We start from the raw sequence: 57366 nt of genomic DNA, 5'->3' as shown, positions 1-57366 counted from the left end.
GCGAGCCGAGTCGGCGACCTCGCCCGCGTGCAGCAGAGCCTTCGTGGGGATGCAGCCGTTGTGCAGGCAGGTGCCGCCGAGCTTGTTCTTCTCGATCAGGGCAACGTCCAGACCCAGCTGGGATGCGCGCAGCGCTGCGGCGTAACCGCCACTGCCACCGCCGAGGATCACTAGGTCGAAAACGGTGCTGGCGTCGTTCGCCACGTCACGTCCTCCATGCATGTGCGCCGAGCACCGGTCCTCTGTGACCGGGCGGCGGCTGGTATACGGCCGCTTGTTTCTTCGGCCCTGTGGTGGGGGCCCTGTCCTGCCGAGAACCCATCTTCGCATTTGTCGGGGGAACGCGGGACGGCGGGCCCGCCCTGTGGACGGTCGATCTGTCCGAACCGGGGGTTACCACAGCGTAGAAACCTACGGATTTCGTTGAGAGTGAACAGGCCCCGGCCCCGATCGGGAAATCCGACCGGGTCCGGGGCCCGCACAGTGACCGGAGGCTTGCCGCCCGGTGGGTGGCGGTTACCGGCCGGTGGGCGTCAGCCCAGGTCGCCGGTGGCGGTGCGCTCGGCCAGCCGCACCAGGGTGCGCACGGCCGAGCCGGTGCCGCCCTTGGGGGTGTAGCCGTACGGGGCGCCCTCGTGGAAGGCGGGACCCGCGATGTCGAGGTGGGCCCAGGTGATGCCCTCGCCGACGAACTCCTGGAGGAAGAGACCGGCGACCAGGCCGCCGCCCATCCGGACACCCATGTTGGCGATGTCGGCGGTGGGGGAGTCCATGGTCTTGCGCAGGTCCGCCGGGAGCGGCATCGGCCAGGAGGCCTCGCCGACCTCTTCGGCGATCTCGTGGATCGAGGTGCGGAAGGCGTCGTCGTTGGCCATGATCCCGAAGGTGCGGTCACCCAGGGCCAGCACCATGGCGCCGGTCAGGGTCGCCACGTCGATGATCGCGTCCGGGTTGTCCTCGGAGGCCTTGGCCAGCGCGTCACCGAGGACCAGGCGGCCCTCGGCGTCGGTGTTGAGGACCTCGACGGTCTTGCCGGTGTACATGCGCAGCACGTCGCCGGGCTTGGTGGCGGAGCCGGACGGCATGTTCTCGGCGAGCGCGAGCCAGCCGGTGACGTTGACCTGGAGGCCGAGCTTGGCGGCCGCGACGACGGCGGCGAAGACGGCGGCTGCGCCGGCCATGTCGCACTTCATCGTCTCGTTGTGGCCGGCCGGCTTCAGGGAGATGCCGCCGGAGTCGTAGGTGATGCCCTTGCCGACGAAGGCGAGGGTCTTCTCCGCCTTGGCGTGGGTGTAGGTGAGCTTCACCAGGCGCGGCGGGTTCTCGGAGCCCTTGCCGACGCCCATGATGCCGCCGTAGCCGCCCTTGAGCAGCGCCTTCTCGTCCAGGACCTGGACCTTGATGCCGTTCTCCTTGGCGGTCGCGGAGGCGACCGCGGCGAAGGCCTCGGGGGTCAGATCGTTCGGGGGGGTGTTGACCAGGTCACGGGAGATGTTGACCTCGGTCGCGACGATCGTGGCGCGCTCGGCGGCGGCCTTGTGCTCCTTGTCGCGCGGCTTGGCGCCGAGCAGGGCCACCTCGGCGAGCGGCTGCTTCGGGCCGCCGTTCTTGGCGCCCGCGGCCTTCTTCTCGCCGCCCTGGTAGGCGGTGAAGGCGTACGCGCCCAGCAGCGCGCCCTCGGCCACGGCCGTGACGGCGGAGGCGTCGTCGAGGGGGAGGGCGAAGGCGGCCTTCTTGGAGCCGTGCAGGGCGCGGGCGGCGGAGCCGGCGGCGCGGCGCAGCACTTCCTCGTCGTACGACTCGTCCGTCTCGGGGACGGGGCCCAGACCGACCGCCAGCACGACCGGGACCTTGAGGCCGTCGGGAGCCGGCAGCTTGGTGATCTCCCCTTCGGTGCCCGAGGCACCGAGCGCGTCGAGCACGGCGGCGAGCTTACCGTCGTAGGCCTTGTCCACGGCCTCGGCGCCCGCGGCGACGACGAGGCCCTTGGGGCCCTTCGCTACGCCGACGACGAGGGCGTCGGCACGCAGCGTCGCCGGTCCGGCAGTGCTGAGAGTCAGAGCAGTCACGGTGGTGAAGTCTCGCTTCCGTTTTGGAGGTGTGGGCCGAGTGGGTGGACGGCCATCCGTAGCGATCGTATTCGGGCCCGACGGCCGCCGGAAATGAGCCTACGCGTACGCACTCGTCCGCACGCCACTCGAAGGTTTGGCAAGTTGTTCGATCAAGAGGCTCTCAGGTTCACCCATCTGTGGCCTCTGTTCCAGGTTTGCCCCTTAGACCTGACGAGGTCCGAAAGACTCGGGCCACTCTCGCAAGGGGACGCGGGGTTCCTTTGCATCATTTCCACAGAGCATCCCCGGCCCGGCCGACAGCCACGGGCCGTGGTCGAGGATGCCTGCGGGGGGAAAGGCCGACATGGTCAAGAAGAACCGGACGAACAAGCTCGCCGCCGTTTGCTTCGCGGCTGCGATAGCGTCCGTGGCCGTACCCGGAGTCGCGGCTCAGGCCGCCGTGACTCCGCGCATCGACCTGAAGGTGCTCGTCCTCGACGACGGCGGCAGCTCGGTCCAGGCGATTACGGCGGAACTGCGTGACACCGGTGTTCCTTACACCCGGGTGGACCTGAGCAGCGGAAGCCGCCCGGTCGTGAACGCGGCGTTCCTCGCCGACACGGTCGACGGCCGGCCGCGCGCCAAGTTCCAGGGCGTGGTGCTCCCGAACGAGAACCCGTTCGGCGCCGGCTCGGCCGAGATGGCCGCACTCACCGCGTACGAGACCACGTACGCGATCCGCCAGGTGGACGCCTACACCTGGGCGCACCCGGAGGTCGGTCTGGAGTACACCGACAACGGCGGCTACGGCGGCACCCTCGACGGCACCCAGGCCGCCGTCACCGCCGCCGGCAAGACGGGCCCCTTCGGCTACCTGGGCGGGACGGTCCCCTTCGAGGACAACTCGCCGCTGGTGCTGGAGAGCTACGGGTTCATGGCCAAGCCGCGGGCCGGCTACACCAGCCTCATCGACGCCCCCGTCCCCGGCGGCTCCGGCCGGGCCTCGCTCGTCGGCGAGTACACCCACGACGGGCGCAGCGAACTGGTCGTCACCTTCGGCTACAACCAGTACCAGCAGCAGTTCCGGCTGCTGGCGCGAGGCATCGTCGAGTGGGTCACCCAGGGCGTGCACCTGGGCCAGGAGCGCAACTACTTCGCGGTCCACGTCGACGACGTCTTCGCCCCGGACGCCCGCTGGAGCAAGGACCTCAACTGCACCCCCGGCGACTACGCCTGCGCGGGCGGCGAGGGCCAGGAGTCCACGATCCGGATGACGGCCACCGACGCCCAGTACCTGGCGCAGTGGCAGACGCAGAAGAACTTCAAGCTCGACCTGCTCTTCAACGCGGGCGCGGGCGAGGAGTGGAAGGCGGAGAACGGCAACACCGACGCCCTCACGGCCCAGTTGATCGCCGACAAGGCGAAGTACCGGTGGATGAACCACACCTACACCCACTTGTTCCTCGGCTGCACCCAGGACACCACCACCATCCCGTGGACCTGCACGAAGAACGCCGCGGGCGCGATCAACTGGATGAGCCGCGCCGACATCTCGGCGCAGATCCGCGACAACAACAACTGGGCCGCGTCCAAGGGCATCACCACCGACCGCACCGAACTGGTCACCGGTGAGCACTCCGGCCTCAAGACCCTTCCGCAGCAGCCCCAGGACAACCCCAATCTGGCCGGCGCGCTCGCCGACAACGGCGTGAAGTGGGCGGGCAGCGACAACTCCCGCGAGCCCGCGCAGAGGGCCGTCGGAGCAGCGCTGACCGTCCCCCGGTACCCGATGAACGTGTACTACAACACGGGCACCAACTCGGAGATGGCCGACGAGTACAACTGGATCTACACCAGCCGGGCCGACGGCGGCAGCGGCATCTGCGAGGACAACCCCGGCACCTCCACCTGCCTGCCGGCCCCGCTCGACGCAGGCACCGGCTACCTGAACTACATCGTTCCGGCCGAGGCCACCACCGCCCTGCGCCACGTCCTGAACAACGACCCGCGCCCGCACTACGTGCACCAGAGCAACCTCGCCGAGGACCGCACCCTCTACCCGGTGCTCAACCAGGTCCTCGACACCTACCGCACGCTCTACGCGCCCAGCGCGCCGATCGTCAACCAGAGCATGAAGGACACCGGCGTGGAGCTCCAGCGCCGTGCGGCCTGGGACGCCGCGATCGCGAACAACCAGGTCACCGCCTACCGCATCGGCAAGGACATCACCGTCAAGGCGCCCGCCGGAGTCGTCGCCCCGGTCACCGCGCCCACCGGCACCAAGAAGCAGCTGGTGCTGGGCACCGCCGACTTCGGCACCGCGTACGCCGGCACCCGCTCGACCTGGACGGCTCCCGAGCTGCTCCAGAGCGCCGTCACGCTGCACCTGCCCTAATGCTGCACCTGCCCTAGCGATGTACCTGCCACAACGACGTACCTGCCCTGACGGCGTACTGCCCCGACGGGGTACCTGACCCGACCGTCGGGCAGCACGTCCGAGCAAGCCACACGCACCACCTAGCGCCGGCGCTCCGCGGCACGAACCACGGGCGCCGGCCCCTTTCACGTCCTTGGGGGGACACACCGCATGAGCCATGGGCGTCATGTCACCATGCTCACCGAAGGCACCTACCCGCACGTCCACGGGGGCGTCAGCACCTGGTGCGACCAACTGGTCCGCGGTATGCCGGAGGTCGACTTCAACGTCATAGCCCTGACCGGCTCGGGACGCGAGCCGGTCACCTGGGAACTGCCGCGCAACGTCTACCGCCACACCGCCGTTCCGCTCTGGGGGCCCCCGCCGGCCCGCAGACTCCGTTCCGGTCTCCGGGGCAGGGCGCAGCGCCGCTTCACCGAGATCTACGAGACCTTCCTGCTCTCCCTGCTCGACCCCGACCCCGTCGGGGAATCGCGCGGGTTCTCCGAATCCCTGCGCGAACTGGCCCTGCTGGCGAGGGCCGGCGCTCGCCCCGGCCCTGCGGTCCGAGTCGGTCCTGCGCCTGCTGATGAACGTCTGGACCCGCCCCGGCCTCCTGACCGCCGATGCCGAGCCCACCATCCACGACGCGCTCACCGCCACCGACCTGCTGGAACACGCGCTGCGGCCGCTGTCCGTGCGGATACCGCCCGACAGCGTCGCCCACGCCGTCAGCAGCGGACTGGCCACCCTCCCCGCGCTCGCCGCCAAGTACCTCGACAAGGTGCCCTTCCTCCTCACCGAGCACGGCATCTACCTGCGCGAGCGCTACCTCGGCTACCGCAGCGCCGAACAGCGCTGGCCCGTCAAGGCCCTCATGCTCGGCTTCTACCGGGAGCTCAACACCGAGGGATACCGGCAGGCCGACCTGATCACCCCGTGCAACCAGTACAACCGCCGCTGGGAGGAGCGCGGGGGCGCCGACTCCGAGCGGATCCGGACCGTCTACAACGGCGTCGATCCGCACGCGTTCCCCGAGGCCGGCCCCGAACCGGAGGTGCCCACCCTCAGCTGGTGCGGCCGCATCGATCCGATCAAGGACCTCGAAACCCTGGTCCGGGCCTACGCGTTCATGCGCGAGGAGATGCCCGCCCTGCGGCTGCGCCTCTTCGGACCGGTCCCGGCCGGCTGCGAGGACTACAAGCTCAAGCTGGAGAAGCTCGCCGCCGAACTCGGGGTGTCCGACGGGATCTCCTACGAGGGCCGCATCACCGAGGTGGCCAAGGCCTACGCGGCCGGCTCCATAGTGATGCTCTCCTCCATCAGCGAAGGTTTCCCCTTCTCCATCATCGAGGCCATGTCCTGCGGCCGCACCACCGTCTCCACCGACGTGGGCGGGGTCCGCGAGGCCGTCGGCGACACCGGCCTCGTCGTCCCGCCGCGCGAGCCCGAGACCATGGCCCGCGCCACCCTCGCCCTGCTCCGCGACGACGAACGCCGCGCCGAACTGGGCCGGATGTCCCGCAAGCGGGTGGTCGAGAAGTTCACGCTCCACCAGTCCGTGGACGGCTTCCGGCACATCTACCGCGAGCTCGCCGGCCAGCCCGTCCTTCCCGTCCACGTGGGCGACGAGTGGACCCAGCGGCTCGCCGACCCCTGGTACAAGGAACTGGCCGCCGACGGGAGCCTGTGGTGAGCGGATCCCTCTGGCTCAAGGTCCCCGGCGGGGACACCCTCCCCGCCATCCCGCGCCCCCGGCGCAGCGCCTCCCCGGCCGCCGACCCGATGGACGAACTCGCGCAGCGCCTGGACGGGTTCATCGCCGCGGCCGTCCACCCCGACGAGATCGCCGCCATCCTCGAATCCGACGGGATGACCGACGAGCACATCCGGCTCGCCTACGGGCGCCCGGACTCCTTCGGCCTCGCCGAGGAGCTCTACGCCCGGGTGCCGCGCGCCTTCCCGGAGCCCGAGCACGTCCCCGACCCCTGGAAGGTCTCCCTCACCGCCTGCCTGCTGCGCGGGGTGATCTTCGCCCTGCCCGGCCTGGCCTACCTGCTCGGCGCCCCCCTGCTGGAGGGCCCCCAGGACCGGCTGGGACTGCCCGCCGGGACGCTGACCCTGCTCGCCGGGGCGCTCATCGGCTGGGTCTGGGACCAGACCCTGTCCCACCGCGCCTACTCCTGGCTGGGCCTGGGAGACCGGGCCGCAGCCGGGCGGACCCTGCTGCTCGGAGCGCCCGCCGGGGCGCTGCTGGGGACCGCCGCCGCGCTGTCGGTTCCCGGCGGGCCGCCGTTCTCGTACGCCTTCGCCGCCGGTCAGGCCCTGTACGTCGGGGCCGCCACCGTCCTGCTCGTGCTCGGGCGGGAGCGGGTGCTGCTCGCCGCGCTCGCGCCGATGGCCGCCGGTGCGGTGCTCACCCTCTTCACGGACCTGCCCGTCGCGGTACGGGTCCTGCTGCTGGTGGTGTCCCTGCTGGCTGCCTGCGCGCTGGCGGTACGGGAACTGCCGCTGGCCGACGGGGTACGGGCCCTCGTGCTCCGGATCAAGGGCTGGACCGTGCGCCGCCCCGGCGAACGGGGCCCGGTCCGCTGGCAGATGCTGCGCGGCGCCGAAGAGGACTACGCCCCGCGCGGCCCCCGGCTCGGGGATTCCGTCCCCTACGGGGTCTTCGGCCTGGGCACCGGCCTCCTCGTGCTCTACGCGGCCCTGGGGGAGGTCCTCGCCGGCGGCCCCGCCGAGGCCGTGGCGGCCCCCTCGGCGGTGGCCCTGACCCTCAGCATGGGCCCCGCCGAATGGCTGCTCCACCGGTTCCGCAGCGGCAGCCTCTCGGGACTGCGCGCGGCCCGCTCGCCCCGGCAGTTCGGGTTCCGGATGCTCGCCACCCTGGCCCGCTGCCTGGCCTGCTACCTCGGGGTGCTCCTGGTCCTGGGCCTCACCGGAACCCTGCTGTGGCCCGGCGCGCCCGGCCTCACCGGGGTCCGTGTCGCCACGCTGCTCCTGCTCGGCGCCGTGATGTGGACCGGGCTGCTCCTGCAGTCCTTCGGGGCGGTGCGGCCCGCCGCGGTGGTCTGTGCCTCGGCCGCCGTCGCGCAGAGCCTGGCCCTGCTCCTGGGGATCGGGCAGCCGCGCGCCGTGCAGGTGGTCGTCGCCGGGGCCGCGGCCCTCGCGCTGGCCGTGCTCGTCTGCCTGCTCCTGGGCCGCGCGACGGCCCACCGCTGAACGTCGAGCCGGTGGAGCCGAAGCCGAATCACCTGAAAACGTACGACACGCACGAGAAGAAGGACCACATGCTGCTGGTGCCCCTCTACGAGCACCCCGCCGACCGGCCCGAGGACTGGGAGCTGCTCATCCGCTCCGCGGGCCGGCTGCACTCGGTGGTGCTCAACCCCGACAGCGGGCCGGGTGACGCCCCCGACGAGCGGTTCGCCCTCGTCGCCGAGCGGCTGCGCGACGCCGGGGTGCCCGTACTGGGGTACGCCGACACCGACTACGGGCGCCGCCCGCACGCCGCGGTCGTCCAGGACCTGCTGCGCCACCGCGACTGGTACGCCACCGACGGAGTCTTCCTGGACCAGGCCGCCGCCGAACCGGAGTTCCTGCCGCACTACGCACGGCTCGCCGTCGCAGCCCGGGCCGCCGGGGCCCGTACCGTCGTCCTCAACCACGGAGTGCACCCGCACCCCGGATACGCCGAACTCGCCGACCTGCTCGTCACCTTCGAGGGGCCGTGGGACGCCTACCGGGATGCGGCCGAGGCGCCGCCGTGGACCGCCGACCACCCCGCCCAGCGGTTCTGCCACCTCGTGTACGCGGTCCCGCCGGGCGCCCCCGCCGCCGAACTCGCCGGGCAACTGGCGCTGGAGCGGGGCGCGGGGGTGCACTGCGCGGTCCCCGGGACCGGCGCGCACCCGTGGGGGACCCTGCCGTACGCCCTGGAGGCCGCCGGATGAAGCGTCGCTCGCCGCGCCGCCTGCTGGTCCTCGTACCGCTCCTGCTCCTCGCGGCCTGTACCTCGTCCCCCGGCGAGGAGGAGGCGGAGCAGCCGGACGACCTCTCGCCCGCCCCGGCGCCGGGGGAGCGCTGGCAGCCCGCGCCCGGGGTCAGCTGGCAGTGGCAGCTCACGGGGAAGCTCGACACCTCGGTGAAGGCCGCCGTCTACGACGTGGACGGGTTCACCACGACCAAGGAGCAGGTTGCCGAGTTGAAGAAGGCCGGCCGGCGGACCATCTGCTACCTGTCCACCGGTGCCTGGGAGGACTTCCGGCCGGACGCCGAAGCGTTCCCGCAGTCGATGCGCGGGGAGGGCAACGGCTGGGAGGGCGAGCGCTGGCTGGACGTCCGGCGGCTCGCCGAACTGGAACCGCTGATCGGCAAGCGGTTCGACATGTGCCGGGAGAAGGGCTTCGACGCGGTGGAGCCCGACAACATGGACGGCTACCGCAACAAGTCCGGCTTCCCGCTCACGGCCGACGACCAGCTCAAGTACAACCGGCTGATCGCGAAGCTGGCGCACGACCGGGGCCTGTCGGTGGGGCTGAAGAACGATCTGGACCAGATCCCCCAGCTGGTGGGGGAGTTCGACTTCGCGGTCAACGAGCAGTGCATGCAGTACGAGGAGTGCGACCGGGTCGCGCCCTTCGTGAAGGCGGGCAAGGCCGTCTTCCACGTGGAGTACGAGAAGCCGCTCGCGCAGTGGTGCCCCAAGGCCCGTGAGGCCAAGCTCAGCTCGCTGCAGAAGAAGTCCGAGCTGGGGGTCTGGCGCGAGGTCTGCCGCTAGGCCTGCCGCCAGGCCGTTCTGCGCGCCCCGGCCTCAGCCCAGCGGAAGGATCGCGTGCACCCGGTAGCCGCCCCCGAAGCGGGGTCCGGCGAAGCAGGAGCCGCCCAGGGCCACGGCCCGCTCGCGCATGCCGAGCAGGCCGTGGCCGCCGCCCTCGTCCGGGGGCTCGGCCGCCGCGTCCGCCGGGGAACCGCCGTCGTCCAGCACGGTCACCTCGACCGAACCGCCCACCCGGACCACGCTCACCTCGGCGCCGGCTCCCGGGCCCGCGTGCTTGCGCACGTTGGTCAGTGCCTCCTGGATCACCCGGTACGCCGCCAGGTCCACGGCGGCGGACAACGGAGCCGTGTCGTCGGCGGACCGGCCCAGCTGCACCATGACCTTCACCGGGAGCCCGGCGTTGCGGAAGGTGTCCACGAGGTCGTCCAGGACCGCCAGCCCCGGCGCGGGCTCGGTCGGCGCCTCGGGATCTCCGGACTGGCGCAGCAGCCCCACCGTCGCCCTCAGCTCGTTGAGCGCGGACCGGCTGGCGTCGCGGACGTGGGCCAGCGCCTCCTTCGCCTGGTCCGGGCGCTTGTCCATGACGTGCGCGGCCACCCCCGCCTGGACGTTGACCAGGGCGATGTGGTGGGCCACCACGTCGTGGAGGTCCCGGGCGATCCGCAGTCGCTCCTCGGCCACCCGGCGCCGGGCCTCCTCCTCCCGGGTCCGCTCGGCGCGCTCCGCCCGCTCCCGGATCGCGTCGATGAAGGCACGGCGGCTGCGCACCGCGTCCCCGGCGGCCGCGGCCATGCCGGTCCAGGCGAAGATCCCGATGTTCTCCTGGGCGTACCAGGGCAGCGGGCCGGAGAGCATGGCCACGCCCGTCAGCCCGGCCATGGTCAGGACGCCGACCCGCCAGGTGGTGGGCCGGTCGGTGCGGGAGGCCAGTGTGTACAGGGCGATCACCGTGCACATGGCGACGGGCGCCCGGGGCTCCCCGGTGGTCAGCTCCAGCAGGGAGAGCCCGATCGTCACGGCCAGCACCACGCGGGGCCGCCTGCGCCGGAACACCAGGGCGGCCGCGCCGAAGACCATGAGGACCAGCGAGAACGTCGCGGGGGTGCGCGTCCCGAAGGTCGGCCCGTGGGCCCCGTGCGGGTTGGCGAAGGACCCGACGACCATGGAGACGAGCGCCCCGAGCGCGAGTACGGCATCGGTGGCCAGCGGATGGTCCCGCATCCACCGCCGCGTGCGGGCGAACGGCCCGAGCTCTGTCGTCACCCCGATACGGTACGGCCCCGCGGGCGCTCTCAGCCCCGGGGAACCGGAGGAGCCGGCGGCGGGGCCGGGGGCGCCGGCGGAGGAGCGGCCTGCGGCCGGACGCCCAGGGGGGTGCGGGAGCGCTCGGGGCCCCACTTCGCGCGGACGAAGCACAGCGCCATCACCGAGGCGATGGCCGCCAGGTGCTCCTTGCCCGCCAGATTGTCCTTGAAGAGCAGCTCGCCGGTCATCAGCACGATGACCACGGAGCCGGTCAGGTACGCCCGGTAGCGCCAGCAGACGTAGATGGCCAGCCCCACCACCGCCGCCGAGGGACCGGTGTCGTTGACGATCCGGTCCGTGTCCGGCAGGCCGAAGGGGTGGTCCGCGCCGAGCGAGAGCCCGATCCGCGCGTACGTGGTCCCGGCCAGGGTGGCCACGTAGCCGATGGCCAGCGTGCGCCACCACCCGATGCAGATCTCCGAGATCCCGAAGACGAGCAGGATCTGGGCGAGCGCCCCCCACACCGGAAGGTCCAGCGCGGGCACGAACAGCGACAGGGGGGTGCGCAGCAGGGCGAGCCAGAGCGGGTCGACGGCTTTGACCGACCCCAGGTCCTGGACCGGCTGGAAGCCCCATGACGTGTTCTGCACGATCTGGAAGACCGAGGTCAGGCAGACCGCGCCGATGGTCATCGGGATCGCCCGCCACTTCTTGTGGACGAGCGCGTCCCGGATCGTCCAGTACAGGGGCCCCCACTCGCGGCGGGCGAACCGCCGCAGTGAGGCAGTGGTCAACGCTTGCTCTCCAGATGTCTGCGGTGCATCCACTTCGGCAGGCCGGGGGCTTCCAGGAACCCCTCGGCCCGGCCCGCCGCGATACCGATCCGCAGCAGGTCCGAACTCTTCTCGAAGAGCATGAACCGCGGTTCCCAGATCGGCCGGTATTTGGCGTTGGCCCGGTAGAGGGACTCGATCTGCCACCAGCGCGAGAAGAAGCTCAGCAGCGAGCGCCACATGCGCAGCACCGGACCGGCGCCGAGCTTCGACCCACGCTCGAAGACGGAACGGAACATCGCGAAGTTCAGTGAGACCTGTGTGACCCCGATCTCCTTTGAGCGTTCCAGGAGTTCGATGACCATGAACTCCATCAGACCGTTCTCGGAATCGCGGTCGCGGCGCATCAGGTCCAGCGACAGGCCCTTGGGTCCCCACGGGACGAAGGACAGCACGGCGCGCAGTTCTCCGCTGCCGTCGAAGCACTCCAGCATCACGCACTGGCCGTCGCCGGGATCGCCCAGTCGGCCCAGCGCCATGGAGAAGCCGCGCTCGGTCGCGCCGTCGCGCCAGTCGTCGGCGCGCAGCAGCAGTACGTCCATCTCCTCGGCCGGGATGTCGGCGTGGCGGCGGATGCGGACCGTGTAACCGGCCCGCTTGACGCGGTTGAACGCCTGGCGGACGGTGCGCATGGCGCGGCCCTCCAGGGTGAACTCGGCGGTCTCCACGATCGCCTCGTCGCCGAGCTCCAGGGCGTCGAGTCCGTGCCGGGCGTAGATCTGCCCGGCCTCCTCGCTCGCGCCCATCACCGCGGGCACCCAGCCGTGTTCGCGGGCCTCGGCCAGCCACGGCTCGATGGCGCCGGGCCAGGCCTCGGGGTCGCCGATCGGGTCGCCGGAGGCCAGTGAGACCCCGCCGACGACGCGGTAGGTGACGGCGGCCTTGCCGGTGGGGGACCAGATGACGGACTTCTCGCGGCGCAGCGAGAAGTAGCCGAGGGAGTCGCGGTCGCCCTGCTTGGCGAGGAGCGCGCGCAGCTTGTCCTCGTCCTCCTCGGTGAGGGGGTCGACGGCGCGCCGCGAGCGGAAGGCCGCGAACAGCACGGCGAGCAGCAGCAGCGTGGACATGACGTTGATGGCGACGTCCACCCAGCCGGGGGTGGTGATCGAGTTGTACGTCTTGTCGTCAGGGGCCAGGGTGACCAGGCGCATCACGCCGTACCGCCAGCGGGCCAGGAAGGTGGCGTCGGCGGCGTCCGGGTCGGTGTTGGTCGCGCCGACGATCAGGGCGGCGACCAGCGAGGTCAGCAGCAGGCCGACGGAGGCGACGAGGCTGGCCAGCAGGGGGTTGGAGCGGTCGCCCTTGGCGTAGAACTCCCGGCGGCCCAGCAGCAGGGCGCCGACGAAGAGCACGGTGAGCGCGAAGGCCACCCAGTTCTGGGCGTGGCCGCGGAACTCCGGGTAGCAGAACTCGTATTCACCGCCCGAGCAAGGGGTGAAGGAGGCGACGGCGGCCATGGCGAACGCCAGCAGCAGCAGTCCGCTGAGGACCAGGTTCAAGATCCACGCGGCGCGTTTGCGGCGGCCCATGGTGACGGTGAGCAGCAGCGAGAAGGCCGCGGAGGCGAAGCCCGCCGTGAGCAGGTACGGGGTGTAGAAGTCGGCGGTGCTGTGCCGGCGCAGGTCCTGGCCGAGCGAGACCCACACCGCGCTGAGCAGGTTGACGAAGGTGACGGCGCGCAGGTACCACACCGCGAAGGCGGCGCTGCGCCGTGATCGGGCGCTGCCCCTGCGGCTCTCCTTGGCGTTCTCCCCGCCGTTGTCGCGGCCGGATTCCCGGCCGCCCCCTGGTTTGCCGTTGCCGTTCGGGTCCGAACCGGTTCCCCGGTCGGTCTTCCGCTCGGTCTCTGCGCTGGTCAAACGGACCTCTCCCATAAAAAGCGATGATATGGGGCGTTGCGGTCCGTGCTCGGCGGTCCGGAGGACCGCGGCCTGGTCAGGACCGCGGGCCCCGGTGACTCATTCCGTCGGTTCCTGTACTCGCTCAGGGAGTTCCGCCGCGAGTGCGGCGGCCGCCTGGACGAGGGGAAGAGCGAGCAACGCCCCGGTTCCTTCTCCCACTGTGACGCCGTGGTCGAGCACCGGGTTGAGTGCCATCCGGTCCAGGGCCTTGGCCTGCCCCGGTTCTCCGCTGGCCTGACCGGCCAGCCACCAGTCCGGGGCGCGGAAAGCGGCCCGCTGGGCCACCAGTCCGCAGGCCGCCGAGACGACCCCGTCGAGGATGACGGGGGTGCGGCGCACCGCGCACTGGAGCAGGAATCCGGTGATCGCGGCGAAGTCCGCACCGCCGACGGCGGCGAGCAGGGCGACCTGATCCCCGAGGACGGGCCGGGCGCGCCGCAGCGAGTCGCGGATGGCCGCGCACTTGCGCATCCAGGTCAGGTCGTCCACGGGTACGCCGCCGCGGCCGGTGACCACGGAGGCGTCGGTGCCGCACAGGGCGGCGACGAGCGTCGCGGCGACGGTGGTCCCGCCGACGCTCAGGTCCCCGAGCACGATCAGATCGGTCCCGGAGTCGGCCTCCTCGTCGGCGATCTGCATGCCGAGGCGCAGCGCGGCAGCGGCCTCCTCGGCCGTCAGCGCGTCCTCGACGTCGATCCGCCCGCTGCCGCGCCGGACGCGGTGCTTGGTGATCTCCTGGGGCAGCAGGTCGGGATCGCAGTCCAGGCCCGCGTCGACGATCCGGACGGAGGCGCCGAACCGCGCGGCCAGGATGGCCACCGGGCTCGTCCCGTCGAGCACGGCCCGCACCAGCTCGTGGGCGCTGCCGGCGGGCCGTACGGACACCCCCTCGGCGGCGATCCCGTGGTCGGCCGCGAACAGCACGACGCGCGGCCGCTCGATCGGCTTGACCGGCACCTGCCCCTGCGCGGCAGCGAGCCACTCGGCGAGCTCGTCGAGCCGCCCCAGCGCCCCGACCGGTACGGCCAGCCGCTCACGGCGTTCCTCGGCATCACGCCGTACGCCCCCGTCGGGGCGTTCGATCAGATCGGAGAAGTCGTCGAGATTCAGCATGGTCATCTGCCAGAGCGTACAGCCGAGCCCCCGCATACTCAGCCCCGCCGGCGCTTCCGGGACGGGGCTCGCCGCCTGTCCGGAGCGGGAGTTACTGCTTGAGGACCACCGGCTGGCCCGCCACCACCAGCAGCACGTGCTCGCACTCGCCCGCGACCCCCGCGTTCAGCCGCCCCAGCTCGTCCCGGAACCGCCGCCCCGAAGCCGTCGCGGGGACCACCCCGGAGCCGACCTCGTTGCTGACGAGCACCACCGGGCGGCGGGTCGCGCGGACCGCCGCCACCAGCTCGGCCATCCGCTCCTCCAGCTCCTTGCGGCCGTCTTCGGCCCAGACCGCGTCGTCCCAGGCCCGGGCCCGGTCCATCGCGTCCGTCAGCCACAGCGACAGGCAGTCGATCAGCAGCGGCGGCCCGTCCTCGGCCAGCAGCTCCGTCAGCTCGCAGGTCTCCACCGTCCGCCAGGACGACGGCCGCCGCTCCCGGTGCAGGCCGACCCGCGCCGCCCACTCCGCGTCGCCCTCGCGGGTGCCGCCCGTGGCCACGTAGACGACCTCGGGGAAGCCGGCCAGCCGTCGCTCCGCCTCGTAGGACTTCCCCGACCGGGCCCCGCCCAGGACCAGGGTCCGGCGCGGCACCCGGGGCAGCGGCCGGTACTCGCCGGTGGACACCGTCGTGCCGTCCGTCACCGTCCGGGCGCCCAGGGCCGCGCACCGGCGCTCCAGCTCCGCGCCGGGCGGGGTGTCGTGGTCCAGGTGGACCGCGATCACGTCCGTCGCCGGGCCCACCGCACCGCTCGCCCGCAGCCGGCCCAGGGCCTCCGGCCGGCCGAGCACGTCCGCGAGGACCACGTCGTACGGGCGCTGCGCCGTGCCTCCCCCAGACTTCGTCCGGGGGGACCCCCCTGTTCCCGCCGGCGCCCCGCCCGGCGGCAGGTACAGCAGCCGGGTCCCGTCCGGGCCGGTCACCTCGTACCCGGTGCCCGGCGAGTCCATGGCCACCGCCAGCACCCGGTGTCCGGAGATCACCGCGAGCTCGCGCCCGTCCGGCACCCGCCCGGCGGCCGGCAGCCCCGGCGGGAGCTCCACGGCCGGCCCGTCGTGGGGGTGGGTCAGCAGGACCTGCCGTACGGCGGTCAGTGAATGCCCCGCGCGCGCGCCCGCGAGCACCGCCCCCGGGGTCAGGTCGAGCAGCAGCGCCCCGTCGACGAGCACGGACGTGGCGGCGCGCGCCCGGGGGCCGACGCAGAGCGCGCAGGCGGCGCAGGGACAGCCGGGGCGGGGCAGTCCTTCGGGTGTGCCGGTGCCGAGCAGAGTGAGTTCCACAGGATGATCCTCCCGCGTCGCCGAGACTGGTGCGCGCCCGGCTACTCTCTGGGCACACTCAAGACGAGAAGCGTGCGATCAGCGATCAGCGGACGAGCAACGGAGGCGGACATGGCGTGGACGTGGCGGTTCGAGACGGCGGACGGCAGTGAGGCGAGCCCGTCGGTGGTTCCGGAGGAGTTCACCACGCAGGGGGACGCCGAGTCGTGGATCGGCGAGTACTGGAAGGACCTGCTGGAGGGCGGCACCGAGCAGGTGAAGCTGTCCGACGACAACGGCGTCCAGCTGTACACGATGAGCCTGCGCGAGGCCGCCGAGCTCTGACCCGGCCGGGCCGGTGACGGCGGCGGCGGATGCGACGGAGCCCGGGTCCGCGAGCGGACCCGGGCTCCGGGCACGTCCTGACGTCCGGGCTCAGCCCCGTACGCCGCACAGGTGCAGCAGGGCCGCGACCCCGCGGTAGGGATCGGTCCGCCCGGCACGGTCCTCGGCGGCGAGCAGCCGCTCCAGTTCCGTCTCCCCGGGGAGCGGCTCCCCGGTCTCGGCGCCGTCCGTGAAGACCCGTACGCCGTACCAGGTCTGCAGCGGGGCGCCGATCCCGGACAGGGTGGCCGTCAGCACGGCCAGCCGGTCGGCGCGCACGTCCAGGCCCAGCCGGTTCGTGTAGTCGGTGGTGTCGAAGGCGTCCAGCGCCGCCGTCCAGTCGCCGCCGAGGCCGGGCCGCATGGCGAGCGCGTCGCCGTTGCGCACCAGCAGGGACAGCAGTCCGCCGGGGGCCAGCATGCGGGCGAGCCCGGCGAGCATGGCGTCCGGCTCGGGCACGTACATCAGCACGCCGTGGCAGAGCACCACGTCGAAGCTGCCCGGCAGGAAGTGCGCCCCGGTCTCCCGGCCGTCGCCCTCCATGAGGCGGACGCGGTCCTGGATCCCGGCGGGCTCGGCGGCCAGCGCCTCGCGGGCGATGGCCAGCATGCCCGGGTCCTGCTCCAGGCCGGTCACCCTGTGCCCGGCGCGGGCCAGGCGCAGGGCCTGGGTGCCCTGGCCCATGCCGACGTCGAGGACGCGCAGCCGCTGCCCGACGGGGAAGCGGTGCGCTATCTGCTCGTCGAGCTGGCGGCCGACGAGCTCCTGGCGGACGACGTTGCGGAGCCCGCCCAGGCCCTCCAGCCAGAGCCGGGCTCCGTCCGAGAAACCGCTCAGGGCCGTTCCCCGCGCTTGACCTGCGGCTTCGGCAGGCGCAGTCGGCGCATCTGGAGGGTGCGCATGAGGCCGTACGCGACGGCACCGCGCTTGGGCTCGTCGGGGAACTTGACGTTCAGGGCCTTGCGGAGCCGGATGAACATGCCGACGGAGTCGACGAGGATCAGCGCGATCACGCCGAGCCACAGCAACAGGGCGATGTTCTGGATGGACGGCACGCGCACCATGCTCAGCACCAGGATGATCACTGCCAGCGGCAGGAACATCTCGGCGACGGAGAAGCGGGAGTCCACGAAGTCGCGGACGTAGCGGCGTACGGGGCCCTTGTCGCGGTTGGGCAGGTAACGCTCGTCGCCACTGGCGAGAGCCTCGCGCTGCTTGGTCATCTCGACCCGGCGGCGTTCACGGGCTCGCTTGGCATCCTCCTTGCGGTTGCCGGTCGAGGCCACCACGGCCTTGCGCTGCGACTGGGCCACAGCACGCTTCGGCGTAGGGCGGCCCTTCGGGGCCTGCGGGTTACGGGGCTGCGAGAGGTCGGCGCTCACCTTGTCGGTGGCGGCGGCCTTCTCTTCCTTGGAGGAGCGGCTACCAAACACAAAACCCAAGCCTACGTGGTTGTCGGCACGGGCCCCACCCCGGCGGGGAACGATCCGGCAACGGCGGGCGTCCTTCCTGTTGAGCACCTGTGAGGGAAGCACCTACTCCTTACGCCTGACACGGCGGCGGAGCAGTCGTCCTGGAGGAGGAGCCCATCCGTACTCGAACAGTGCGGTAATAGATGCAGGGCCCGTACTGTGGGTCTTGTTGGTGACCTGGAGCACAGTCCGTCTAGAAGGGGGCGCGCGAAGCCCATGAGCGGTGTCATGAAGCGTATGGGGATGATCTTCCGCGCGAAGGCGAACAAGGCCCTTGACCGGGCCGAGGACCCGCGCGAGACCCTCGACTACTCGTACCAGAAGCAGCTGGAGCTGCTTCAGAAGGTGCGCCGAGGGGTCGCCGACGTGGCGACCTCCCGCAAGCGCCTGGAACTGCAGCTGAACCAGCTCCAGGGCCAGTCCAGCAAGCTGGAGGACCAGGGCCGCAAGGCGCTGGCGCTCGGCCGCGAGGACCTGGCCCGCGAGGCCCTGTCCCGCCGCGCCTCGCTCCAGCAGCAGGTCAGCGACCTGGAGGTCCAGCACCAGACTCTGCAGGGCGAGGAGGAGAAGCTGACGCTGGCCGCGCAGCGCCTCCAGGCCAAGGTGGACGCCTTCCGCACCAAGAAGGAGACCATCAAGGCCACGTACACGGCCGCCCAGGCGCAGACCCGGATCGCCGAGTCCTTCTCCGGCATCTCCGAGGAGATGAGCGACGTCGGCCTCGCCATCCAGCGGGCCGAGGACAAGACGGCGCAGCTGCAGGCCCGCGCCGGCGCGATCGACGAGCTGCTGGCCTCCGGCGCGCTCGACGACCAGAGCGGCCTCGGCTCCAGGGACGACATCCAGGCAGAGCTCGACCGCCTCTCGGGCGGTTCGGACGTGGAGCTGGAGATCCAGCGGATGAAGGCCGAACTGGCCGGCGGTCCCTCCGCCCAGCAGCAGGCCATCGAGGGCGGCGCCGCGGGCAATGGCCAGCCGTCGCAGACCCAGCACCGGTTCGACAAGCAGTAGGACGGGGCCCGTCATGATTGTCCGCATCATGGGGGAAGGTCAGGTGAAGCTGGCTGACAGCCACTTCACCAAGCTCAACGAGCTGGACGACGAACTGCTCGCGGAGATGGAGTCCGGCGACGAGGAGGGCTTCCGGCGCACGCTGGGAGCGCTGCTCGACGAGGTGCGCCGGCTCGGCGAGCCGCTCCCGGACGACGCGCTGGAGCCGTCCGAGCTGATCCTTCCCGCGCCGGACGCGACGCTGGACGAGGTCAAGGAGATGCTCAGCGACGATGGTCTGATCCCCGGCTGACGCGAGCGACGGCAGTGACGCGAGGGCCCGCCCCCCCCGGAATTCACCGGGGAGCGGGCCCTCGCGTCGTTCAGTGCGGCTTTCCGCCGGGGTCGCAGGCGCGCTCCGGGTCCGGGGTCCCGCCGATGAAGTTCTCGAACTTGCGGCGCGGCGTCGCCCACCGGCGGTCGTGGTGGAAGGCGCGGAGCCCGGCCTTGGCGCGGGCCCGCGGGCGGTTGGCGTAGAACCTCTTCGCGTACGGGGAACCGGGCCGGGCCAGCCGGATCGAGCCGATCAGCGCCACGAAGGGGATGACCGTGCCGAAGAACGCCGTGCGCGGTTTGCCCTTCCACAGGGCGATCAGCGCGAGGAAGAAGTTCGTCGCCGTGTTCATGACGACCAGCCCGCGGCTGTGCCTCTCCTCCGCGGTGAGGTCGTTGACCCCGAACGGCAGGAACCCGCCCAGCACCAGCGCCACGATCGCCGCCGTCAGGACCACGATCTCCACGCTCTTGCGGCCCTGCTCGCTCCAGTAGACGTCGTCCAGGTGCAGGATCAGCGCGAACTCGTCCAGCACCAGCCCCGCGCCCAGCCCGAAGATGACCGCCGACACCCCCGCCCCGAAACTGTGCCGGCTGCTGCCGATCGCCCCGAACCCGCCGATGATCACGAGGATCACGCCCGGTACCACGTGGTGGATGTGCAGCCCGCCCGGAGTGACGTTCTTGAAGGGCCCCCGGCCCGCCCGGATCAGCCGCGTGATCACACGGGTGACCAGGAAGGACAGGACGAAGGAGACCAGGGCGAGGAGCAGTGGGAGCTTCCCCGGCTCCACAATGTTGCGATACCACCAGTGACCCATGCCACCACCTCCCGATTTGGGCCGTAATGGGTAACTTACCGCTCGCGGTGAGCGGGTAGCGTTCGCGCCGATGACAGATTCGTACGACGGCCCGCCCCTGACGCCGCCCCCGGACCGGGCCTCGCTCCTCGACGGGGTCCGCTTCGCCTTCGGCACCCTCACCGTGCTGCCCGCCCGCATCACCCGCTGGGACCGCCCCGCCGCCCGCACCGGGATGGCCTGCGCCCCGCTCGCCGGGCTCGTGGTGGGACTCCTCGCGGCCGTGCCCGGCGTCCTCCTGCTGCTGTGCGGCGCGGGTCCGCTGCTCGCCGCGGCCGTCACCGTCGCCGTACCGGCGGCCCTGACCCGCGCCCTGCACCTGGACGGCCTCGCCGATACGGTGGACGGACTGGGCAGCGCCAAGCCGGCCGACGCCGCGCTGCGCATCATGAAGCAGTCCGACATCGGCCCCTTCGGGGTGGTGGCGCTGGTGTTCCTGCTGCTGGTCCAGGTCGCGGCAGTGGCGAACGTGTACGCCGACAGCTGGATCCGGGGCGCCCTCGCCACCGTGCTCGCCGCCGTCGTCGCCCGCCTCGCCATGACCCTGGCCTCCCGCGACGGGGTCCCGGCCGCCCGCCCCGAGGGGCTGGGCGCGGCGGTCGCCGGAGTCCTCCCGCGCGGCGCCGCCGCAGCCGTCGCCGTGCTCACCGTGGCCCTGGCGGTCGCAGCCGCGCTGCCGCTGGGTCCGGGCGCCGCCGCGCAGCACGGGGCGGCGGTGCTGGCCGCCCTGCTGGTGGCGGAGGCCCTGCTCCGCCGCTGCGTCCGGCGCTTCGACGGGGTCACGGGGGACGTGTTCGGAGCCCTGGCCGAGGTGTCCGCGACGACGGTCCTTGTGGTCCTGGCCCTGGGATAGGTCCTGGGACAGGCCCCGGGACAGGTCCTGGGTCGGCCCCGGGGCAGGTCGGCCCTGCCGGATCCCGCCGCGCGGGACGACGTAGGGTCGCACCGTGGAAGAGACCCCGCCCCAGGCACAGCTTCCGGACCGGGCCCCGGACCAGGCTCCGCCGCCCATCAGGGTGCTGCTCGCCGACGACCAGGCGCTGCTGCGCAGCGCGTTCAAGGTCCTCGTCGACTCGGAGCCCGACATGCGGGTCGTCGGGGAGGCCTCCGACGGGGCGCAGGCCTTCGAGATGGCGCGCGAGGCCCGGCCCGACGTCGTGCTCATGGACATCCGGATGCCCGGCACCGACGGCCTCGCCGCCACCCGGCTGATCAGCGCCGATCCCGAACTGGCCGGGGTCCGCGTGGTGATGCTGACGACCTTCGAGGTGGACGAGTACGTGGCCGCGGCCCTGCGGGCGGGCGCCTCCGGCTTCCTCGGCAAGGGCGCCGAGCCCGAAGAACTCCTCAACGCCATCCGCGTCGCCGCGGCCGGAGACGCGCTGCTCTCCCCGGCCGCGACCAAAGGGCTCATCGCCACCTTCCTCGCCCAGGGCGGCGGCGACGAGACCCGCACCACCGCCACCGCCGCGGCCCACGCGCAGCGGCTCGCCGCGCTGACGGGACGCGAGCGCGAGGTCCTCGTACTCGTGGCGGCGGGCCTGTCCAACGACGGGATCGCCGGGCGGCTGGAGGTCAGCCCGCTCACCGTCAAGACGCACGTGAACCGGGCCATGGCCAAACTCGGCGCCCGGGACCGTGCCCAATTGGTGGTCATCGCCTACGAATCGGGACTAGTCAGGCCCCGCGCGGAGTAGGCGCAGTAGTACCGACTACTGCGGACGCGGTATGCCGCGGGCCAGGACGGGACCTGGGGCCGACGTACGCCCGCCGTGCGTACGAAAGGCTTAGGAGCCTTCGCGCGCGCCCTCGCCGGTGCCCGTCGGCATGACTTCGTCGACGTCATGCACGTCACCCACGTCACTGCAGAGAGACCTCATATCCATGTTCCGGCTGTCCCGCTTCAGCCTGGCCCAAAGGGCGCTGATCGGCCTCGTGTCGCTCGTCGCGCTCCTCTTCGGTGCCATAGCCATCCCGCAGCTCAAGCAGCAGCTGCTGCCCTCCATCGACCTGCCGATGGTGTCGGTGCTCGCGCCGTACCAGGGCGCCTCGCCCGACGTGGTGGAGAAGCAGGTCGTCGAACCGATCGAGGCCACCCTCAAGGGCGTCGACGGACTCACCGGCATCACCTCCACCGCCAGTGAGGGCAACGCCCTCATCATGGCGACCTTCGACTACGGCGACACCGGCACCAAGCAGCTCGTCGCCGACGTCCAGCAGGCCGTCAACCGGGCCCGCGTCCGGCTGCCCTCCGAGGTCGACCCGCAGGTGGTCGCCGGTTCCACCGACGACATGCCGACCGTGGTCCTGGCCGTCACCTCCGACAAGGACCAGCAGGCCCTCGCCGACCAGCTGAACAAGTCGGTCGTCCCCGTCCTCCAGGACATCGCGGGGGTCCGCCAGGTCACCGTCAACGGGGTCCAGGACCTCCAGGTCACCGTCACCCCGGACGCCGCCAAGCTCGCCGCGGCCGGCCTCGACGGTCAGGCCCTGGCCCAGGGCCTGACGGCGGGCGGCGCCACCGTCCCCGCCGGCTCCTTCGACGAGGCGGGCAAGAACCGCACCGTGCGCGTCGGTTCCGGCTACACCTCGCTCGCCCAGCTCGAAGACCTGCGCCTGACCGCCGGACCCGGCAAGCCGGCCGTCCGCCTCGGCGACGTGGCGAGCGTGAAGCAGGAGTCCGCCAAGGCGGTCTCCATCACCCGCACCAACGGCAAGCCCAGCCTCTCCCTGGTCCTGACCATGGACAAGGACGGCAGCGCCGTCGCCATCTCGGACGCCGTCAAGGACAAGCTGCCCGAGCTGCGTTCCACCCTCGGCTCCGGCGCCGAGCTGACCGTGGTCAGCGACCAGGGCCCGGCCGTCGCCAAGTCCATCTCGGGCCTGACCACCGAGGGCCTGCTCGGCCTGGTCTTCGCGGTGATCGTGATCCTGGTCTTCCTGGGCTCGATCCGCTCGACCCTGGTCACCGCGGTCTCCATCCCGCTGTCCGTGGTCCTCGCGCTGATCGTGCTGTGGACCCGCGACCTCTCCCTGAACATGCTGACGCTGGGCGCGCTCACCATCGCCATCGGACGGGTCGTCGACGACTCGATCGTGGTCCTGGAGAACATCAAGCGCCACCTCGGCTACGGCGAGGAGCGACAGAGCGCGATCATTGCCGCGGTCAAGGAGGTGGCCGGCGCGGTCACCTCCTCCACGCTCACCACCGTCGCCGTCTTCCTGCCGATCGCCTTCGTCGGCGGCATGGTCGGCCAGTTCTTCGGCCCGTTCTCCATCACCGTCACCGCGGCCCTGCTGGCCTCGCTGATCGTCTCCCTGACGGTCGTGCCGGTGCTCTCGTACTGGTTCCTGCGGGCGCCCAAGGGCGTGAGCGCCGGGGACGCCGCGAGCGCCGAGAAGGCGCGCCGCGAGGCCGAGGAGAAGGAGTCGCGCAGCAAGCTCCAGCAGTTCTACGTCCGGGCGCTGGGCCTGGTCACCCGCCGCAGGATCACCACCCTGGTCGTGGCCGTGGTGGTGCTCGTCGCGACGCTGGGCATGACCCCGCTGCTCAAGACGAACTTCTTCGACCAGGGCGACCAGGAAGTCCTGACCGTCAAGCAGCAGCTGACCCCCGGCACTTCGCTGGCCGCCGCCGACGAGGCGAGCCGCAAGGTGGAGAAGGCCCTGGCGGACACCGAGGGCGTCAAGGACTACCAGGTCACCGTCGGCTCCTCCGGGTTCATGGCCGCCTTCGGCGGCGGTACGGGCTCCAACCAGGCCTCGTACCAGGTCACCCTGAAGGACTCGAAGGATTCCGAGGCGGTCAAGAAGCGCATCGAGAGCACCCTCAAGGGCCTCGACGGCATCGGCGACACCAGCATCTCGGCGGGCGGCGGCTTCGGCAGCCAGAACCTCAGCGTCGTCGTCAAGGCCGGTGACGCGGGCGTCCTGGCCAAGGCCGCCGAGCAGGTCCGCGCGGAGGTGGCCACCCTCGCGGACGTCACCGACGTCCAGAGCGACCTGTCCCAGTCCGTGCCCCGCATCTCGGTCACCGCGACCCCCAAGGCGGCGGAACTCGGCATCAGCCAGGCCGCGCTCGGCGGGATCGTCGCCCAGGCCGTACGGGGCAACCCGGCGGGCAAGGCCGTACTGGACGACACCGAGCGGGACATCGTCATCAAGTCCGCGCAGCCGGCCACCACCCTGGCCCAGCTGCAGGCGCTGCCGGTCGGCCCGGTCAAGCTCGGTGACATCGCCGAGGTCAAGGAGGTGCCCGGCCCGGTCTCGATGACCCGGATCGACGGCGCCCGCGCCGCCACCATCACCGCGAAGCCGGTCGGCGACAACACCGGCGCCGTCAGCAGCGCGCTCCAGACGAAGATCAAGGCCCTGGACCTGCCCGCGGGCGCCACCGCCACCATCGGCGGCGTCGGACAGGACCAGAGCAAGGCCTTCGGAGACCTGGGCCTGGCCATGCTCGCGGCCATCGCGATCGTCTTCATGCTGCTGGTCGCGACGTTCCGCTCGCTGGTCCAGCCGCTGATCCTGCTGGTCTCCATCCCCTTCGCGGCCACCGGCGCCCTCGGCCTGCTCCTGGTCACCGGCACTCCGCTGGGCGTTCCGGCGCTGATCGGCATGCTGATGCTCATCGGCATCGTCGTGACCAACGCGATCGTCCTGATCGACCTGGTCAACCAGTACCGCGCCCAGGGCTACGGAGTCGTCGAGGCGGTAATCGAGGGCGGCCGCCACCGGCTGCGCCCGATCCTGATGACGGCACTGGCGACGATCTTCGCCCTGCTCCCGATGGCGCTGGGCGTCACGGGCGAGGGCGGCTTCATCTCGCAGCCGCTCGCGGTGGTCGTCATCGGCGGCCTGATCAGCTCCACCCTGCTGACGCTGCTTCTGGTGCCGACGCTCTACACGATGTTCGAGCTCTTCAAGGAGCGCCGCGGCGTGAAGAAGAGGGCCCGCCTGACGGTGGTCCCGTCCCCGGTCACTCCGGCGGACTCGGCGGACGGGGCTCCGGTCAAGGTCTGACCGGGACTGGCGTCCTGCCCGACGCAGAAGGGCCGCCCCTCCGAACGGAGGGGCGGCCCTTCTGGCGTGTCCGGGCGTGTACGGGGCTTCGCGCGCGGCCCGGCGCGGGCCCGGCGCGGCCCCGCGCCGCTACAGCGCGAGCATGCGCTCCAGGGCCAGCTTGGCGAAGCTCTCGGTCTCCTTGTCGACCTGGATCTGGTTGACGAGGTTGCCCTCGGCCAGGGACTCCAGGGTCCACACCAGGTGGGGGAGGTCGATGCGGTTCATGGTCGAGCAGAAGCAGACCGTCTTGTCGAGGAAGACGACCTCCTTGTCCTCAGCGGCGAAACGGTTCGCCAGGCGCTGCACGAGGTTCAGCTCGGTACCGATGGCCCACTTGGAGCCGGCCGGGGCCGCCTCCAGCGCCTTGATGATGTACTCGGTGGAGCCGACGTAGTCCGCGGCCGCCACGACCTCGTGCTTGCACTCGGGGTGGACCAGGACGTTGACACCGGGGATGCGGGCGCGCACGTCGTTGACCGAATCCACCGAGAAACGGCCGTGCACGGAGCAGTGGCCGCGCCACAGGATCATCTTGGCGTTGCGCAGCTGCTCGACGGTCAGGCCGCCGTTCGGCTTGTGCGGGTTGTAGAGCACGCAGTCGTCCAGGGACATGCCCATGTCGCGGACGGCGGTGTTGCGGCCCAGGTGCTGGTCCGGGAGGAAGAGCACCTTCTCACCCTGCTCGAACGCCCACTCCAGGGCCTTCTTGGCGTTGGACGACGTACAGATCGTGCCGCCGTGCTTGCCGGTGAAGGCCTTGATGTCGGCCGAGGAGTTCATGTACGAGACGGGCACCGTGGTGCCGGCGATGCCGGCCTCGGTCAGCACGTCCCAGCACTCCGCGACCTGCTCGGCGGTGGCCATGTCGGCCATCGAGCAGCCCGCGGCGAGGTCGGGCAGGACGACCTTCTGGTCGTCCGAGGTGAGGATGTCCGCGGACTCGGCCATGAAGTGGACGCCGCAGAAGACGATGTATTCGGCCTCCGGCTTGGCGGCCGCGTCCTTGGCGAGCTTGAAGGAGTCGCCGGTGACGTCGGCGAACTCGATGACCTCGTCACGCTGGTAGTGGTGGCCGAGGATGAAGACCTTGTCCCCGAGCTTCTCCTTGGCCGCGCGGGCGCGCGCCACGAGGTCGGGGTCCGACGGCGACGGCAGGTCGCCGGGACACTCCACCCCGCGCTCGCTCTTGGGGTCGGCCTCGCGGCCGAGCAGCAGCAGGGCAAGGGGCGTCGGCTGGACGTCCAAGGGCTGGTTGTCCAAAGGCTGGGCGGTGGTCACGACACGCACCCTTTCTGTTCTGCGACAAGGGACTTCTGAAGCCATCGGCTTCTACTTCTCGTCTATTTGACGCTATCTATCATAACCGCTTCACGTCACTTTGACGATGCCGATAGTGTCGATGTGACGAATTCGCCCGCCCCGGGTCCGCCCGAGGTGCGGCCGAGGTGCGGCCGACGTCCGACCGGGGTCCGACCGGGCTCCACCAGCGATCCGCCCCCGCCAAGGGCTCGCCCCCCTCGCGCGGTGTGCGAGCATGGAATTTCTGAAACAAGCGTCGGGTCCCGGAATGAAACCGCGGTCCCGCTCGTTGCCACCGACGGCAAGAGTCCGACGTTTCCCCGCCTTGGAGTGGGGAGCCGCCCACTTCGGGAGTGAATGCAGATGTCCGTACAGGACGAAAAGACCACTGTGAGCGACGGCATCCTCCTGTCCGACGCCGCCGCCGAGAAGGTCAGGACCCTGCTTGAGCAGGAAGGCCGCGAGGACCTGGCGCTGCGCGTCGCCGTCCAGCCCGGCGGCTGCTCGGGCCTGCGCTACCAGCTCTTCTTCGACGAGCGGTCCCTCGACGGCGACGTCGTCAAGGACTTCGACGGCGTCAAGGTCGTCACCGACCGGATGAGCTCCCCGTACCTCCACGGCGCGTCGATCGACTTCGTCGACACCATCGAGAAGCAGGGCTTCACGATCGACAACCCGAACGCCACGGGCTCCTGCGCCTGTGGTGACTCCTTCAGCTAAACCTGTAGGACGACGGGAGGGGCCCGGCGGTCGAATCCGACCCGCCGGGCCCCTCCCGTATGCCCGGAGCATGCCGGGACCGTGCCCGGATCCGGCATGCTCCGGCCCCGACGGCTACTGCCGGGGGATCGGCTTGCCCGTCGTGGCGTCGATCACCTTCCGGTCGCCGAGCGGCTGCTGCAGCCGTGCCGTCACCGTCATCTCCTGCGCGAGCATGATGCAGGCCTGACCCGGCCGGTTCGGAGTGTCGGTGATCTTCACCAGCACCGAGTCGGACTGCTCCCGGGCCTCCAGGGCGTAGGTGCTGCACACCCCGCCCCAGAAGTTCACGGTCAGGGTCCGGTCGGCCTCGGAGTACGAGAACCCGGGCACCGTGAGCGCCTTCCCGGCCGGGGGAGCGGGCGGCGCCGTGCCCGGCGCGCTCTCCTGGACCAGGGACGCGGGCTGGGCCACCGTGTGACCCGGCGCGCCGTCCTTGCCCGCCACCTCGAACAGCCAGGCCGGAACCAGACCCCGGGCCCCGCCCACCGTGCCGGGAACCAGCCCGAGCACTGCGCCCCGTACCGACTCCGTGCGCGGGGGCTTCATCGGGCGGGGCTCCGGGTTGCAGGGCAGCGTGTCCGTGGCGCCCACCGCGGTGTCCGGAGCCAGCGGGATGCTCGTGGCGCAGCCGCTGGGGCCGGGGCCCGTGCCGTCCGAAGGGCCCGCGGACCTCTTGTTCAGCTGGGCCAGCGCGTCGACGGCGCCGATCACCGGCTGCTCGGCGGCGGCCCGTACGGGGAGGGTCAGCTCGCCGCTGCCCGACACCACCTGGGAGTCCGCCCCGATGCCGACCTTGGTGGACCAGCCCTGGGTGGGGAGCCCGCCCACCACCGGATCGGCGCTCACCACGCGCACCGAGCCCTGGACGAGCCGGGCGTCCAGCTTGGCGCCGCTCTGGCCGACGGCCGCCAGTACGGGCGCCGCGGCGGCCTTGGCGGCCTCCTCGGAGAGGGGCTTGCCGACCGGGGCCTGCCCGCTCTGGGCGGAGCCCTGGCCGAGGCCCTCGGGAAGTGTGGCCGGACCGCAGGTGTCCTTGCCGCGCTGACAGTCGTCCCCGGTGCCGCCGACCTGGAAGCGGGAGAAGGTCCAGGTGCCGGGGGCCTTGGAGTTCACCGTGAGCCGGGGCCCGGACCCGTCGGCGGTCTCCCCGGCCTGCCACATCTCCCCGCTCCGGCGCGGCGCGCCCGAGATGCCGAGGGCCGCCGCGAGGCGGGCCACGTCGGCGGAGGTCACCTCGCCGGTCGCGGCGAAGGCGGGCGCGGTGGCCGGACCGTCGGGGAGCCGGACGTCCGCCGCGTAGGTGACCCCGCCGCCGGAGGGATCGGGCTCGCCGGGCGCGATGCCGGGACCGGGCGGGGTGGGCGCCACGCGGGGCGCGGAGGCCGCGGAGGAGTCCGTACGGTCGCCGCCCGGACGGTCCTCGCCGTGGGCGGTCGACGCCCAGTAGGCGGTGCCGCCGCCCGTGACGAGGACGGCGGCCGCGATCGCGCCGACGGCCCAGGCCGGCCGTCGCCGCGTGGCCTGTGGTGTATCGGATGTGCCCGGTTGTTCGCTGGTCACCGCATCGCTCCTTAGCCCGTCCCGCCGGTGCTGATGCGGATGTGACGGAACGGACGCGGATCCGGTTCCCCCGATGTTCTGACAGGCCCTAATCCCCGTAGGCGGCCGTGGAGGCGATCAGCCGGGCCGAGGCCGCCGGGACGCGGATCCCGTGGATCTGAGAGGGCGCCACCCGGTCCGGACGGGGGTCCGCGGGGACCGTCCAATGCGGGGCCATCCGGGCGCAATCGCCCAGCAGCCGTGCGAAACCGGGCCGAGCGTCGGCGGTGTTCTGGGCCGTCTCGGCGTACCCGAAGCCATCGGTATAGGTCATGGGGGCACGGTAGACACGCCAATGCGGGCGAAGAAAGCCCTACTACGGGGTAGTTTCGGCCGGTCGGTCAATCGCCGCCGACCGGGTAGCTTTGACTGTCACCCTTGCCCTCCCGAGCAGGAGCATTCACCCCGTGCGGATCGCAGTCACCGGCTCCATCGCCACCGACCACCTCATGACCTTCCCGGGCCGCTTCGCCGACCAGTTGGTCGCGGATCAGCTGCACACGGTCTCCCTCTCCTTCCTCGTCGACAACCTCGACGTCCGCCGGGGAGGCGTCGGCCCGAACATCTGCTTCGGAATGGGGCAGCTCGGCACCCGCCCGATCCTGGTCGGCGCCGCCGGCTACGACTTCGACGAGTACCGGTCCTGGCTGGACCGGCACGGCGTCGACACCAACTCCGTGCGCATCTCCGAGGTGCTGCACACCGCGCGCTTCGTCTGCACCACGGACGCCGACCACAACCAGATCGGCTCCTTCTACACGGGCGCGATGAGCGAGGCCCGCCTGATCGAGCTGAAGGCGGTCGCGGACCGCGTCGGCGGCCTCGACCTCGTCCTGATCGGTGCGGACGACCCCGAGGCGATGCTCCGCCACACGGAGGAGTGCCGCACGCGCGGCATCCCCTTCGCCGCGGACTTCTCGCAGCAGATCGCCCGCATGGACGGCGAGAACATCCGCACCCTGATGGAGGGCGCGACGTACCTCTTCTCGAACGAGTACGAGAAGGGCCTCATCGAGTCGAAGTCCGGCTGGACCGACGCGGAGATCCTGGCGAAGGTCGGAACGCGCGTCACCACGCTGGGCTCGAACGGCGTCCGGATCGACCGGGTCGGCCACGAGCCGATCGTCGTCGGCTGCCCGGAGGAGACCGCGAAGGTGGACCCGACGGGCGTCGGCGACGCGTTCCGCGCCGGCTTCCTGACCGGTCTGGGCTGGGGCGTCGGCCTGGAGCGCGCGGCGCAGGTCGGCTGCATGCTGGCGACGCTGGTCATCGAGACGCTGGGCACCCAGGAGTACACCCTGGCCCGCGCGCACTTCATGGAGCGCTTCACGAAGGCCTACGGCGAGGCGGCCGCGGCGGAGGTCCGCGCCCACCTCCCGGCGTAGCCGCCTGCGGCGTCGCTTCCGGGGGCCAGCCCCCGGACCCCCGCGCCTCAAACGCCGGCGAGGCTGGATTTTGCCCGACAGGCAATTCCAGCCCCGCCGGCGTTTGAGGCGCGGGGTCTGGGGCGGAGCCCCAGGGAACGGTGGAACTGGGGGTCCCCCCGGACGGAGTCTGGGGGATGGGTAGGGGACAGGCCCCGCAGGGCCCACCACCCGCTCAGACGACCCGGCGGACCGTGTAAGCAACGCCCTCCGGGCGAGCGGCCTCGCCCACGTACACCTGCCCCCGCATCGCGCACCACGCCGGGATGTCCAGCCGCGCGACTTCGTCGTCCGACAGGACGGTCACCGTGCCCCCCACCGGCACCCGCCCGATCGCCCGCCCCAGCTCGATGACCGGCTGCGGGCACCGCATCCCCAGGGTGTCCAGTTCCAGGGACTCCGCCTCCGGGGCGGCGACCGGGACCGGCTCCCCGACCCCCAGCCGCTCGCGGACCCCCGCCACCAGCCCCGGCAGGACCTCCAGGAAGCCGTTGACCTCCGCGGCCGTGGTGCCCGTCGGCAGGGAGACCCGTACGTTCCCCTCCGACAGGACCCCCATCGCGCGCAGCACATGGGACGGAGTCAGCGTCGAGCTGGTGCACGAGGAGCCCGAGGAGACGGAGTAGTCCGCCCGGTCCAACTCGTGGAGCAGGGTCTCGCCGTCGACGTAGAGGCAGGAGAAGGTGACCAGATGGGGCAGGCGCAGGTCCGGGTGGCCCACCACCTCCACGTCCGGGACCAGCCGGGCCACCCGCCGCCGCAGCCGGTCGACCAGGGTCCGCAGCCGGGCGGCCTCCGCGTCGGCCTCGGCGCGCACCGCCCGCAGGGAGGCCGCCGCGGCGACGACCGCCGGGAGGTTGACGAAGCCGGGGGAGCGGCCCGACTCCCTTTCGTCGGACGGGTTTTGGGGTGCGAAGCGGACACCCTTGCGGACCGCCAGCAGGCCGACTCCGGGCGGGCCGCCCCATTTGTGGGCGCTCGCGCACAGCACGGACCAGCCCGCGTCGACCGGCCCCCAGCCCAGCGACTGGGCCGCGTCCACGAGCAGCGGTACGCCGGCCGCGCCGCAGAGCCCGGCGACTTCCGCCACCGGCTGGACCGTGCCCACCTCGTGGTTGGCCGACTGGAGACAGGCCAGTGCGGTGTCCGGGCGCACGAACTCCCCGTAGACGGAGGGGTCGACCCGGCCGAACCGGTCCACCGGGACCTCGCCGACCGTGCCGCCGCGCGCCGCGTGGGACTCCGCCGCGTGCAGGACGGAGCTGTGTTCCACCGCTGATACGACCAGATGCCCGCCGACGCGCCGACGCCCGGCGAGTACCCCCGCGATGCCCGAGTGAACCGCGTGCGTCCCCGAAGGAGTGAACGCGAGCTCGTCGGGGCGGCATCCCACCGACTCCGCCGCCGCCTCCCGCGCCGCGTCCAGCAGCAGCCTGGCCCGCCGGCCTTCGCGGTACAGCCGGGCCGGGTCGGCCCAGCCCTCGTCAAGGGAGGCATGGAGCGCCTGCCGGGCCACGGGGTGCAGCGGGGCGGCGGACGCGGTGTCGAAGTACGGCATCCGGTCACGCTAACCGGCCGCCGCGCCGGCTCGGCGGTCGGCCGAGGTCAGGGGCCGTCAGATGTCGTCCGGAGGCCGCCATTCGGGGTCGGTTGGGCCGTCCCCCGTACGGCGGATCCATCCCTTCGGGGTCAGTAACGGCGCGTTGGGCACCCTCCCCGCGCGACCCCAAATAGCGTCCAGTAGGGTTTGGTCCGCATAAACATCCAAACCCCTGCCTGCGTCAGGGCCGGCGACCGACCCGAATACGGCCGCGGCCGGCCGCGCGGGCCGAGACTCTCGGGAAGGCGCTACGTGAGTCCCTACGGCTCCGACCGCTCGCCGCGGCGCCCGATGCGGCGGAAGCTGCTGCAGGCGCTGACTGCGGGCGCGGTTCTGGCGACCGCCACTGGTTGCTCGTACACCTGGAAAGACTTCCCCCGCCTCGGAATGCCCACCCCGGTCACGGAGGAGGCGCCTCGCATCCTCTCCCTGTGGCAGGGATCCTGGGCGGCCGCTCTCATCACGGGCATCCTGGTGTGGGGCCTGATCATGTGGAGCGTCATCTTCCACCGGCGCAGCCGGACGAAGATCGAGGTCCCCGCGCAGACCCGGTACAACATGCCCATCGAGGCGCTGTACACCGTGGTCCCGCTCATCATCGTCTCGGTGCTGTTCTACTTCACCGCGCGCGATGAATCGAAGCTGCTCTCCCTCTCCGCCAAGCCGGCGCACACGATCAACGTGATCGGCTACCAGTGGAGCTGGGGCTTCAACTACGTCGAGAACGTCGACGGCGACGCGGCGACCCCGAAGGCGGGCGAGGTTCCCAAGGAACTCGCCTCCATCCCGGACCGCTACACCAAGGACTTCCCCGCGGGCGCCGAAGGCGTCTACACCAAGGGCGTCCCCGGAGACCGGAACCCGCAGACGGGCAACCCGGGTCCGACCCTGTGGCTGCCCAAGGGCGAGAAGGTCCGCTTCATCCTGTCGTCGAACGACGTCATCCACTCCTTCTGGGTGGTCCCCTTCCTGTTCAAGCAGGACGTCATCCCGGGCCACACCAACGTCTTCGAGGTCACCCCGACCGAAGAAGGCACCTTCATGGGCAAGTGCGCCGAGCTCTGCGGCGTCGACCACTCCCGGATGCTCTTCAACGTCAAGGTGGTCTCCCCGGAGGCTTACAAGGCGCACCTGAAGGAGCTCGCGGAGAAGGGTCAGACCGGCTACCTCCCGGCCGGCATCAAGCAGACCGACCCGGCCCGGAATGCGGAAGTGAACAAACTGTGAGCATCCTCAACGAATCTCAGGGTGCCGCCGCCGACTCGTATGAGAACGAGCTGCCGGTGCGGCGCAAGCAGCCGGGCAACGTGGTCGTGAAGTGGATGACCACGACCGACCACAAGACCATCGGCACGATGTACCTGGTCACGTCGTTCGTGTTCTTCATCATCGGCGGGATCATGGCGCTCTTCATGCGCGCCGAGCTGGCCCGTCCGGGCACGCAGATCATGTCGAACGAGCAGTTCAACCAGGCGTTCACCATGCATGGCACGATCATGCTGCTGATGTTCGCCACCCCGCTGTTCGCGGGCTTCGCCAACTGGATCATGCCGCTGCAGATCGGCGCGCCCGACGTGGCGTTCCCGCGGCTGAACATGTTCGCGTACTGGCTGTACCTCTTCGGCTCGACCATCGCGGTGGCCGGCTTCGTCACCCCCTCGGGTGCCGCCGACTTCGGCTGGTTCGCCTACTCCCCGCTCTCGGACGCCGTCCGTTCGCCGGGCATCGGCGCCGACATGTGGATCATGGGTCTGGCCTTCTCCGGCTTCGGCACGATCCTCGGTTCGGTCAACTTCATCACCACGATCATCTGCATGCGCGCTCCCGGCATGACGATGTTCCGCATGCCGATCTTCACCTGGAACGTGCTGCTGACCGGTGTTCTGGTCCTGCTCGCCTTCCCGGTGCTGGCCGCCGCGCTCTTCGCGCTGGAGGCCGACCGGAAGTTCGGTGCGCACGTCTTCGACGCGGCAAATGGCGGCGCCCTACTGTGGCAACACCTCTTCTGGTTCTTCGGGCATCCAGAGGTGTACATCATCGCGCTGCCATTCTTCGGAATCATTTCCGAAGTGATCCCGGTCTTCTCGCGCAAGCCGATGTTCGGTTACATCGGTCTGATCGCCGCGACGATCTCGATCGCCGGCCTCTCGGTGACGGTGTGGGCCCACCACATGTACGTCACCGGCGGTGTGCTGCTGCCGTTCTTCTCCTTCATGACCTTCCTGATCGCGGTACCGACCGGTGTGAAGTTCTTCAACTGGATCGGCACCATGTGGAAGGGCTCGCTGTCCTTCGAGACCCCGATGCTCTGGGCCGTCGGCTTCCTGATCACCTTCACCTTCGGTGGTCTGACCGGCGTCATCCTGGCCTCGCCCCCGATGGACTTCCACGTCTCCGACTCGTACTTCGTCGTCGCGCACTTCCACTACGTCATCTTCGGCACCGTGGTCTTCGCGATGTTCTCCGGCTTCCACTTCTGGTGGCCGAAGTTCACGGGCAAGATGCTGGACGAGCGCCTCGGCAAGATCACCTTCTGGACGCTGTTCGTCGGCTTCCACGGCACCTTCCTGGTGCAGCACTGGCTGGGCGTCGAGGGCATGCCGCGTCGTTACGCGGACTACCTCGCGGCCGACGGCTTCACCGCGCTGAACACCATCTCCACGATCAGCTCGTTCCTGCTGGGCCTGTCGATGCTGCCCTTCATGTACAACGTCTGGAAGACGGCGAAGTACGGCAAGAAGGTCGAGGTCGACGACCCGTGGGGTTACGGCCGTTCGCTCGAGTGGGCGACCTCCTGCCCGCCGCCGCGGCACAACTTCCTCACCCTGCCGCGGATCCGTTCCGAGTCCCCGGCGTTCGACCTGCACCACCCGGAGATCGCGGCCCTCGACCACCTCGCGGACCACGACGCCGGTACCAAGGCAGTCACCGGCGGCAAGGAGGCCGGCAAGTGAAGATCCAGGGCAAGATGTTCCTCTGGCTCTCCTTCTTCATCCTGATCATGGCCGTCGTGTACGGCGTGTGGTCGAAGGAGCCCGTCGGTACCACCGCTCTCTTCCTGGCCTTCGGCCTGAGCGTCATGATCGGCTACTACCTGGCCTTCACGGCCAAGCGCGTGGACGAGATGGCCCAGGACAACCTGGAGGCCGACGTCGCCGACGAGGCGGGCGAGCTGGGGTTCTTCTCCCCGCACAGCTGGCAGCCGCTCTCGCTGGCCATCGGTGGCGCGCTCGCGTTCTCGGGCGTCATCTTCGGCTGGTGGCTCATGTACTTCTCGGCGCCGGTCATCCTCGTCGGCCTGTGGGGCTGGGTCTACGAGTACTACCGCGGCGAGAACCAGAACCAGTAGCCGTACCCGCGTACGCCGCTCGCGCGGTGGCACGCGGTGAAGCCGCAGCCTGACACTTGGGGCCCGGACACCTCTGATGGAGGAGTCCGGGCCCCTCGTTTGCAGTCATCTGGCGCGCCGGAATTGTCATATCTTCATAGCGTTGGTTCCATGAATCACTCACCGCGTCTTTGGACGGTAGTCGGCTGCTCCCTGCTGGTCGCGTCCCTCGGGGCCGGCGCCACCGCATGCGGGGCCGGCGACAAGAACCCGCTGTCTGCCCGCCCATACGACGCGGGAGATCAAGTCGCCTTCAACCAGCCCTCCGGCAGCCGTCCCGTCGACCCCGAACGGCCTCTGGAGGTCACCGCCAAGAGCGGCGGCCGGATCACCGACGTCAATGCAGTGGACACCCACGGCCGCCGCCTGGCGGGCGAGCTCTCGGCCGCGGGGGACCGCTGGCACAGCACCGTCCCGATGGCCGCCGGCGTCCGTTACAACGTCAGCGTGAGCACCGAGGACGAACACGGAGCCCCGGGCCAGCGCACGATGTCCTTCGACACCACCCCGGCCAAGAAGGTCCTCAAGGTCGAATTCGGCCCGGAGGAGGGCAAGTACGGCGTCGGACAGCCCCTGACGGCCGAACTCAACGAACCCGTCAAGGACAAGACCGCCCGCGCGATCATCGAGCGGGGCCTGATCGTCGACGCGCCGCCGGACGCCGAGGGCGCCTGGTACTGGGTGGACGACAAGACGCTCCACTATCGGCCCAAGGACTACTGGCCGGCCAACACCACCGTGTCCGTCCGGAGCAATCTGGAGGGCGTCAAGATCTCCGACGACCTCCACGGGGCCGCCAGCAAGCCGCTGAAGCTGGAGATCGGGGACCGGGTCGAGGTCGTCACGGACGCCTCCTCGCACTACCTCACGTTCAAGCGCAACGGAGAAGTGATCAACACCATTCCGGTGACCACCGGAAAGCCGGGCTTCTCCACCCGAAACGGCGTCAAGGTGGTCCTCGGCAAGCAGTACTACGTCCAGATGCGCGGAGACACGGTCGGCATCGGCGGCAGCGAGTACTACAACCTGCCCGTCTACTACGCGACTCGCGTCACCTGGAGTGGTGAATACGTCCACGCCGCGCCGTGGTCCGTCGGCTCCCAGGGCTACGAGAACGTCAGCCACGGCTGCACCGGTATGAGCACGGGCAACGCCGCCTGGTTCTACGAGAACATCAGCGAGGGCGACATCGTCCGGGTCATCAACAGCATCGGCGACGACATGGACACCTTCGGCAACGGCTACGGCGACTGGAACATGGACTGGAAGGACTGGCGCCAGGGCAGCGCCCTCCTCAAAGGCACCCAGGAAGGCCGCAGCCCCATCGACAAGGACCGGCTGCGCCCGCAGGTGTGACCACCGGGGCCCAAGGGCCCGTAGCGCCCCTGCCGGGGCACGGGAGTCCGTACGGGCCCCCGTGCCCCGGTATGCGTCCGTACGGGCCGTTGTGGGGTCCGTACGGGCCCTGCGGGCCGATCCACGGGCCCGCGGGACCCAACCGGCAGGTCAGGCCGCCGGGGAGAGCCGCGTGCGCAGGAGACCCGCCAGGGCCTCCGCGAAGCCCACCGGATCCACCGGAAGGGTGACGGCGGCGTCCGCGCGGCTCCAGGTGGCCAGCCAGGCGTCCTGCGGACGGCCCATCAGGAGCAGTACCGGGGGGCACTGGAAGATCTCGTCCTTGATCTGCCGGCAGACGCCCATGCCCCCGGCCGGGACCGCCTCGCCGTCCAACACGCACACGTCGATGCCACCCGCGTCCAGTTGGCTCAGGACGGCCGGGAGCGTCGCGCACTCCAGGAACTCCACCGGCGGCAGGTCGGAGGCCGGCCTGCGCCCGGCCGCCAGCCGCACCTGCTCCCGGGTGCTCGCGTCGTCGCTGTAGACCAGAACCCGCGCAGTCGCCCGCATTTCGTTCCTCCACGTGTCCCGTGAAAAACGCTGATGTTGCGCGGGATGCTACTCCGTCCGACCCGGTGTCAACATCGGTTCGCACAGGGTTGCCCGCCGGACGTTCCGCACGGATCCACAGCCCATCTGATGGGCCGTTCGGGCCCTGCACACGGCCCTGACACTCCGAACGGCACCCCCCGGGGTGAGGGCGGGATAAGGGACCGACATAATGTCGGTCGTGGCGACAGCAACGACAGTAGATACCGGGCACGCGCACCCGACGGTCAACAGGCCGAACCTCGTCAGCGTCGGAACCATCATCTGGTTGAGTTCCGAGCTGATGTTCTTCGCGGCCCTCTTCGCGATGTACTTCACCCTGCGATCTGTGATGGGACCCGAGCACTGGGCGGAACAGGCTTCAAACCTGAACCTGCCCTTCTCGGCGACGAACACAACGATCCTGGTGCTGTCTTCGCTCACCTGCCAGCTCGGCGTATTCGCAGCCGAGCGCGGTGACGTGAAGAAGCTCAGGACGTGGTTCATCATCACGTTCGTCATGGGTGCGATCTTCATTGGCGGCCAGGTGTTCGAGTACACCGAGCTGGTCAAGCACGAGGGCATCTCCCTCTCGTCGGACCCCTACGGATCGGTGTTCTACCTGACCACCGGTTTCCACGGTCTGCACGTGACGGGCGGTCTCATCGCCTTCCTGCTGGTCCTCGGCCGCACGTACGCGGCCAAGAGGTTCACCCACGAACAGGCCACGTCGGCCATCGTCGTGTCCTACTACTGGCACTTCGTCGATGTCGTCTGGATCGGCCTCTTCGCGACGATCTACCTGATCAAGTAGCGAACACGTCGCCGGGCCCGAGCCCGGCACTCCATCCAGAAACACCGACGCAGAAGATCCTGACACCGGGGTAATCCGTGAAAAAGCTCTCCGCACGACGACGCCATCCGCTGGCGGCGGTCGTCGTTCTACTCTTCGCGCTGGCGGCCACTGGGGGGCTGTACGCCGTCTTCGCGCCTACGGGCACTGCGAAGGCCGACGAAACCGCCCAGTCCCTCGCCATCGTGGAGGGCCAGAAGCTCTACGCCGTCGGCTGCGCAAGCTGCCACGGAACCGGCGGTCAGGGTTCCTCTGACGGCCCGAGCCTGGTCGGCGTCGGCTCCGCGGCCGTCGACTTCCAGGTGAGCACGGGCCGCATGCCCGCCCAGCAGCCCGGCGCCCAGGTGCCGAAGAAGCCCGTCATTTACAACCAGGCGCAGACCGACCAGCTGGCCGCGTACATCGCGTCCCTCGGTGCCGGTCCGATCACGCCGACCGAGAAGCAGTACGACCCGGCGGGTGCCGACATCGCCAGGGGTGGTGAGCTGTTCCGCAACAACTGCGCGCAGTGTCACAACTTCACCGGCGAGGGCGGCGCGCTGACGAACGGCAAGTACGCCCCGAACCTCGAGGACGTCTCGCCGAAGCACATCTACGAGGCCATGCTCACCGGCCCGCAGAACATGCCCTCCTTCCCGGACAGCACCATGCCGGAGAAGCAGAAGAAGGACATCATCGCGTACCTCCAGAACGTGAACGGCGAGAAGTCGACCAGCCCCGGTGGGCTCAAGCTCGGTGGCCTCGGCCCCGTCTCCGAGGGTCTCTTCGGCTGGATCTTCGGTCTGGGTGCGCTGATCGCTGTCGCCGTCTGGGTCGCGGCCCACACCGCTAAGGCCAAGAAGTCATGAGTAGCCAAGACATTCCCGAAGAGAAGCACCTGCCGAGCGAGCAGGGCGACGCGCACCACGGTGGCGTGGCAGTGGCGGACGACCCGTTCGCCGACCCGGGTCTCCCGGTTCACCGGCCGCGCATCCAGGACATCGACGAGCGGGCCGCCAAGCGGTCCGAGCGCACGGTGGCCATGCTGTTCACCCTGTCGATGCTGGCCACGGTGGGGTTCATCGCCTCGTTCGTGACCATTCCGGTCGACAAGATCGTTTTCATCTTCCCCATCGGGAAGGTGAGCGCTCTCAACTTCGCCCTGGGCATGACCCTCGGTACGGCGCTCTTCAGCATCGGCGCGGGCGCGGTCCACTGGGCCCGCACCCTGATGTCCGATGTCGAGGTCGCCGCCGAGCGTCACGAGATCGCGGCCCCGGCCGAGGTCAAGGCGCAGGTCATGCAGGACTTCGCGGACGGCGCGCGCGAGTCGGCCATCGGCCGTCGCCCGCTGATCCGCAACACGATGTTCGGTGCGCTGGCCCTGCTGCCGCTCTCCGCCGTCGTGATCCTGAAGGACCTGGGCCCGATGCCCGAGGACAAGCTGCGCAAGACGATCTGGGCCAAGGGCAAGCTGCTGGTCAACGACAACACGAACCAGCCGCTGCGTCCCGAGGACCTGCTCGTCGGTTCGCTGACCTTCGCCCGGCCGGAAGGCCTGGAGGAGGACCAGCACGACTTCCAGACCCAGATCGCCAAGGCCGCCCTGATGATCGTCCGGATCAAGCCGGAGGACATCAAGGACAAGCAGGAGCTGGAGTGGTCCCACGAGGGAATCGTGGCCTACTCCAAGATCTGCACCCACGTCGGCTGCCCGATCAGCCTGTACGAGCAGCAGACGCACCACGTGCTCTGCCCGTGCCACCAGTCCACCTTCGACCTCTCCGACGGCGCCCGAGTCATCTTCGGCCCGGCTGGTCACGCGCTCCCGCAGCTGCGGATCGGCGTCAATGACGAAGGTTTCCTCGAGGCGCTCGGCGACTTCGAAGAGCCCGTCGGTCCTGCATTCTGGGAGCGCGGATGAGCACTGCGACCGATACTGAAGAGCGCAAAGCCCCGGCCGGCGAACGCGTAGCCGACTGGGCCGACGGCCGGCTGGGCATCTACAGCCTGGCCAAGGCCAACATGCGCAAGATCTTCCCGGACCACTGGTCCTTCATGCTCGGTGAGATCTGCCTCTACAGCTTCATCATCCTCATCCTCACGGGTGTGTACCTGACGCTGTTCTTCCACCCGAGCATGAACGAGGTCGTCTACCACGGCTCGTACGTGCCGATGCAGGGCGTCCAGATGTCCGAGGCGTTCGCCTCGACGCTCAACATCAGCTTCGAGGTCCGCGGCGGTCTGCTCATCCGGCAGATCCACCACTGGTCGGCGCTGATCTTCGTCGCGGCGATGCTCGTGCACATGATGCGCGTCTTCTTCACGGGCGCCTTCCGCAAGCCGCGCGAGGTCAACTGGATCTTCGGCTTCCTGCTGCTGGTCCTCGGCATGTTCACCGGTTTCACCGGTTACTCCCTGCCGGACGACCTGCTCTCGGGCACGGGTGTCCGCTTCATGGAGGGCGCGATGCTGTCCGTGCCGGTCGTCGGCACGTACCTCTCGTTCTTCCTCTTCGGCGGCGAGTTCCCGGGCGGCGACTTCGTCGCGCGGTTCTACTCGGTCCACATCCTGCTGCTGCCCGGCATCATGATGGGCCTGCTGGTGGCCCACCTGATCCTGGTCTTCTACCACAAGCACACCCAGTTCGCGGGCCCCGGCAAGACGGAGAAGAACGTCGTCGGCATGCCGCTGCTCCCGGTCTACATGGCCAAGGCCGGAGGCTTCTTCTTCCTGGTCTTCGGTGTCATCGCGGCCGTCGCGGCGATCGCCTCGATCAACCCGATCTGGGCGCTCGGCCCGTACCGCCCGGACCACGTGTCCACCGGTGCGCAGCCCGACTGGTACATGGGCTTCTCCGAGGGCCTGATCCGTGCCATGCCCGGCTGGGAGATCAACCTGTGGGGCCACACCCTCGTCCTGGGTGTGTTCATCCCGCTGATGATCTTCCCGATGGTCCTGGTCGTGATCGCGGTCTACCCGTTCATCGAGTCCTGGGTCACCGGGGACAAGCGCGAGCACCACATCCTGGACCGCCCGCGCAACGTCCCGACCCGTACGGGCTTCGGCGTGGCCTGGCTGACGTGGTACGTCGTCCTGCTGATCGCCGGTGGAAACGACATGTTCGCGCAGTACTTCCACCTGTCGATCAACTCGATCACCTGGTTCGCCCGGATCGCGTTCTTCGTGGGCCCGGTCATCGCGTTCGTCGTCACCAAGCGGATCTGCCTCGGCCTCCAGCGCCGGGACCGGGACAAGGTGCTGCACGGTCGCGAGACCGGCATCATCAAGCGCCTGCCGCACGGTGAGTTCGTCGAGATCCACGAGCCGCTCTCGCAGGGCAAGCTCCACACGCTCACCTCGTACGACCAGTACCAGCCGGCCGAGATCGGCCCGACGGTCGACGAGAACGGTGTCGAGCGCAAGGTGTCCCGCATGGAGAAGCTCCGCGCGAAGCTCAGCAAGGGCTACTACGGAGAGAACAACCAGATTCCGAAGCCTTCGGCCGAGGAGTACAAGGAGATCCAGAGCGGCCACGGCCACCACTGATCTCCTGCGCCACTGCTTGTCGTCTGTTTGTCAGATCGCTTGAGGGACTGATTCAGGTCAGTCCTGGTGTCGCCACAGCGGGAGCCCCGTCCAGTGTCTGGGACGGGGCTCTTTGCCGTCTCCGGGGCTGGATAGGCTGAAGCCCTTCCCATTCGATGTGGGCCCCGTCGTGAGGCGGCCGACCAGCAGCAGGAGCGGACCATGAACGTTGTGACCCCGGCAGGCGGCGACAGCGTGGCGGCCCGTGGCTGGCCGGGAGTTCTCGACGCCCTGCTGACCGGCCGGGACCTCAGCGCCGACGACACGGCCTGGGCCATGGACCGGATCATGCGCGGAGAGGCCACCGACGCCCAGATCGCCGGCTTCGTGGTCGCGCTGCGGGCCAAGGGGGAGACCGTCGCGGAGATCAACGGCCTGGTCCGGGCCATGTACGCGCACGCCAACCTGATCGAGGTGCCGGGCCGGACGGTGGACATCGTCGGCACCGGCGGCGACGGCGCGAAGACCGTCAACATCTCGACGATGTCGGCGATCGTGGTGGCCGGTACGGGTGCCAAGGTGGTCAAGCACGGCAACCGGGCCGCGTCCTCCGCGAGCGGGTCCTCGGACGTCCTGGAGAAGCTCGGCGTCAACCTCGACCTCACCCCCGCGCGAGTGACCGAGGTCGCCGAGGAAGCCGGGATCACCTTCTGCTTCGCGGTCAAGTTCCACCCGGCGCTGCGGCACGTGGCCGCGGCCCGCAAGGAGCTCGGCATCCGGACCACCTTCAACTTCCTCGGACCGCTGACCAACCCCGCGAAGGTACGGGCGCAGGCCACCGGTGTGGCCGACGCCCGGATGGCCCCGATCGTGGCGGGCGTCCTGGCGGAGCGCGGTTCCTCGGCGCTGGTATTCCGCGGTGACGACGGCCTCGACGAGCTGACCACCACGGCGACCTCGCGGGTGTGGTGGGTCCGGGACGGCAAGTCGGTGGAGCAGTCCTTCGACCCGCGCGACATCGGCATCCCGCTGGTCGACGTCTCCGCGCTCGCGGGCGCCGACGCCTCCTTCAACGCGGACGTCGCCCGCCGCCTGCTGGCCGGCGAGACGGGCCCGGTCCGCGACGCGGTCCTGCTCAACGCGGCGGCGGCCCTGGTCGCGCTGGACCCGGGCGCGGGGACGCTGGAGGAGCAGCTCGCCGCGGGCATGGCCCGTGCGGCCGAGGCCATCGACTCCGGCGCGGCCCGTGCGGCCCTGGAGCGCTGGGTGACGGCCAGCAACGCCTGACACGACGGTCGATCGTTTTCGGCCACGACCCCGGTCCGCCATGTGGACCGGGGTCTTGCGTTCGAGGGATCTTGTGGCAGGATCATCGGCAGGTCACGAGTGACAGCGTTTTGGCCCCGGCTCGCTGTCCGGCAACCCTCCTTCCGTGGCGGGGTGCCCCGGGTGATGACCAGGTCGTAGGCAGTGAGGTCTACGGCAAGCGCGGATCCCTCGACACCAGGGATCCTGGTCTCGATCGAGGAGCTTTTTCCGTGAGCAAGCGAATGCGATAGGGCGCTTCCGCCCCTTCTTCACCCCTCGGAACAGGGTCCCTTCCGCGTACCCGGAATCTCCGAGGCACTTCCCGTACCCCGGACGGCCGTAGCGTCGTACCCCCGTACGGGCAAACAGAAGCCATTCAGACCTGCCTGCCGGGAGATACAGCCATGTCCGCAACCCCGAACGCCACCGTCACCGCCACCGCCACCGCCGCCGTCACCGCCGAGGGCCCCGCCTGTGCCGAGCCGCTGCCGGTCCTCGGCCGCGACGTCACCGTCCCGCTCGTCACCGGCGGCGAGGTCACCTACGCCGCCCTCGACTACGCGGCCAGCGCCCCGGCCCTGCAGCGCGTCTGGGACGACGTGGCCGCGTACGCCCCGTACTACGGCAGCGTCCACCGCGGCGCCGGGTACCTCTCGCAGCTCTCCACCGACCTGTTCGAGCAGAGCCGCGTCACGGTCGCCGAATTCCTCGACTGCCGCGCCTCCGACCAGGTGATCTTCACCCGGTCCACCACGGACTCCCTGAACCTGCTTGCCGCGGTGCTGCCGGCCGACTGCCAGGTCTTCGTCTTCGAGACCGAGCACCACGCCTCGCTCCTGCCCTGGGTCGACGCGCAGGTCACCTACCTCGACGCGCCCCGCACCCCGGCCCAGGCCGTGGAGACCCTGGAGCGGGCGCTCGCCGCCCGTGACCCCTACGGCCCCGCCCTGGTCTGCGTCACCGGCGCCTCCAACGTCACCGGCGAGCTGTGGCCCGTCAAGGAACTGGCCGCCGCCGCGCACGCCCACGGCGCCCGCATCGTCCTGGACGCCGCCCAGCTGGCCCCGCACCACCCCGTCTCCGTGCAGGAGCTCGACGTGGACTGGGTGGCGTTCTCCGGACACAAGCTCTACGCGCCCTTCGGCTCGGGCGTGCTCGCCGGCCGCGCGGACTGGCTGCAGCAGGCGGAGCCGTACCTCGCCGGTGGCGGCGCCTCCCGCAAGGTGGCCCGCCGCGAGGACGGCGGGGTCGACGTCGAGTGGCACACTACGGCCGCCCGCCACGAGGCCGGTTCCCCGAACGTCATCGGCGTCTACTCCATCGCCTCCGCCTGCAAGGCGCTGAACGAGGCCGGATTCGAGAACCTGGTCGCCCGCGAGCAGCAGCTGATCTCCAAGGTCCGCCAGGGCCTGGCCGAGGTCCCCGCCGTCCGCGTCCTGTCCCTCCTCGGCGACGACGCCCCGCGGGTCGGCGTCATCTCCTTCGTGGTCGACGGCTGGAACAGCTCCCACTTCGCGGCCGCGCTCTCCGCCGAGTACGGCATCGGCGTCCGCGACGGCCTGTTCTGCGCCCACCCGCTGGTGCGCACCCTGCTCGGCAGCGAGCCGCAGGAGCCGGGCGAGTGCGGTGCGCCGGAGGCGGCCCCGGGGGAGCGCTCGCTGAACGCGATCCGCGTCAGCTTCGGCGCCGGCACCCCCGACGAGCACGTCGAGCGGTTCGTCCGCGCGGTCAAGGAGCTCGTCGCGGACGGCGCGAAGTGGCAGTACCGCACCGAAGAAGGCCGCTGCGTCCCGGCCGTCTGAGACGCTGCCAGGCATGACGTACTGGGACCCGCTACCGACCGTCCGGGCAGCCGTGGGCAAGCCGCTGCCTCAGTGGCGGCCGGGGGACCGCCTGGTGTTGCACGACTGGAGCGGACCCGCCGGGCAGACCTACCACGAGTGGGCCGACCGGGATTGGCGCAGTGTCCCCGGCCCGTTCTACGCGTCGGAGACCGACAACTGCTGGACGGGGCGCGAGTGCGCTCCCGCGCACGTGCTGTACGACGACGGCTGCGGCGGTCACGAGTTCGTCTACCGGCAGCCCCGCACGCCGCAGGAGGTGTACGACCTGATCTGCGCGGGGGAGTGCGAGATCTTCGGGGCCTATGGAGGGGACGGCGACGCGCATTGGACCCCGGAACTCGTCAAGGACTGGTGGCGGGAGCGGGGCCGGGTCCGCGAATGGGCCCTGGCCCTGGAGCGGAGCTGGTCGGTGTCCACCCGGTCGGACATGCGCGACAACGCGGCCGGGGCCCGGGACTACGCCGGCTACATCGACGGTGATCTCGCCGACCACCTGCGCGGCTACGTCTTCTGGCTGGCCGAAGGCCGCCCGGCGCGGCCGGGGGAGGCTCTGCCGGGGCTCGACTGAGCCGGGCGTTCCGCCGGGATCCGGATCGGGGACCCCGCCGCACGCCCGGCGAGGGCTACGCGTCGAGGCCGATCGCGAACGCCGCTTCCAGGTCGTGCTGGGAGTACGTGCGGAACGCCACGTGCGTGTCCGTGGCCTCCACGCCCGGGATCTTGCTGATGCGGCCCGGGATGACGTCCGCAAGGGCCTCGTGGCGGGCCACGCGGACCAGGGCGATCAGGTCGTACGTGCCGGTGACGGAGTAGACCTCGCTGACGTTCTCCAGCGCCGCGATGGCCTCGGCGATCTCGGGGATCCGGTCCACGCTGGTCTTGATGAGCACGATCGCGGTGATCACGGTTGGCTTTCTCCCTCGCCGGCAGTCACTGGTCGGGCCACTCTAGTCCCCCGCCGGTAACGCACCCACGCGTAGAGGAAGCCCGCCGAGAAGCCCACCAGGTGGGCCAGGTAGGCGACTCCCGGGCCGCTCTGCGCCCGGTGCGCCGCCAGCCACTGCAGGGCGAACCAGAACATCAGGACGATCCACGCCGGGAACCGCAGCGGCAGGAAGAGCAGGAACGGGAACAGGCTCGTCACCCGGGCCTTGGGGAAGAGGCACATGAAGGCCCCCAGGACCGCCGAGATCGCGCCGGAGGCGCCGACCAGGGTCTGGTCCGAGGAGGCGTTGGCCGCCGCGTACGCCGCCAGGGCCAGGTAGCCCGTGGCCACGTAGAAGCAGAGGAACCCCACCCGGCCCATGCGCTGCTCCGTCATCTTCCCGAAGACGTAGAGGAAGAGCATGTTGCCCAGCAGGTGCAGCCAGCTGCCGTGCACGAACAGGGCCGTCAGGGGGGTCAACAGGGCCCGGCCCCCGCCGCTCGGCAGCCCGCCCGTGAAGAGTTCGTCCGGGACCACGCCCCAGCGCCGGAAGTACGCGGCCGCGTTGGCCAGCAGCTGTTCGCCCGTCCCGTAGACCGGATCGAGCCCCGAGGCGGGGCTCAGGAGGAACAGCACGCAGCAGCCGGCGATCAGTGCGTGGGTGACCACCGGGCCCCGGGCGGCCTCGCGCACGGCCTGCCACTTTACGATCATGCAACCGAGCATGACCCAGCCCGACCCACCCGCGGGCGCGGCAGGCCGTAGGGTTACGAGCTACGCACGTCCGCGTGCGCATGCCCGCGTGCGCGACGAGGTGTAAGACATAGAAGGAGAGAGCGGCCTGATGACGGTTCCCCTGCCGACCGACACCACCCGGTGGCGCTGCACCCTGTGCGGCAACCTCACGCGTTTCGACGTCACCCGTTCGTCGAAGGTCGTGGAGTACGTCCACCTGGACCTCGCCGGGGAGCCGAAGGTCGAGGAGCGCGAGGTGGTCAATGAGACCATCGAGTCGGTGCGCTGCCGCTGGTGCAACGCGGTGGACCAGATCGAGCTCGTGGACAGGCCGGGCGCGGACTCCTGACGGAGCCCGGCCAACAGGTCAATGACGGTAGGGGTGACGGATTGTGGAGCCAGCAAGCGGCGCTGAGGCGGCCGACGCGGCCGGCGACGCCGCCGAGGTGCTCGACCGCCCGCTGCCGGAAGGCGTGCGGCGCCGGGTCGTTGCGCTCGTGTCGGACGCCTTCGGCGGTCTGACGGTCGCGGACCTCCCGGCGCAGCTGCGCCAGTACGCCCGTTTCACCCCGAGCCGGCGCGCCAAGTTCGCGGGCAACGCCATGGCGACGGCCGTGGAGACCGACGCCGTCTTCCGGGGCCGGGTCGCGGAGAAGCTCCGCGAGGCGCAGGCCGACCTGGCCGCGGCTCTGGAGGCGGGCGCGCCGCCCGCCGCCGCCGATCCCCTTGACGTGGCGGCCGCCGCGTACGTCCTGAGGCCGGCCGGCTGGGTCAAGCTGGTGGCCGCCGCGGGCGAGGAGGCCCAGCGCGCGGACGCCGAGCGCGTCGGCGAGGAGGCCCGCAGGGAGATGGACCGGCTCCGCGAGGAGCTGACCCACGTACGGGAACTGCAGCGTGCCGGCGGTGACCAGGTGCGGGCGGAGCTGGAGGCGGCCCGCAAGGAAGCGGAATCGCTTCAGCGCAAGCTGCGCAGTGCCCTCAGCGACGTCAAGCGGGGCGACGCCGCCCTGCGCAAGATCAATGCCGAGGTCGACGGGATCCGCGGGGAGGCGGCCGCGCAGGTGGCCGCCGCCGAGAGCGAGACCCGGCGGCTCAAGTCCCGCCTCGCGGAGGTGGAGTCGGCGCTGGAGACCTCGCGCCGGGCCACCCGCGAGGGGCGCAGCATCGAGGACATGCGGCTGCGGCTGCTGCTGGACACTGTGCTGGACGCCGCGGCCGGGCTGCGCCGGGAGCTCGCGCTGCCGCCGGTCTCCACGCGGCCCGCGGACACGGTGGAGGCGGTGGAGCCGGGCCGGATGACCCCGAAGGACATCGCGGCGCGAGCCCTGTCGGAGACCGACCCGGCGCTGCTGGACCAGCTGCTGGCGCTGCCTCAGGCGCACCTGGTGGTCGACGGCTACAACGTCACCAAGACCGGCTATCCGACGATGCCGCTGGAGAAGCAGCGGCTGCGGCTGCTGGGCGGGCTGTCGATGCTCGCCGCGCAGACGGGCGCCGAGATGACCTGCGTGTTTGACGGGGCGGAGCTGGCGGCCCCGGTGCTGCTCGCGCCGCCGCGCGGGGTGCGGGTGCTGTTCTCGAAGGCCGGGGTGACGGCGGACGAGCTGATCCGCCAGCTGGTGCGCGCCGAGCCGCCGGGCCGTCCGGTGGTCGTGGTCTCCACGGACCGCGAGGTCGCCGACGGGGTGGCCAAGGCCGGAGCCCGGCCGGTGACGTCCGCCTTGTTGCTGAAGCGGCTTTCGCGCGTTTCATAACTGCTGGGTCGAATGCCGGAATTGACAGGGGTTCGAGGGAACGTACCGTCAAGTGACCTGCACAGAGCGTGCACTGTAGGTAAAAAGCCTGGTCGCGGAGCGATTTTTTTCTCGGCAGGATTTGAACTGATCACAGAAAGGTCACTAGGGTCGGGTCAAACCTTCGTGCGGTAGTTCACTCATTCGGGGTGATGGCGAAGGTGTCGCCGAGTCTGCGTTCTTCGGCGGCTCCAGGAAGAAGGAGCTCGCCTTCGTGGCGTCCCACCGTCGACCCAAGCAGCCGACCCGCACCCGCGTGACCGTCCTGACCGTCACTGCCGCTGCGGCCGTCGCCCTCACGGGCCAGGCGGCCAACGCCGCCCCGGCCAAGCCGAGCAAGGACGAGGTCAAGAGCAAGGTCGACGCGCTCTACGAAGAGGCGGAGCAGGCCACCGAGAAGCTCAACGGGGCCCAGACGCGCCAGGACGCCCTGGAGAAGGAGATCGGGCAGCTCCAGGACCAGGTCGCCCGCGGCCAGGGAGAGCTCAACACCCTGCGCGGCAGCATAGGTTCGATGGCCAATGCCCAGTACCGCACCGGTGGCATAGACCAGTCCCTCGCGCTGTTCCTCTCCGCCGACCCCGACAACTACCTCGACAAGGCCTCCACGCTGGAGCAGTTGAGCGGCAAGCAGGTCGAGGCGGTCCAGAAGATCCAGGCCAAGCAGCGCACCCTCGCGCAGCAGCGCCAGGAGGCCGCCGGCAAGCTCGCCGACCTGGACGCCACCCGCAAGGAGCTGGCGGACAAGAAGAAGATCTCGACGGACAAGCTCGCCGAGGCCCAGGCCCTCCTCAACTCCCTGACCGCGCAGGAACGCGCGCAGCTCAAGGACGAGGCGAAGAAGGCGGGCGGCACCGCCGCCGAGCAGGCCCAGCTCAGCAACGTGCAGGGTTCGGGCCGCGCCGCGGACGCCCTGCGGGCCGCCGTGACCAAGAACGGCGGGACCTACGTCCGCGGGGGCACCGGCCCGAACGCGTTCGACTGCTCCGGACTGACGCAGTGGGCCTACCGGCAGGCCGGCATCACGATCGGCCGCACCACCTTCGACCAGGTCAACGACGGCCGGAAGATCAGCCTGAGCGAACTCCAGCCCGGAGACCTGGTCTTCTACGGGAACCTCCAGCACGTCGGGCTGTACGCGGGCAACGGCAAGGTCTTCCACGCCGCCAACCCGAGCGCCGGCATCCTGTACGGATCCCTCAGCGGATTCGCCTACGGGGTCCGCGTCGGCGGCTGACGCCCCCTGGGGGACGCGCCGCACACCGCCCATCCGGGCGAATTCCGCACCCCCGCTCCGACCTCATGCCCCGCCGGTGACCTGCGTCTCCGGCGGGGCGTCACTGTGTGTGCCCGCCGGAGGTCGTTGGCCGGCGCCCTGTGGCGCAGCTACTGTCTGCCAGCGCGGAACCCCGGTACACGGCCGTCCACGGTGGACGGACCCGGTCCCGCGCAGCGGAAGGGAGCGGTTTCACGTGGCGTCCCATCGCCGGTCCGGGCCCAGCATGCTCGACCGGAACACGAAGGTCACCGTCCTCACCGCCGCGGCGGCGAGCGCCGCGGTCGCCATGACGGGCGCACCCGCGAGCGCGGCCCCCGGCCTCCCGCACGAGCCCTCGGCCGGCGCCCGCGCCCAGGTCGACCGGCTCTTCGAGGAGGCCGAGCAGGCCACCGAGCGCTTCAACCAGGCCGGCGAGAAGGCCGGCGCTCCGGGCCGAAGTCGACCGGGTCCAGGACGCGGTGGCCCGCGGCCAGGACCGCATCAACACCATGCGCGGGGTCCTCGGGGCCTACGCCGGAGCCCAGTACCGGGCGGGCGGCATCGACCCCTCCGTCGAGCTGATCCTCTCCGACGACCCCGACGAGTACCTCGCCAAGGCCTCCACCCTCGACCGGCTGACCGGCCGCCAGGCCCGCCAGCTCGACGAACTGCGCTCCGAGCAGCGCAGGCTGGGCCAGGAGCGCCAGGAGGCCTCCCGCAAGCTCGCCGAACTCGACGCGCTGCGCTCGGACGTGGCGAGGGAGAAGCGGGCCGTCACGGCGAAGCTTGCCGCGGCCCGCCGGCTGCTCAACGCCATGCCCACGCAGGAGCGCGCCGAGTTCGAGCGCGCCTCGCGCTCCGGCGGCCGCCCCGACGCCCTGCCCGACCCGGGCCTGCCCACCTCGTTCGGACCCTCCTCGGGCCGCGCCGCGACCGCCGTGATGGCGGCTCGCTCCGCGGTCGGACGGCCCTACGTCTGGGGTTCCACCGGGCCTTCCGGGTTCGACTGCTCGGGCCTGATGGTGTGGTCCTACCGCCAGGCGGGCGTCGCGCTGCCGCGGACCTCGCAGGCCCAGCGGTACGCCGGGCAGCAGGTGCCGCTCTCGCAGGCGCGGCCGGGTGACCTGGTGACGTACCGCTCGGACGCCAGCCACGTCGGGATGTACGTGGGCAACGGTCAGGTGGTGCACGCCCCGTACCCGGGGGCGCGGGTGCGCTACGACCCGGTCGGGATGATGCCGGTGTCCTCGGTGACCCGGCCCTGAGGGTCGCTCTGCGTACGATCGGGTGATGTTCCCGGGCCCGGTCCGTTCCCGTCACCCCGTCCTGCGCGTGCTGCCGTCGCTGGCGCTGCTGCTGTGCGTGCCGCTCGCCGGCTGCGCCCCCGGGGCGGTCACCGGCCCCGGATCCGGTTCCGTTTCGGGTTCCGCTTCCGCCCCGGCCGGCTCGGCGGCCGAACAGGCCGTCCGCCGGGCCGTCGCCGCCTGGTCGGCGGCCCCGCCCGAGCGGCTCGCGGACATCCCCCTGGAGGGCTGGTCCTACGAGGTCTCCTCGGTCCGCGTGGACGGCGTACGGGCCTTCGCGCGGGCCCAGCTGCACTACCGGCTCACCGGCTACGACGCGGCCCCCGCCGGATCGGCCCGCGAGGTGGAACTCGCCCGGGACGGCGGCCCCGGCGGCGCCGGCGGCCCGGACGCCGCCGGCGGCTCCTGGACCGTGGTGGCCGACCGGCCCGCGCCCGGCGCCCCGCCGCAGCTGTGGGACCAGGGTCCGGTGACCGTCGCGCGGGGCGCGCACGCGCTGGTGCTCGGCGGCGCAGGCCAGAGCCCCGAGGCCCTGTCCGCGATCGCCGCCGAGGCCGACAGGGCCGTCCCGGCCGCGAGCGCCGCCTGGCCGCGGCCCTGGGCGGGCCGGGTGGTGGTCCTGGTCCCCGGGTCGCTGGAGGCGATGGCGGCGCTGCTGGGCCGCCCGGCGGACGAGTACCGGGGCCTGGGCGCCGTCACCACCGGGCGGACCGGAGCGGGCCCCGCCCCCGCCGACCGGGTCGTGGTCAACCCGGAGGGGTACGGACAGCTCACGGCGGAGGGCCGCCAGGTCATCCTGACCCATGAGACCACGCACGTCGCCACCCGCGCGGCGACCACCGCGAAGACCCCGCTGTGGCTCTCCGAGGGCTTCGCGGACTGGGCGGCGTACCGGGACAGCGGCCGCAGCGCGGCCGAGGCCGCACCGGCGACCGGCCGGGCGGTGCGCCAGGGGGACCTGCCGGCCGAGCTCCCCGGCAACGCGGCCTTCGCCTTCGGCGGGGACGGGGAGGCGCTCGCGCGGGCCTACGAGGGCTCCTGGCTGGCCTGCCGGCTCATCGCGCGCAAGTGGGGCGACGCGGCGCTCGTCTCCTTGTACGAGAAGGCCGGCCGCGAACCGCTGCCCACGGCCCTGGACGAGGCCCTCGGAACGGACCTGCCGGCGCTGACCCGGGCCTGGCAGCAGGAGCTGCGCGGTGAGTTCCGGTAGCTCGGGTAGGGTCGGCTGACGATGCACAAGACGCTGATCGTGACCAACGACTTCCCGCCGCGACCGGGGGGCATCCAGGCCTTCCTGCACAACATGGCCCTGCGGCTGGACCCCGACCGCGTCGTCGTCTACGCCTCCACCTGGAAGCACTCCGCCGAGGGCCGGGCGGCCACCGCGGCCTTCGACGCGGAGCAGCCGTTCCGGATCGTGCGCGACCGTACGACGATGCTCCTGCCGACCCCGCGGGTGACCCGGCGGGCCGCGGGCCTGCTGCGCGAACACGGCTGCGAGTCGGTGTGGTTCGGGGCGGCGGCCCCGCTGGGCCTGATGGGCCCCGCGCTGCGCCGGGCCGGGGCGAAGCGGATCGTGGCCACCACCCACGGGCACGAGGCGGGCTGGGCGCAGCTGCCGGCCGCGCGGCAGCTGCTGCGGCGGATCGGCGAGGGCACCGACACGCTGACCTACCTGGGGGAGTACACGCGTGCGCGGATCGCCTCCGCGGTGACGCCGGCGGCGGCGGGGCGGATGGTGCAGCTCCCGCCGGGCGTCGACGAGAAGACCTTCCACCCGGGATCGGGCGGCGCGGCCGTCCGCGCCCGGCTGGGCCTGTCGGAGCGCCCGGTGGTCGTGTGCGTCTCGCGGCTCGTGCCCCGCAAGGGCCAGGACACGCTGATCGAGGCGATGCCGAGGATCCTGGCGCAGGTGCCGGACGCCGTCCTGCTCGTCGTGGGCGGCGGACCCTACGAGGCCGAACTGCGGGCCCTGGCGCTCGCCAAGGGGGTCGAGGACTCCGTGGTCTTCACGGGCGCGGTCCCGTGGGCGGAGCTCCCCGCCCACTACGGGGCCGGGGACGTTTTCGCGATGCCCTGCCGCACCCGGCGCGGCGGCCTGGACGTGGAAGGCCTGGGCATCGTCTACCTCGAAGCCTCCGCGACGGGCCTGCCGGTGGTCGCGGGAGACTCGGGCGGAGCCCCCGACGCGGTACTGGAGGGGGAGACGGGCTGGGTGGTTCCGGGCGGCGCCCCCGCCGACGCGGCGGAGCGGATCGTGGCGCTCCTCCAGGATCCGGCCCTGCGCGAGCGCATGGGCCGTCGGGGCCGTGCCTGGGTCGAGGAGAAATGGCGCTGGGACCTGCTGGCGGAGCGCCTGCGCGAGCTGCTGTAGTCACGGGCCGGGCGGGCCGTCCGGGGCCCCTTCCCAGGTGGAGGGGGCTGTCGCTGCTGAGAGCTGATCTCGGACAGAGTTGATCAAACCCCTGCGGGCGGGGTCGGGCTCCGTCTACGGTCGAGCCATGTCTGACTGTTACTCAGAAGCGTGTCAGTGCGGGTTATGGCTGGTTGGGCGGAATCCGCTCATGATGCGGCCATGACACCAAACCTGACGCGCCGTCATGTTCTAGGCCTCGGCGCCCTCCAGACGGCGGCCGCCCTCGGCTTCACCCGCATCGGCCTGCAGTCCGCGGCCGCCGCCGAACCGGCGGCCGCGACCTACGCCCCGGCCATCGTCGTCGGCTCCGGCTACGGGTCCGCCGTCGCCGCGCTCCGCCTCGGCCAGGCCGGGGTGCGCACCGTGGTCCTGGAGATGGGCCGGCTCTGGGACACCCCGGGGTCCGACGGGAAGATCTTCCCGTCCACCTCCGCACCCGACCAGCGCTCCATGTGGTACCGCACCCGCACCGAGGCCCCGCTCGCCCAGTTCCTCTGGCTGGACGTGGTCAACCGCAACATCAGCCCCTACCCCGGAGTCCTGGACCGGGTGAACTACGGGGGCATGTCGGTGTACGTGGGCCGCGGCGTCGGCGGCGGCTCCCTCGTCAACGGCGGCATGGCGCCCACGCCGAAGCGCTCGTACTTCACCGAAGTGCTGCCCCGCGTGGACGCCGACGAGATGTACGGCACCTACTACCCCCGGGCCCGCGCCATGCTCGGCGTCAACGACATCGACCCGGCCTGGTTCGAGTCCACGGAGTGGTACCGCTTCGCCCGCGTCTCCCGCAAGCACGCCCAGAACACCGGCCTGAAGACCACCTTCGTCCCCAACGTCTACGACTTCGAGTACATGAAGCGCGAGGCCGCCGGCACCGCCACCAAGTCGGCGCTCGCGGGCGAGGTCATCTACGGCAACAACCACGGCAAGAAGAGCGTTGACAAGACCTACCTCGCCGCCGCCCTCGGCACCGGCAACGTCACCATCGAGACCATGCAGCGCGTGGTCGGCGTACGGCAGGACCCGGCCGGAGACTACGTCCTGACCGTCCAGACCAGCGACATCACCGGCCGCGTCAGCCAGGTCCGCGAACTCGGCTGCAAGCAGCTCTTCCTCGGCGCCGGCAGCCTCGGCACCACCGAGATCCTGCTGCGCGCCCGCGAGACCGGCACCCTGCCCGCCCTGAACGACAAGGTGGGCCTCGGCTGGGGCCACAACGGCAACGTGATGACCGCCCGCGCCAACCACCTGTGGGACACCGTCGGCGCCAACCAGTCCACCATGCCCGCCCTGGGCATCGACGACTGGGACAACGCCTCGAACCCGGTCTTCGCGGAGATCGCTCCGCTCCCGATGGGGATCGAGCACTGGATCTCGATGTACCTGGCCATCACCAAGAACCCGGAGCGCGGGCACTTCACGTACGACGCGGCCAGCGACTCGGCGAAGCTGCAGTGGACCCGGGACCAGAACACCCCGTCCGTGAACGCGGCCAAGAGACTCTTCGACCGCGTGAACCGGGCCAACTTCACGATCTACCGCTACGACCTCTTCGGCGACAACAAGGCCTTCGCCGACAACTTCACCTATCACCCGCTGGGCGGCTGCGTCCTCGGCGAGGCGACCGACGACTACGGCCGCGTCAAGGGCTACCAGGGTCTGTACGTCACCGACGGCTCGCTGGTGCCCGGATCGCTCGGCGTGAACCCCTTCGTGACGATCACCGCCCTTGCGGAGCGGAACATGTCACGCGTCCTCGCCGACCCGCGCTGATCAGCGGCCTCCGGCCGCGGACCGCCAGCCCTGCTAACCGCGGTAGAGGGCTTCGATCTCGTCCGCGAAGTCCTTCGCCACCACATTCCGCTTGAGCTTCAGCGAAGGCGTGATGTGCCCGGATTCCTCCGTGAACTGGGAGGGCAGAATGCGGAATTTCCGCACCGATTCCGCCTTGGAGACCGCCGCGTTGCCGTCGTCCACCGCCTTCTGGACGGCGGCAATCAGGTCCGCGTCCTCGCGCAGCTCGGCGGCCGTCACACCGGCCGGCTTGCCGTGCTCGGCGGCCCAGCGGCCCAGGAACTCCTCGTCGATGGTGACCAGCGCGGCCACGAACGGCCGCGCGTCGCCGACCACCATGCACTCCGCGACCAGCGCGTGCGCCCGGATCCGGTCCTCGATCACGGCGGGAGCCACGTTCTTGCCGCCCGCCGTGACGATGAGCTCCTTCTTGCGCCCGGTGATCGCGAGGTAGCCGTCCTCGTCGAGCGTGCCGACGTCACCGGTGTGGAACCAGCCGTCGGTCAGCGCGTCGGCGGTGGCCGACGGGTTGTTCCAGTACTCCTTGAAGATGTGCTCGCCGTGCAGCAGCACCTCGCCGTCGTCGGCGATGCGCACCACGGAGCCGGGCAGCGGCTGGCCGACCGTACCGATCTTCGTCCTGTCCCACGGGTTGAAGGCCGTGGCCGCGCAGGACTCGGTCAGGCCGTAGCCCTCCAGCACCGTGAAGCCGATGCCGCGGAAGAAGTGGCCGAGCCGCTCGCCCAGCGGGGCCCCGCCGGAGATCGCGTACTCGCCGCGCCCGCCGAGGACCGTGTGGAGCTTGCTGTAGACCAGCTTCGTGAACAGCTTGTGCTTGAGCTTGAGCCCGAGGGAAGGACCGCCCGGGAGGTCCAGCGCGCGGCTGTAGGCGATCGCCGTCTCGGCCGCCGCGTCGAAGATCCTGCCCTTGCCGTCGGCCTGCGCCTTGGCGCGCGCCGAGTTGTAGACCTTCTCGAACACGCGCGGCACGCCGAGGATCAGCGTCGGCTTGAAGGACTGCAGCTCGTCGGTGAGGTTCTTGATGTCCGGTACGCAGCCCAGGCGGATCGGCGCCAGTACGGCCGCCACCTCCACCAGGCGCCCGAAGACGTGCGCGGCCGGCAGGAAGAGCAGTACGGAGCACTCGCCGGTCCGGAAGAGCGGGCTGAGGCGCTCCACGATGTTGCCGCACTCCGCGAAGAAGCTGCGGTGGGTCAGCACGCAGCCCTTGGGGCGGCCGGTGGTGCCGGAGGTGTAGACGATGGTGGCCGGGTCGTCCGCGCCCGCCAGCGCGCTGCGCGCGTCGACCTCGGCGTCGGAGACCGTGGCGCCGGCGGCGGTCAGCGTCGCCAGCGCGCCCTGCTCGATCTCCCAGACCTCGCGCAGCTCCGGCAGCCGGTCGCGCAGCGCGGCCACGGCGGCGCTGTGCGCGGGGGACTCGGTGACGACGGCGACGGCACCGGAGTCGCCGAGGATCCACTGGATCTGCTCGGCGGAGCTGGTCTCGTACACGGGGACGGTGACCGCGCCCGCGCTCCAGATCGCGAAGTCGACCAGGACCCACTCGTAGCGGGTGCGGGAGATCAGGGCGACGCGGTCGCCGGGCTTGATGCCGGACGCGATCAGGCCCTTGGCGGCGGCACGCACCTCGGCGAGGAACTCGGTCGCGGTGACGTCCTGCCACTGGCCGGAGACCTTGCGGGCCATCACGGCGGTGTCGGGATGCTGAGCTGCGTTGCGGCGGATGAGATCCGTCAGGTTCCCGTCCGACGGGACCTCGTACAGGGCCGGAAGGCTGAACTCGCGCAAGACTGCTGCTCCTCTGGGCGCCATCGCCACCATGTGGACCGACCGGACGTTACCCACCGGTAGTGGGTTCCGGATAGAGGGAACCGGTCGATTGTTCCGTGCGTCACACGCCACGGCCGTGCCCTGCCGACAGTAGTCGACCCCGTTTGCGACTCGGAAGTAACCGCAGGTCCGGCCGCTGCTCCCGATTCCCTACCCGCGGTGGCCAAGCGCCCCTAGGGTGGCCGCATGGGTGGCACGCACAGCAGTACTCAGGCCAAAGTGGGCACGAAGCGCGGTACGCGGATCCACGTCGTCAGCGATGTGCACGGGAACACCGAGGCCCTCGCCCGGGCCGGAGAAGGCGCCGACGCGCTGATCTGCCTCGGCGACCTGGTCCTCTTCCTCGACTACGCCGACCACTCGCGCGGCATCTTCCCCGACCTCTTCGGAGTGGAGAACGCCGACCGCATCGTCGAACTGCGCACCGCCCGCCGGTTCGAAGAAGCCCGCGAGTTCGGCCGCAGGCTGTGGGACGGGCTCGACCGGGAGCGGCTCATCGAGGGCGCGGTCCGCCGCCAGTACGCCGAGATGTTCGCCGCCTTCCCCCGGCCGACGTACGCCACGTACGGCAACGTCGACGTCCCGGACCTGTGGCCCGAGTACGCCGGCCCCGGCCTGACCGTCCTCGACGGGCAGCGCGCGGAGATCGGGGGACGGGTCTTCGGCTTCGTCGGCGGCGGGCTGCCGACGCCGATGCGCACCCCCTACGAGGTGTCGGAGGAGGAGTACGCGGCCAAGGTGGAGGCACTCGGCGAAGTCGACGTCCTCTGCTCCCACATTCCGCCCGAGGTTCCGGAACTCTGCTACGACACGGTGGCCCGCCGGTTCGAACGGGGGAGCGGCGCCCTGCTCGCGGCCATCCGGCGGACCCGGCCCCGGTACGCGCTCTTCGGCCACGTCCACCAGCCGCTGGCCAGACGGATGCGGATCGGCGCCACGGAGTGCGTGAACGTCGGCCACTTCGCGGCGACCGGAAGGCCGTGGGCCCTGGAGTGGTGAGGCCCGCACGCGCGATAGCCTTCACGCGGCGGCCCTGGC

The 57366-nt window shown here is 71.0% G+C and carries 48 protein-coding genes, 2 pseudogenes and 1 riboswitch (1 of these 51 running past the window's edge); of the genes and pseudogenes, 32 read left to right on the top strand and 18 right to left on the bottom strand.

Features of this window, described 5'->3' with window-relative positions; genetic code table 11:
* Both lpdA and AC3IYJ_RS11865 read right to left on the bottom strand, forming a co-directional pair.
* Nucleotides 1-204, bottom strand: the 5' portion of a protein-coding gene (gene lpdA / locus AC3IYJ_RS11870; protein WP_330296069.1) for a dihydrolipoyl dehydrogenase. 1185 nt of this gene lie to the left of the window's left edge; 204 of the gene's 1389 nt are visible here — the first part of the coding sequence; it begins with the start codon at nucleotides 202-204; its stop codon lies off the left edge, out of view.
* A gap of 329 nt (nucleotides 205-533) precedes the next feature.
* Entirely contained in the window at nucleotides 534-2069 is a 1536-nt protein-coding gene (locus AC3IYJ_RS11865; RefSeq protein ID WP_489401268.1) for a leucyl aminopeptidase, read from the bottom strand.
* Between the two features lie 346 nt (nucleotides 2070-2415).
* On the opposite strand from AC3IYJ_RS11865, the gene AC3IYJ_RS11860 reads away from it, so the two are divergent.
* From AC3IYJ_RS11860 to AC3IYJ_RS11840, 5 genes and pseudogenes are all read left to right on the top strand, one after another.
* Nucleotides 2416-4446 (top strand): hypothetical protein, encoded by a 2031-nt coding sequence (locus AC3IYJ_RS11860; RefSeq protein ID WP_489401267.1) that lies wholly within the window; start codon nucleotides 2416-2418, stop codon nucleotides 4444-4446.
* A gap of 192 nt (nucleotides 4447-4638) precedes the next feature.
* A pseudogene (pelF, locus tag AC3IYJ_RS11855) lies at nucleotides 4639-6163 on the top strand (GT4 family glycosyltransferase PelF).
* Nucleotides 6160-7689, top strand: a complete 1530-nt coding sequence (locus tag AC3IYJ_RS11850) for a hypothetical protein (RefSeq protein ID WP_489401266.1) — start codon at nucleotides 6160-6162, stop codon at nucleotides 7687-7689. The pseudogene pelF and the gene AC3IYJ_RS11850 overlap by 4 nt, the downstream one beginning before the upstream one ends.
* Before the next feature lie 68 nt (nucleotides 7690-7757).
* Nucleotides 7758-8420, top strand: coding sequence for a spherulation-specific family 4 protein (locus AC3IYJ_RS11845; RefSeq protein WP_489402785.1), 663 nt, complete (start codon nucleotides 7758-7760; stop codon nucleotides 8418-8420).
* Nucleotides 8417-9247 (top strand): endo alpha-1,4 polygalactosaminidase, encoded by an 831-nt coding sequence (locus AC3IYJ_RS11840; RefSeq protein WP_489401265.1) that lies wholly within the window; start codon nucleotides 8417-8419, stop codon nucleotides 9245-9247. Before AC3IYJ_RS11845 ends, AC3IYJ_RS11840 begins: the two co-directional genes overlap by 4 nt.
* Before the next feature lie 33 nt (nucleotides 9248-9280).
* Here the strand turns inward: AC3IYJ_RS11840 and AC3IYJ_RS11835 are convergent, their stop codons facing one another.
* The 5 genes from AC3IYJ_RS11835 to AC3IYJ_RS11815 form a co-directional block, all read right to left on the bottom strand.
* Nucleotides 9281-10510 carry a sensor histidine kinase gene (locus tag AC3IYJ_RS11835; RefSeq protein WP_489401264.1) on the bottom strand — a complete coding sequence of 410 codons (1230 nt, stop codon included), beginning with the start codon at nucleotides 10508-10510 and terminating at the stop codon, nucleotides 9281-9283.
* Nucleotides 10511-10539: 29 nt separating this feature from the next.
* Nucleotides 10540-11286, bottom strand: a complete 747-nt coding sequence (locus AC3IYJ_RS11830; RefSeq protein WP_489401263.1) for a hypothetical protein — start codon at nucleotides 11284-11286, stop codon at nucleotides 10540-10542.
* Nucleotides 11283-13199 (bottom strand): phosphatidylglycerol lysyltransferase domain-containing protein, encoded by a 1917-nt coding sequence (locus AC3IYJ_RS11825; RefSeq protein WP_489401262.1) that lies wholly within the window; start codon nucleotides 13197-13199, stop codon nucleotides 11283-11285. The genes AC3IYJ_RS11830 and AC3IYJ_RS11825 overlap by 4 nt, the downstream gene beginning before the upstream one ends.
* 84 nt (nucleotides 13200-13283) lie before the next feature.
* Entirely contained in the window at nucleotides 13284-14345 is a 1062-nt protein-coding gene (gene cobT / locus AC3IYJ_RS11820) for a nicotinate-nucleotide--dimethylbenzimidazole phosphoribosyltransferase (RefSeq protein WP_489401261.1), read from the bottom strand.
* A gap of 85 nt (nucleotides 14346-14430) precedes the next feature.
* Nucleotides 14431-15660, bottom strand: coding sequence for a bifunctional adenosylcobinamide kinase/adenosylcobinamide-phosphate guanylyltransferase (locus AC3IYJ_RS11815; protein WP_489401260.1), 1230 nt, complete (start codon nucleotides 15658-15660; stop codon nucleotides 14431-14433).
* Nucleotides 15661-15771: 111 nt separating this feature from the next.
* Between AC3IYJ_RS11815 and AC3IYJ_RS11810 the strand changes: the two genes are divergently transcribed.
* Entirely contained in the window at nucleotides 15772-15984 is a 213-nt protein-coding gene (locus tag AC3IYJ_RS11810) for a hypothetical protein (protein WP_489401259.1), read from the top strand.
* 90 nt (nucleotides 15985-16074) lie between these two features.
* On the opposite strand, the gene AC3IYJ_RS11805 is transcribed toward AC3IYJ_RS11810, so the two are convergent.
* Nucleotides 16075-16818 (bottom strand): class I SAM-dependent methyltransferase, encoded by a 744-nt coding sequence (locus AC3IYJ_RS11805; protein ID WP_489402784.1) that lies wholly within the window; start codon nucleotides 16816-16818, stop codon nucleotides 16075-16077.
* Between the two features lie 38 nt (nucleotides 16819-16856).
* Nucleotides 16857-17465, bottom strand: coding sequence for a DUF3043 domain-containing protein (locus tag AC3IYJ_RS11800; protein WP_489401258.1), 609 nt, complete (start codon nucleotides 17463-17465; stop codon nucleotides 16857-16859).
* 246 nt (nucleotides 17466-17711) lie between these two features.
* Here AC3IYJ_RS11800 and AC3IYJ_RS11795 point away from each other — a divergent pair, with 246 nt between their 5' ends.
* On the top strand, nucleotides 17712-18506 hold the full coding sequence (locus AC3IYJ_RS11795; protein ID WP_489401257.1) for a PspA/IM30 family protein: 795 nt from the start codon (nucleotides 17712-17714) through the stop codon (nucleotides 18504-18506).
* Nucleotides 18507-18519: 13 nt separating this feature from the next.
* A complete protein-coding gene (gene pspAA, locus AC3IYJ_RS11790; protein ID WP_489401256.1) occupies nucleotides 18520-18798 on the top strand; it encodes a PspA-associated protein PspAA in 279 nt (92 codons plus the stop codon).
* 70 nt (nucleotides 18799-18868) lie between these two features.
* Here pspAA and AC3IYJ_RS11785 read toward each other — a convergent pair whose 3' ends face one another.
* The gene (locus AC3IYJ_RS11785) at nucleotides 18869-19639 is read right to left on the bottom strand and encodes a hypothetical protein (protein ID WP_489401255.1); all 771 of its coding nucleotides are present in this window, start codon (nucleotides 19637-19639) and stop codon (nucleotides 18869-18871) included.
* Between the two features lie 70 nt (nucleotides 19640-19709).
* Between AC3IYJ_RS11785 and AC3IYJ_RS11780 the strand changes: the two genes are divergently transcribed.
* The 3 genes from AC3IYJ_RS11780 (at nucleotide 19710) to AC3IYJ_RS11770 (ending at nucleotide 24700) form a co-directional block, all read left to right on the top strand.
* Entirely contained in the window at nucleotides 19710-20531 is an 822-nt protein-coding gene (locus tag AC3IYJ_RS11780; RefSeq protein ID WP_489401254.1) for an adenosylcobinamide-GDP ribazoletransferase, read from the top strand.
* A 94-nt stretch (nucleotides 20532-20625) separates the two neighbouring features.
* Entirely contained in the window at nucleotides 20626-21375 is a 750-nt protein-coding gene (locus tag AC3IYJ_RS11775) for a response regulator (protein ID WP_489401253.1), read from the top strand.
* Nucleotides 21376-21562: 187 nt separating this feature from the next.
* Entirely contained in the window at nucleotides 21563-24700 is a 3138-nt protein-coding gene (locus AC3IYJ_RS11770) for an efflux RND transporter permease subunit (protein ID WP_489401252.1), read from the top strand.
* Nucleotides 24701-24829: 129 nt separating this feature from the next.
* On the opposite strand, the gene nadA is transcribed toward AC3IYJ_RS11770, so the two are convergent.
* Nucleotides 24830-26029: a quinolinate synthase NadA gene (gene nadA, locus AC3IYJ_RS11765; protein ID WP_384663078.1), complete on the bottom strand. Its 1200-nt coding sequence runs from the start codon at nucleotides 26027-26029 to the stop codon at nucleotides 24830-24832.
* 375 nt (nucleotides 26030-26404) lie between these two features.
* Here nadA and erpA point away from each other — a divergent pair, with 375 nt between their 5' ends.
* Nucleotides 26405-26761 (top strand): iron-sulfur cluster insertion protein ErpA, encoded by a 357-nt coding sequence (gene erpA / locus AC3IYJ_RS11760; protein WP_214949940.1) that lies wholly within the window; start codon nucleotides 26405-26407, stop codon nucleotides 26759-26761.
* A gap of 114 nt (nucleotides 26762-26875) precedes the next feature.
* On the opposite strand, the gene AC3IYJ_RS11755 is transcribed toward erpA, so the two are convergent.
* The gene (locus AC3IYJ_RS11755; RefSeq protein ID WP_489401251.1) at nucleotides 26876-28363 is read right to left on the bottom strand and encodes a hypothetical protein; all 1488 of its coding nucleotides are present in this window, start codon (nucleotides 28361-28363) and stop codon (nucleotides 26876-26878) included.
* 88 nt (nucleotides 28364-28451) lie between these two features.
* Nucleotides 28452-28676, bottom strand: a complete 225-nt coding sequence (locus tag AC3IYJ_RS11750) for a hypothetical protein (RefSeq protein WP_489401250.1) — start codon at nucleotides 28674-28676, stop codon at nucleotides 28452-28454.
* A 133-nt stretch (nucleotides 28677-28809) separates the two neighbouring features.
* On the opposite strand from AC3IYJ_RS11750, the gene AC3IYJ_RS11745 reads away from it, so the two are divergent.
* On the top strand, nucleotides 28810-29787 hold the full coding sequence (locus AC3IYJ_RS11745) for a carbohydrate kinase family protein (RefSeq protein WP_489401249.1): 978 nt from the start codon (nucleotides 28810-28812) through the stop codon (nucleotides 29785-29787).
* A 214-nt stretch (nucleotides 29788-30001) separates the two neighbouring features.
* On the opposite strand, the gene AC3IYJ_RS11740 is transcribed toward AC3IYJ_RS11745, so the two are convergent.
* A complete protein-coding gene (locus AC3IYJ_RS11740; RefSeq protein WP_489401248.1) occupies nucleotides 30002-31384 on the bottom strand; it encodes a cysteine desulfurase/sulfurtransferase TusA family protein in 1383 nt (460 codons plus the stop codon).
* A gap of 294 nt (nucleotides 31385-31678) precedes the next feature.
* Here AC3IYJ_RS11740 and ctaC point away from each other — a divergent pair, with 294 nt between their 5' ends.
* The 4 genes from ctaC to AC3IYJ_RS11720 all read left to right on the top strand — a co-directional run bounded on the left by ctaC (nucleotide 31679) and on the right by AC3IYJ_RS11720 (nucleotide 36170).
* Nucleotides 31679-32653 (top strand): aa3-type cytochrome oxidase subunit II, encoded by a 975-nt coding sequence (gene ctaC / locus AC3IYJ_RS11735; protein WP_489401247.1) that lies wholly within the window; start codon nucleotides 31679-31681, stop codon nucleotides 32651-32653.
* Nucleotides 32650-34380: an aa3-type cytochrome oxidase subunit I gene (gene ctaD / locus AC3IYJ_RS11730; protein ID WP_489401246.1), complete on the top strand. Its 1731-nt coding sequence runs from the start codon at nucleotides 32650-32652 to the stop codon at nucleotides 34378-34380. Before ctaC ends, ctaD begins: the two co-directional genes overlap by 4 nt.
* On the top strand, nucleotides 34377-34775 hold the full coding sequence (locus AC3IYJ_RS11725; protein ID WP_489401245.1) for a cytochrome c oxidase subunit 4: 399 nt from the start codon (nucleotides 34377-34379) through the stop codon (nucleotides 34773-34775). The genes ctaD and AC3IYJ_RS11725 overlap by 4 nt, the downstream gene beginning before the upstream one ends.
* Nucleotides 34776-34925: 150 nt before the next feature.
* A complete protein-coding gene (locus AC3IYJ_RS11720; protein WP_489401244.1) occupies nucleotides 34926-36170 on the top strand; it encodes a L,D-transpeptidase in 1245 nt (414 codons plus the stop codon).
* A gap of 150 nt (nucleotides 36171-36320) precedes the next feature.
* Here AC3IYJ_RS11720 and AC3IYJ_RS11715 read toward each other — a convergent pair whose 3' ends face one another.
* On the bottom strand, nucleotides 36321-36722 hold the full coding sequence (locus AC3IYJ_RS11715) for a hypothetical protein (RefSeq protein ID WP_489401243.1): 402 nt from the start codon (nucleotides 36720-36722) through the stop codon (nucleotides 36321-36323).
* 211 nt (nucleotides 36723-36933) lie between these two features.
* On the opposite strand from AC3IYJ_RS11715, the gene ctaE reads away from it, so the two are divergent.
* From ctaE to AC3IYJ_RS11680, 7 genes are all read left to right on the top strand, one after another.
* A complete protein-coding gene (gene ctaE / locus AC3IYJ_RS11710; RefSeq protein WP_330296040.1) occupies nucleotides 36934-37554 on the top strand; it encodes an aa3-type cytochrome oxidase subunit III in 621 nt (206 codons plus the stop codon).
* A 77-nt stretch (nucleotides 37555-37631) separates the two neighbouring features.
* The gene (gene qcrC / locus AC3IYJ_RS11705; protein ID WP_489401242.1) at nucleotides 37632-38441 is read left to right on the top strand and encodes a cytochrome bc1 complex diheme cytochrome c subunit; all 810 of its coding nucleotides are present in this window, start codon (nucleotides 37632-37634) and stop codon (nucleotides 38439-38441) included.
* On the top strand, nucleotides 38438-39496 hold the full coding sequence (gene qcrA / locus AC3IYJ_RS11700) for a cytochrome bc1 complex Rieske iron-sulfur subunit (RefSeq protein ID WP_489401241.1): 1059 nt from the start codon (nucleotides 38438-38440) through the stop codon (nucleotides 39494-39496). Before qcrC ends, qcrA begins: the two co-directional genes overlap by 4 nt.
* The gene (gene qcrB / locus AC3IYJ_RS11695) at nucleotides 39493-41121 is read left to right on the top strand and encodes a cytochrome bc1 complex cytochrome b subunit (RefSeq protein ID WP_489401240.1); all 1629 of its coding nucleotides are present in this window, start codon (nucleotides 39493-39495) and stop codon (nucleotides 41119-41121) included. The genes qcrA and qcrB overlap by 4 nt, the downstream gene beginning before the upstream one ends.
* Before the next feature lie 201 nt (nucleotides 41122-41322).
* Nucleotides 41323-42387 (top strand): anthranilate phosphoribosyltransferase, encoded by a 1065-nt coding sequence (gene trpD / locus AC3IYJ_RS11690; RefSeq protein ID WP_489401239.1) that lies wholly within the window; start codon nucleotides 41323-41325, stop codon nucleotides 42385-42387.
* A 91-nt stretch (nucleotides 42388-42478) separates the two neighbouring features.
* Nucleotides 42479-42595, top strand: a riboswitch (SAM riboswitch).
* A gap of 217 nt (nucleotides 42596-42812) precedes the next feature.
* Nucleotides 42813-44210, top strand: coding sequence for an aminotransferase class V-fold PLP-dependent enzyme (locus AC3IYJ_RS11685; protein ID WP_489401238.1), 1398 nt, complete (start codon nucleotides 42813-42815; stop codon nucleotides 44208-44210).
* A gap of 13 nt (nucleotides 44211-44223) precedes the next feature.
* Nucleotides 44224-44820 (top strand): ferredoxin, encoded by a 597-nt coding sequence (locus tag AC3IYJ_RS11680; RefSeq protein ID WP_489401237.1) that lies wholly within the window; start codon nucleotides 44224-44226, stop codon nucleotides 44818-44820.
* A 55-nt stretch (nucleotides 44821-44875) separates the two neighbouring features.
* Here AC3IYJ_RS11680 and AC3IYJ_RS11675 read toward each other — a convergent pair whose 3' ends face one another.
* Both AC3IYJ_RS11675 and AC3IYJ_RS11670 read right to left on the bottom strand, forming a co-directional pair.
* Nucleotides 44876-45157 carry an Lrp/AsnC ligand binding domain-containing protein gene (locus AC3IYJ_RS11675; protein ID WP_215027823.1) on the bottom strand — a complete coding sequence of 94 codons (282 nt, stop codon included), beginning with the start codon at nucleotides 45155-45157 and terminating at the stop codon, nucleotides 44876-44878.
* Nucleotides 45154-45891 carry a rhomboid family intramembrane serine protease gene (locus AC3IYJ_RS11670; RefSeq protein WP_489401236.1) on the bottom strand — a complete coding sequence of 246 codons (738 nt, stop codon included), beginning with the start codon at nucleotides 45889-45891 and terminating at the stop codon, nucleotides 45154-45156. Before AC3IYJ_RS11670 ends, AC3IYJ_RS11675 begins: the two co-directional genes overlap by 4 nt.
* Nucleotides 45892-46021: 130 nt before the next feature.
* On the opposite strand from AC3IYJ_RS11670, the gene AC3IYJ_RS11665 reads away from it, so the two are divergent.
* The 7 genes and pseudogenes from AC3IYJ_RS11665 to AC3IYJ_RS11635 all read left to right on the top strand — a co-directional run bounded on the left by AC3IYJ_RS11665 (nucleotide 46022) and on the right by AC3IYJ_RS11635 (nucleotide 54456).
* The gene (locus AC3IYJ_RS11665) at nucleotides 46022-46261 is read left to right on the top strand and encodes a hypothetical protein (protein WP_008738811.1); all 240 of its coding nucleotides are present in this window, start codon (nucleotides 46022-46024) and stop codon (nucleotides 46259-46261) included.
* Nucleotides 46262-46301: 40 nt separating this feature from the next.
* On the top strand, nucleotides 46302-47666 hold the full coding sequence (locus AC3IYJ_RS11660; RefSeq protein WP_489402783.1) for an NYN domain-containing protein: 1365 nt from the start codon (nucleotides 46302-46304) through the stop codon (nucleotides 47664-47666).
* A 253-nt stretch (nucleotides 47667-47919) separates the two neighbouring features.
* Nucleotides 47920-48942 carry a C40 family peptidase gene (locus AC3IYJ_RS11655; protein WP_489401235.1) on the top strand — a complete coding sequence of 341 codons (1023 nt, stop codon included), beginning with the start codon at nucleotides 47920-47922 and terminating at the stop codon, nucleotides 48940-48942.
* Nucleotides 48943-49177: 235 nt separating this feature from the next.
* A pseudogene (locus AC3IYJ_RS11650) lies at nucleotides 49178-50228 on the top strand (C40 family peptidase).
* 25 nt (nucleotides 50229-50253) lie between these two features.
* Nucleotides 50254-51477, top strand: a complete 1224-nt coding sequence (locus AC3IYJ_RS11645; RefSeq protein WP_489401234.1) for a hypothetical protein — start codon at nucleotides 50254-50256, stop codon at nucleotides 51475-51477.
* Nucleotides 51478-51498: 21 nt separating this feature from the next.
* On the top strand, nucleotides 51499-52641 hold the full coding sequence (locus AC3IYJ_RS11640; protein WP_489401233.1) for a glycosyltransferase family 4 protein: 1143 nt from the start codon (nucleotides 51499-51501) through the stop codon (nucleotides 52639-52641).
* Nucleotides 52642-52842: 201 nt separating this feature from the next.
* Entirely contained in the window at nucleotides 52843-54456 is a 1614-nt protein-coding gene (locus AC3IYJ_RS11635; protein WP_489401232.1) for a GMC oxidoreductase, read from the top strand.
* A gap of 33 nt (nucleotides 54457-54489) precedes the next feature.
* Here AC3IYJ_RS11635 and AC3IYJ_RS11630 read toward each other — a convergent pair whose 3' ends face one another.
* The gene (locus AC3IYJ_RS11630) at nucleotides 54490-56286 is read right to left on the bottom strand and encodes an AMP-dependent synthetase/ligase (protein WP_489401231.1); all 1797 of its coding nucleotides are present in this window, start codon (nucleotides 56284-56286) and stop codon (nucleotides 54490-54492) included.
* Nucleotides 56287-56514: 228 nt separating this feature from the next.
* Here AC3IYJ_RS11630 and AC3IYJ_RS11625 point away from each other — a divergent pair, with 228 nt between their 5' ends.
* A complete protein-coding gene (locus tag AC3IYJ_RS11625; RefSeq protein WP_489401230.1) occupies nucleotides 56515-57327 on the top strand; it encodes a metallophosphoesterase family protein in 813 nt (270 codons plus the stop codon).
* The last annotated feature ends 39 nt before the right edge of the window (nucleotides 57328-57366 follow it).

It is taken from the genome of Streptomyces sp. GL_140, assembly GCF_057834465.1.
The sequence above is the reverse complement of the archived record's forward strand: the minus strand, read 5'-3'. Positions and strand labels throughout refer to the sequence as shown.

Excerpts from the sequence above, each read along its gene's own strand:
- AC3IYJ_RS11715 (WP_489401243.1), bottom strand. The coding sequence starts at position 36,722 with ATGCGGGCGACTGCGCGGGTTCTGGTCTACAGCGACGACGCGAGCACC.
- AC3IYJ_RS11750 (WP_489401250.1), bottom strand. The coding sequence starts at position 28,676 with ATGACCTATACCGATGGCTTCGGGTACGCCGAGACGGCCCAGAACACC.
- ctaE (WP_330296040.1), top strand. The coding sequence starts at position 36,934 with ATGTCGGTCGTGGCGACAGCAACGACAGTAGATACCGGGCACGCGCAC.
- erpA (WP_214949940.1), top strand. The coding sequence starts at position 26,405 with ATGTCCGTACAGGACGAAAAGACCACTGTGAGCGACGGCATCCTCCTG.
- trpD (WP_489401239.1), top strand. The coding sequence starts at position 41,323 with ATGAACGTTGTGACCCCGGCAGGCGGCGACAGCGTGGCGGCCCGTGGC.
- AC3IYJ_RS11640 (WP_489401233.1), top strand. The coding sequence starts at position 51,499 with ATGCACAAGACGCTGATCGTGACCAACGACTTCCCGCCGCGACCGGGG.
- qcrA (WP_489401241.1), top strand. The coding sequence starts at position 38,438 with ATGAGTAGCCAAGACATTCCCGAAGAGAAGCACCTGCCGAGCGAGCAG.
- AC3IYJ_RS11795 (WP_489401257.1), top strand. The coding sequence starts at position 17,712 with ATGAGCGGTGTCATGAAGCGTATGGGGATGATCTTCCGCGCGAAGGCG.
- AC3IYJ_RS11625 (WP_489401230.1), top strand. The coding sequence starts at position 56,515 with ATGGGTGGCACGCACAGCAGTACTCAGGCCAAAGTGGGCACGAAGCGC.
- qcrB (WP_489401240.1), top strand. The coding sequence starts at position 39,493 with ATGAGCACTGCGACCGATACTGAAGAGCGCAAAGCCCCGGCCGGCGAA.
- AC3IYJ_RS11645 (WP_489401234.1), top strand. The coding sequence starts at position 50,254 with ATGTTCCCGGGCCCGGTCCGTTCCCGTCACCCCGTCCTGCGCGTGCTG.
- AC3IYJ_RS11780 (WP_489401254.1), top strand. The coding sequence starts at position 19,710 with ATGACAGATTCGTACGACGGCCCGCCCCTGACGCCGCCCCCGGACCGG.
- AC3IYJ_RS11845 (WP_489402785.1), top strand. The coding sequence starts at position 7,758 with ATGCTGCTGGTGCCCCTCTACGAGCACCCCGCCGACCGGCCCGAGGAC.
- AC3IYJ_RS11685 (WP_489401238.1), top strand. The coding sequence starts at position 42,813 with ATGTCCGCAACCCCGAACGCCACCGTCACCGCCACCGCCACCGCCGCC.
- AC3IYJ_RS11860 (WP_489401267.1), top strand. The coding sequence starts at position 2,416 with ATGGTCAAGAAGAACCGGACGAACAAGCTCGCCGCCGTTTGCTTCGCG.
- AC3IYJ_RS11665 (WP_008738811.1), top strand. The coding sequence starts at position 46,022 with ATGACGGTTCCCCTGCCGACCGACACCACCCGGTGGCGCTGCACCCTG.
- AC3IYJ_RS11740 (WP_489401248.1), bottom strand. The coding sequence starts at position 31,384 with ATGCCGTACTTCGACACCGCGTCCGCCGCCCCGCTGCACCCCGTGGCC.
- AC3IYJ_RS11720 (WP_489401244.1), top strand. The coding sequence starts at position 34,926 with ATGAATCACTCACCGCGTCTTTGGACGGTAGTCGGCTGCTCCCTGCTG.
- AC3IYJ_RS11670 (WP_489401236.1), bottom strand. The coding sequence starts at position 45,891 with ATGATCGTAAAGTGGCAGGCCGTGCGCGAGGCCGCCCGGGGCCCGGTG.
- AC3IYJ_RS11680 (WP_489401237.1), top strand. The coding sequence starts at position 44,224 with ATGACGTACTGGGACCCGCTACCGACCGTCCGGGCAGCCGTGGGCAAG.
- cobT (WP_489401261.1), bottom strand. The coding sequence starts at position 14,345 with ATGACCATGCTGAATCTCGACGACTTCTCCGATCTGATCGAACGCCCC.
- pspAA (WP_489401256.1), top strand. The coding sequence starts at position 18,520 with ATGATTGTCCGCATCATGGGGGAAGGTCAGGTGAAGCTGGCTGACAGC.
- AC3IYJ_RS11840 (WP_489401265.1), top strand. The coding sequence starts at position 8,417 with ATGAAGCGTCGCTCGCCGCGCCGCCTGCTGGTCCTCGTACCGCTCCTG.
- AC3IYJ_RS11635 (WP_489401232.1), top strand. The coding sequence starts at position 52,843 with ATGACACCAAACCTGACGCGCCGTCATGTTCTAGGCCTCGGCGCCCTC.
- AC3IYJ_RS11810 (WP_489401259.1), top strand. The coding sequence starts at position 15,772 with ATGGCGTGGACGTGGCGGTTCGAGACGGCGGACGGCAGTGAGGCGAGC.
- AC3IYJ_RS11785 (WP_489401255.1), bottom strand. The coding sequence starts at position 19,639 with ATGGGTCACTGGTGGTATCGCAACATTGTGGAGCCGGGGAAGCTCCCA.
- AC3IYJ_RS11770 (WP_489401252.1), top strand. The coding sequence starts at position 21,563 with ATGTTCCGGCTGTCCCGCTTCAGCCTGGCCCAAAGGGCGCTGATCGGC.
- AC3IYJ_RS11825 (WP_489401262.1), bottom strand. The coding sequence starts at position 13,199 with ATGGGAGAGGTCCGTTTGACCAGCGCAGAGACCGAGCGGAAGACCGAC.